This window comes from Gottschalkia purinilytica (genome assembly GCF_001190785.1).
In the GTDB taxonomy this organism is placed as follows: domain Bacteria; phylum Bacillota; class Clostridia; order Tissierellales; family Gottschalkiaceae; genus Gottschalkia_A; species Gottschalkia_A purinilytica.
On the sequence record NZ_LGSS01000004.1, the window covers coordinates 230687 to 288357 of the forward strand.

The window sequence follows — 57671 nt, forward strand, 5'->3', positions numbered from 1 at the left end:
GAGAAAATCATTATTAGTATTTTCTGTCGTTTTAACTTTGTCAGGTTGTAGCCAAAAAAACACTTTAACTAATATGTTAAGTAATAGTAAAAATGAAAATAAGTCTATAGAAAATAATATTGATTTTACAGTAGAGAAAACTACTCTTTCTAAAGGATATAATCTAACAGAACCCAATGTAGAAGTTGTTAAGGATTCTTCAGATTCACTGATTTTAGCTAATTTGGGCATTTTAGAATGCTCTGATATTAAAGTTGATAAAATAACAGAATATAATAACCAAGTAAATATATATACAAGTATTATAAATGATAAAGAAAATGATAGTATTGTTGTTCCTCAAATACTAATAAATATGAAGAATATACCAAATGCTAATCTTAAAGATTTAACTTTCAACATAGTAAGGTCTAATTATGAAACAATAAATCTAAATCATAGTATCAATCAATCTCTAGATACAATATACAATCAATTTAATTTATCTCCTACCTCTATACCGCAAACTACGCTTACGAAAGAAAGAGATCGATATTATTGGGATATTCAAATTTTAAATGCGTTTAAAAAAGAAGATTTAGATAGTTCTATAGTTAATTTTAGTACAAGAGTTGATTCTTTCACAGGAAAGCTTATAAATACTAATGAAAATAATATCTCTAACATAATAGATAAAGGAAACATACTAAACTTTACTGAAAATAGATTTTTATTATATGCTCAAAAATCATATATAAATAAAAAGGCTGTGGAAACTTTATGGATATATGATACAGAAACTAATATCAAGAAAAAGATATTTTTAACCGATAAGTCTATTGTTAAAGCCAATCTTAATTTAAACTTAAATAAAGTAGCTGTTATTGAAAGTATAGATAACATTACTTCACTATCTGTCATAGATTTAAATAATCTTTATGTCAAAGAGTTATCTTCAGGAAAACATAATAATACTAGTAATATAAAATGGCATAATAATGATCTTTATGCTATTGTTAATGATAAAAATAATCTTTCATCTATTATTTCATATGATATTAATACTAATAAAGAAAATATTATTTATTCTAGTAAAACAAAGCTATCAACATTTGATTTAATAGATAATTCTATTTTATTTTCAACTTTTAATGAAGATAAGAGTTTATCAGAAGTGTTTATTTATAATGAAAATGAAAAACCATTGAAAATTGATAACGGAACAAATGCAAAGTTTATTGATAAAAATAAGGTTATGTACATAAAAGAAAATAAAGATATCTCTAATATATATTTATATAATATAAAAGAAGATAATAAAGATTTATTAACAAATCAAAACATAATAAACTATTCTTTTAAAAGCAAAGATGACATTTATTTTATTGGAAAAAACAAAGATAATATGAACTTTCTGTTACTTACATATAATTATAAAAATAATGTTATTTCTCCTATATCTAATTGGATAAGTAACAACATATACTATAGTCCTTATAATAATATGATATATTTTAGTATAACTCCACCTGAATCAAATTCTGGTAATGAAACAATATATTCTATTAACATCAACAACTTACATAAAAAAGATTAAAATTAAAGGAAGCTTATATGTTAAAGCTTCCTTTAATTTTGGTAAATATCTTCTGAATTGTAGTTTTATCTTGTAATTTAAATACAATGTTTGAGTTCTGCGGAACTATTAATATTCCTAAGTCAGACACTCCTCTTTTAGAGTTTTTATATATTTGACTGACTATCTTGCCATTGTTATTATAATAGCTAATAAATATAGAAGTTGGAAAACGAGATAATATTTCAATTATATCTACTTTGCTATTAATATTTTTACCATTCATTGATACTATAACATTCCCTGATTTTATTCCTAATTTTTCTCCAACACTATTAGGTAGTATATCTAAAACTCTTACTCCTCTTGTAGTAGGAGTGAAAAAAGGATCTTTATTTAATTCCTCTCTATTATTTTTTCTAATTATAATTTCATGAGCTATTGGTGCAAATAAAACTACTATATATTTGAAAATATATATTTTTATGGCAATGATTGACAATAAAATAAGACTTAGACTAAATAGAAATAAGTCTTTTGAAATTTTTCTTTTCTTTGTTTTACAATCTTTTGTTATAGTATTATCTCCATATCCTAAAATTGCAACAACTCCTGTTATAGCATATGAAATCTCATTAATATAGCTAGATACTTCCTGTTTAGCAAATAGTGGCCACCAGCTTGGCATATCAACAAAGTTATTATTTATTCCTTGAGATATAGCTAAAAGCATAGTAATAGGTATAGGCCAATATCTTGCCATATTAAAAGCTCCCACTACTACTCCTTTTTTCTCAAGAAACATAGGTATTTTAATTCTATCTCCATCAATTAGCACTAAAAAGCTTTCTACCAAATGTAGTATTCCTACAACAGCCATTAAACTTGGTATATTAACGTTTAATTTCCCTGTTAATAAACTTACTATACCAATTAATCCACCTGAGTAAGCAAAACATACAAATCTTTGATCTATTAACATTAATACGATAGAAACTAAAAGTGCATAGTTAAAGTCTTTTATTTCTATAGTTACTCCTAATAGCATTATCACTAAACTTCCTATTACTCCTCCTATTATTCCAAATATTATTGAAGTTACTATTCTATAAAAAATACTCTCTTTATTTCTTCCTAATATTTGCTTTTCAAGTTTTGATAATTTTTTATATTGAATATATAAAACTATGGATATTATAATAAGTGAAGGTGATTTTATTACTGTTAATATATTCAGTATAATAATCTCAAGTATCTTAAAAATATTTCCCATATAGCACCCCTGTATATGTAAATATAGCCATTAGATATACTAATGGCTAACTTTATTACTGTAATTTTTCTTTTAATACTTCTATTGATTTTTGAAGCTGAGTATCATCTTGAATCTTTTCAGGTCCGATCTGTTCCACACCTTTTGGTAACTCTACAACTATATCTGGCTTTACTCCCTTTTTATGAATACTTCTTCCTTTAGGTGTAAAGTATTCTGATACTGTTAACTTAAATCCTGATCCATCTGGTAATTTCTTAACTCTCTGAACAATTCCTTTTCCAAATGTTTTAGTTCCTATAATTACTCCAGTCTTTGTATCTTGAATCGCTCCTGCAAGTATCTCAGAAGCACTAGCACTATGATCATTAACTAGTAAAGCCAAAGGTAAATCTAGTTTCTTTCCGTTCGATTTTGTATATTCTCTTTTTTTATCTTTAGTTTCTGTATATACTATAGTTCCTTTACCCATAAGTTCATCAGCTATTTTAGTAGAAATATCTAGTATTCCTCCTGGATTATAACGAATATCTAAAACTAATGCCTTCATGCCATCCTTTTGTAGAGATTTTAATTCTTTTTTAAAGTCATCATAAGTCAGTTCATCAAATGAGCTTATTCTTATATATCCTATTTTATTTTCCAGCATTTTAGATTCTACTGTTTCAGTTCTTACTTCTTCTCTAGTTATTTCTTTATCTAAATACTCTGGATTACCATTTTCATTTTGTCTTAGTATTTTAATTTTAACTTTTGTACCAGGCTCACCTTTCATTAACTTTGTAGCCTCGTTTAATTTATCTCCTTTAAATTCCTTAACTTCTTTTCCATTTATCCTTACAATTTTATCTCCCTTTTTTATTCCAGCTCTTTCTCCAGGAGCACCTTTCATTGGTTCTACTACAGTTACATTATTATCTTTTCCCAATGTTACTACTAATCCTACACCACCAAATACTCCTTGAGTATCTTCCATAAATCTTTGAAATTCTTCTTTATTCATATATATAGAGTATGGATCCCCTAATGATTGAAATAGTCCTTTTAGCTGTCCGTCTTCTAAATCTTTTTCTTTTACATTTTCTAAGTAATTGTCTTCTATAAATGATTCAAGTGCTGATACTTTAGAATATCTATTATAACTTCTCACAAGATCATTATATTGACTTCTTTCCACTATTACCTTTTGACCCATAGGTATTTGAATAATATTACTAACTGCAAATGTAGACAAACTAGTTATAATAACAAGTACAATTGCACCAACTGTTGCTTTTCGTTTAGATATCATAAATTCACCTCTAAGTTGCTATTTGTATTTGATTTTCATTAAATGGTTTTTCTATATTATATCACCTTAACTTTATTTTTACAAAAAGTCAGTTAATAAAATCTATATTATAATACTATATATTTTATTCTTGACAAATTTTTTCTATTTTTACATCAAGTTATGCTCTATTTTAATTATTTTTTAATAATCCTTAAATAACAAAGAGTAAGGACTTGTCCTTACTCTTTGCAAATATCTTATTATTCAATTAATTATCTTACATAAGGTAGTGGATTTGTATGAGAGCCATTTATTCTTACTTCAAAATGACAGTGAGGTCCTGTAGCTACTCCTGAACTACCAGCCTTAGCTATAACTTGTCCTCTTGATACTTTCTGACCTGCTGAAACAACTAAGCTTGAATTATGTGCATATAATGTTGATTTTCCATTTCCATGAGATATTACTACAGTATTACCATATGCGCCCATATTTCCTGCTGTTAATACCGTACCATCATCCGCAGCTACTATGTTAGTTCCTGTCGGAGCTGGAATATCTATACCTGAGTGAAATTTAGTTTTTCCATATACAGGATGATTTCTATATCCGTATGGAGAGCTTATACTACTACGTCCAGGAACTGGCCATACCATTCCACTACTTGAAACTGATCCCGGATCTACCTGTTTAGATTCTGCTGTAGAGCCACCACCACTATGTACTGTATTAGATGAGCTTCTATTTGAATTACTATATTTCTTTGCATCTAATGCTTGCTCCATTTTTTGAATTTGTGAAGTAAGCTGTTCTGCAGTTTCATTTAATTTATCATATTGTCTTTCCATTTCAGCCGTATCTTGTTCTATGCTTCTCATAAGTTTTTCTTTAGCTCTAGTAGCTATTACTAATTCATTCTTTTTAACTTCTATCTTCTTTTTTGCAATAACTACATTGCTTTGTTGTGTCTCTAAAGTTTTCTTTTTATCCTGTATTTTTTGTCTTTCTTCTTTTATTTCCTTAATTAGTTTATTATCATGTCCAGCTATACTTTTAACCATATCGAGTCTAGTAAAGAATTCTGTTATATCTTTTGATCCCAATAAAACTTCTAAATATCCTACATTACCATTTTTATACATAACCCTTACTCTGGAGTTAAACGTATCTTTTTTTTCCTCTAACTTTTTCTCAGATTGTTGTAATTCTATCTTTGTCGTATTAATTTCTTCATTCAATTTAGAAAGTTGTTCTTCCACCTGTCCTAGTTCATTGCTAGTTTGTGTTACTTGTGAATCTAAGCTTTGAATTTCTCTAGATAAATTACTTGATTGTTTTTTATTTTGGTCAATCTTTTCTTTTATTGTTCCAATCTTAGAATTTGTATCTTTAAGTTTTCCCTTATTGTCTTTTATTCCACTTGCATATGCTAACCCATTGGCACATAATGTTAATGCTATAACTGAACAAACTATCTTCTTTTTCATGAAATCTCTCCCTTTTACTACTCACATATTAGTTTTTTGTAATATCTATAATCTCTAACATATATATTGAACTCCCATTGCAACGAACATTATAACTATATTAGAAATAGTTTTTGGGGAGCTATCTTAATCTTTGTTACATTGAAAAAGTAAGGGTGTACCCTTACTTTTTATGTACAATTCAACATTAATTTCATTTATCCTATCTTACATAAGGTAATGGATTTGTATGTTTACCATTTATTCTTACTTCAAAATGACAGTGAGGCCCTGTAGAATTTCCTGTACTACCAGCTTTAGCTATAACTTGTCCTCTTGATACTTTTTGTCCTACTGAAACAACTAAGCTTGAATTATGTCCATATAATGTTGACTTACCATTTCCATGAGATATTATAACGGTATTACCATATCCGCTCATCCATCCTGCAGATAGTACCACTCCATCACCTGCAGCTACTATACTAGTGCCTGTAGGAGCTGGAATATCTATTCCTGAATGGAACTTAGTTTTTCCAAATATAGGATGGTTTCTATATCCATATGGAGAACTTATTGAGCTATGTCCAGGAACTGGCCAAGTCATCCCACTGCTTGAAACTGAGCCTGGATTAGGCGTTGTATCTGGCTTTTCTGTTGAATTACTACCAGTATTTGTTGTATTATTAGACGATGAATTAGATGTTCCCTTAGAGTTATTAGAGTTAGAAGTAGAATTAGAAGTAGAATTAGAAGAACCTGTAACTTTATTTTGTGATGAATTATTAGTTTGTTGTTGAGCTCTTTGTTGAGCCTGTTCTTTTGCTGCTCTTTCAGCTGCTTGCTTTGCTGCTAATTCCTGTTCCATTTTTTGAATTTGTGAAGTAATCTGTTCCGCAGTTTCATTTAATTCATCATATTGTCTTTCCATTTCAGCTGTATCTTGTTCTATGTTTCTCATAAGACTTTCTTTAGCTCTAGTAGCTATAACTAGCTCATTTTTCTTAGTTTCTATTTTTTTCTTTGTAGCAGCTACATTACTTTGTTGTGTTTCTAGAGTTTTCTTCTTAGCTTCTATCTTTTGTCTTTCTTCCTTCATGTACTTGATTAGTTCATTATCATGTCCTGCTATACTTTGAACCATATCAAGTCTAGTGAAAAAATCTCCTATATCTTTTGATCCTAGTAAAACTTCTAAATATCCTACATTTCCATTTTTATACATAACTCTTACTCTTGAGTTAAACGTATTTTTTCTTTTTTCTAGATCTTTTTCAGCTTTTTGTAGATCTGCTTTTGTAGTGCTAATTTCTTCATTTAACTTGTTAAGCTGTGCTTCAACTTGTCCTAATTCATTACTCGTTTGTATTATTTGTGAATCTAAATTTTGGATTTCATTAGATATATTATTTGCTTGTTTCTTATTTTGATTAATTTTTTCCTTAATTGTTCCCATTTGAGAATTTGTATCTTTGAGTTTTCCTTTACTATCTTTTATACCACTTGCAAATGCCAATCCATTAGCACATAATGTTAATGCTATCACTGAGCATACTATTTTCTTTTTCATAAAAAAACTTCCTCCCTTGATACTTATACCCTTAAGAATTTTCTTAGTGACACTATACTACCTAGCATTCCTATTCCAACTCCTATTGCTACGAACATTATGGATATATCTCCGAATAATTTCTCTGGAGCTATCATATAAACTGTGAGTATTACGTATAATCTTTCATTTATAAACGAAAATAAATATTTATACCCATAAAATACTACTAATATTGAAAATAATGTTCCTATTAATCCAAGTAGAACACCTTCTAATATAAAAGGTCCCCTTATGAAGCCATTTGTAGCACCTACATATTTCATAATACCTATTTCTTTTCTTCTAGCTGTAACAGTAATTTTTACAGTATTTGAAATAATAAATACTGATACAAACACAAGAATAGCTATAAGTATTAATCCACCTAATCTAACAAAACTAGCTACACTCATAAGTTTTTCTACTATGTCTCTATAATATTTTATATCCTCTATACCATTTATTTTTTCTAACTGCTTTGCTACACTATCAGACTCTTCCATATTATCAAGTGTTACCATAAAAGAGTTTGGCAGAGGATTTTCTTTTTCTAATCCATCTAGTAAATATGCTTGCTCTTTCCATTCTCTTTCCATAGACTTTAGAGCTTGTGATTTTGATTGAAATGTTGTTTCTGCTACTCCATCTATATTTTTAATATCTTGCTGTACTTTATCAATATCTTCTTGTTTAAGACCATCTTTAACATAAACTTGGATCTTATCAAACTGATCTTTGGTTGTATTGGTTATACCATTTATATTTAATATAAGAATCAATGTCATACCTAATATAACTAGTGTAGCAGCAACAGATCCTATAGATGCAATACTCATAGTTCTATTACGCCAAATACTAGTAAAACTACTTTTTAGCATACTCAAAAACATTCTAAGCATCATAGCCATACACACCCTTCTCTTCATCTCTTACAATTCTTCCATCTTCTAATGCTACAACTCTTCTTTTCATGAAATTTACAATTTCTTTTGCATGTGTGGCCATAACTACTGTAGTTCCTCTTCTATTTATCTCTTTTATTACCTTCATAACCTCCCAAGCTGTATCTGGATCAAGGTTACCTGTAGGCTCATCTGCAATAAGTACCGATGGCTTATTAACTATAGCTCTTGCTATAGCTACCCTTTGATGTTCTCCACCTGAAAGCTGATCAGGATAACTATTCATTTTATTCCCAAGACCAACCATTTCTAAAACTTTTGGTACTTGTTTCTTAATTTGTCTTGTAGATGCTCCTATAATCTCCATAGCAAAAGCTACATTTTCAAAAACTGTTTTATTCGGAAGAAGTCTAAAATCTTGAAAAACAACTCCTAAGCTTCTTCTTATATAAGGAATTTTTCTATTTTGAGCTTTTGTTATATCTTCATTATTTAAAAGTATTCTTCCTGCAGTAGGTTCTACTTCTTTCAAAAGAAGTTTTATAAGAGTAGATTTACCAGCTCCACTAGATCCTACTACAAATACAAAATCACCTTTTTTTATTGTCAAATTTATATTTGCTACAGCTTTTACGCCATTCTTATATTCTTTACTGATGTTGATATATTCTATCACCATATCACTCCTGTTCTACATTACCTAGCACGATTTTCATGTATACACATTTTATTACTATACACTAACTTGTCCTTTTAGTAAAATCCCTCTGATCTTCATAATATATTAAATACATCATTATACACAATAATGTTCTAAAATATTAGAATATCCTCAAAATCCATTTATTCCTTTAGATTTACCCAATCATTAAAATAATGCTAGAATTATCTTTTCCAAGATTATTTGTCAAATGGTTTATCATCCCACTACTTGTCCAATATCTATATAAGCAAATTCAATCTATTCATATTTTAACTATATTAGTTAAGTTGTTATCAAAGTTCTACAGATACCTATTTTTCGTAACAAACATACTCTATGTAAAAAATAAGTTGTTTGAATGTAATCATTAATTATTCTATAGTCTATATTATAATACTTTTTTGTCATAGTTTTGTAACTAAAAGGACAGGAGATATTACTATTATACGTTATCTCCTGCTCTTATCTAAAAAATCCTCTTGTTTCTTGTATATTTGAGCTAATATATAGATTTTTCACTTTCTTTGTCATATAAATGTATTCTATCCATGTCAAATACAAGTTTTATGTCTCTAGATTCATATTATATCTTCTTGAATCTACTCTAAAAGTAAAGCTTTTTCAATCAATGCTTACATATAAGTAACTTTCTGAATTCATAATTTCTATAACTGCCATATTAGCTATTATGTTATTGTTTTAAGTACCTTCTGTTGATTTTTCACATTCTAAAAATTCAGATAAGACCATAAATTCTTTATCTTTATTTGTAAATTAAGGTTATTTACTGCTGTCATATATCTTATACATATTTTTAATTTTAAGCCCAAACACTAGAATTCCTCCTAGCTATCATTTTATGTAATAATTTTACTACAATATATAAACTATTACTATTATCAAATACCATAATCTTTAGTATAATTACTATAGTATATTTTACAAAAAAGTGGAGGTATAGTTATGGATAAAAATACTTTAAGAAAAGAAATATTATCACAAAGAAAAGCTATGTCGTTGGAAGAAGTAAATAAAAAAAGTGATCAAGTTACAGATTTATTACTTTCATCTGAATATTATAAAAATGCAAAAAACATAATGGCTTATATAGATTTTAGAAATGAGGTCAAAACAGAAAGACTAATAAAAACAGCTTTGAAAGACAAAAAAAATATTATAATTCCTATAAGTGTAGTAGAAACTAGACAACTTATCCTATCTCAGCTATTAGATTATGATAATGAGCTTGAATCTGGTACATATGGCATACTAGAGCCCAAAAAAGAATTCATAAGAGAAGTTGAACCTAGTTGTATAGACTTAGTTTTGATTCCTGGAGTAGCTTTTGATAGAAGAGGTTTTAGAATAGGATATGGAGCTGGATACTATGACAGATTCCTTGAAAAAGTTGATAAATCTGCTCCTAAAATAGCCTTATCATTTGAGTTACAAATGGTATCTAATGCTTTTGAAGGTCCTCATGATTTTCCAGTTGATTCTATTATTACTGAAAATGAGGTAATAATTTGTAAAAGATAAAATGAAACAGCTTCCTGTACATAGGAAGCTGTTCCATTTACTTTATGAATAATTATATTTAAAGTAAATTTTTATTTTTTATACTTTCAATATTTAAGTTATATTTTAATTTAACTTTTATCAGATTTAGCATACTTATTAAGTTTTCTTTGTATAAAGTAACTAATTGTACCAACTGGAAACTTTTCATTTTCATCTTTTTTCCCATATGGTATTCCTGTTAATATTTCAATTCCTTCATCAATAGTTTTTATTGCATATATACTGAACTTACCTTGCCTTACGGCTTTTATAACTTCATCACTTAGCATAAGATTTTCTATATTTTGATAAGGAATTATTACTCCCTCATTTCCAGTTAATCCTTTTATTTTACATATCTTAAAGAAACCTTCTATCTTTTCATTTACTCCACCTATAGGTTGTATAATACCTTTCTGATTAACCGATCCTGTAGTAGCTATTCCTTGATTTATTGGTAGTCCGGATAGACTAGAAAGTAATGCATATAGCTCTGTACTAGAAGCACTATCACCTTCTATGGTATCATATGACTGCTCAAACGTAATACTTGCAGATAGTGATAATGGAGTTTTGGTAGCATATTTTTCTCCTAAATATCCACTTAGTATTAATACACCTTTATCATGAATACTTCCACTTTTTGATACTTCTCTTTCTATATTTATTATTCCATCTTTACCTACAAATGTAGACGCTGTAATTTTACTAGGTTTTCCAAATGAATATTCTCCTAAATCTATTACCGCAAGTCCGTTAATCTCTCCAACCTTCCAAGTATTGGTGTCAATTATTATATTTTCTTTTTCTATCATGTGTTGGATCTTCTCTTCATATTTATTATTTCGATAATACTTTTCATCTATGGCCTTTTTTATGTGTTCTCTTTTTACAACACCTACATCTTCAAATTCAGCCCAAGTATCTGCCTCATACATTATTTCAACAATTCGATTAAATCTAGTTGTTAATTTTTTCTGATGATCTGCTAGTCTTGAACTATATTCTATAATTTCCTCTATTGCCGACTTGTGAAAAGGTCTTAAATTTTCTTCTTTACAATGATTAGCTATAAAAGAAATTATTTTCTTAATATTTTCTTCATTTCTATCCATTTCTACATCGAAGTCTGCTCTTATTCTAAATAGCTCTTTGAATTCATCATCATATAAATAAAGTAATTGATATGTGTAATAATCCCCAATAAGAATTATTTTTATATCAAGTGGAATAGGCTCTGGTTTTATGCTCTCAGCTAATATGCTATCTTTATTTATATTTTCTACCTTAGATTCTTCATTTATAAGACATCTTTTAAGTCCTTCCCACGATACATAATTGGTTATAAGATCTTTCGCTTGTATTAGTAAATACCCTCCATTAGCTTCATGTATAGATCCTGGTCTTATTTTTGTATGATCTGTTTTTAATGCACCTAATTCATTTATGTGTTCAACTTTACCTAATAAGTTATAATATAAAGGGTTTGATTCCTTTATTACCGGTGCCCCTTGCCTATCAACATTGTTTATAAATAGATTTACCTCATATCTTTTAAAAAAATCCTCTAGCAGTTTATTTTTGCTTAATATATTTTTAAGTTCTTCTTCCTCTTCTTCATCTTCTAAGAACTCATCTAAATTTAATATTATATCCTCCTGCATCTTTATAATATAATTTCTTACTTTATTATTGTCTTCAAATTTCTGTAAAAGTGAGTTGAATCTCGAATAAATAAGCTCGAATGCAATTTCTTCGTCTAATTCTTCTAATTTATCCCTTAACACATCTTCTATTTCTCTTAATCTTTTTACTATCTCTAAAGTCTTTTTACTAAGTTCATTAGAATTTTCTTTTATTTTAGTTACTTCTTCTTTTGGTAATGACTTTATGTCTTCATCTTTTATTAGCTCTCCATTTACGATAGGAATACTTAACAACCCTTTTTCTGTTTGTTTAAATACGAAGTTATATTCTTTTGCTGTCTCATTTAATTCACATATTACTGACTCTATCTTCTTCTTAAAATAATTATACACTATAGCTCTTTTATCTTCGTAATCCTTAGACGAAAATATTTGTGGAAAATCTATTTTTAAATTTTCTATTATATCCTCTACTTCTTTTTTAAATATAATCCCATCTCCTGATTTAAAACTTAATGCTATAGGACTATCTGGTTTATCAAAGTTATACACATAACACCAATCGTCAGGAGTTTCTTTCTTACTAGCAAACTCTGATGCCATTGAATATGAGTGGCTACTTCTCCCAGTTCCGGAAATGCCTGAAACAAATATATTATAACCTTTCTTTTTTATAGATAATCCAAATTCTAGTGCTCTTACTCCTCTTTCTTGACCTATTATATCTTTTAATGGATTAACATCGTTAGTATTACTAAATTTAAATTTGGATAACTTACATTTTCTTTTTAACTTAGAAGCTGGTACTTTCAGATCATATATCAAGCCATTCACCTCCTGAATTTAAATTTTAACTAAAAATAAATTTTAATAGCAATATTATTTTTAGTTATAATTCCTTTATATTCTAAAACAAAAAAAAATTGACTGTCACACTCAAAATATATACAAAAAAGATTAAAGTCACTATATTTTAATAGTGACTTTAATCCTCATATTCTACTTCTAACTTTATTTTATCTGGTAATTTTTCTAATTCTGTTTTTACTACAACTACAGGATAGGTAATTATTTGTGCGACCATTTCATCATGTTTAGGATCTTTATATTTTGCATATGCTACCAATTCAAAGTTTTTATTACTATCTACTTTAGTAATTTTCTCTAGCTTTACAGAATATCCAGCGGTTCTTTTTTCTCCTCTAGTTACTATTACATATATTTCATTGTTTACTTTACACGCCAAAGCTCTTTCTTCTCCTAAGTACCTGGGAATTAATTCTTGTATTTTAGTTGGAGCTTCGCTTGTTTCAATAGTTTTGAACTTCACGTCTTGATCACCTTCGTTTTTAATTATTTTGGGAATAAATATTAACCCTACAATTATTAATAATATAGCTGCTAAAATTCCAAATTTCTTCACTAAATACCCTCCTTATACACTTGTGGGATATCTATCTTATTATTTTATTAATATTACTATTAATATTAACAGAAATGGGTATTTATGATTTAAAGTGTTTTATTATTATTTTACATATAGTTATATATTCTAATAATATTTTTATAGAATTAATTTTATACATTCCTAAAATATTTTTAGACCTCTCTTTATATATTTATATTCAATTTGGATTACATTTGATATATTATATAGTATATTTATATGTATTTATAAAAAACCCTTATTCTAGTACTAGAATAAGGGTTCTATTATTTTAAAAGATTAACTAAATTTATTTTTTCTTTTTTAGTACTACTTTTCTAGCTGACTCAGCAATATTTTCAGGAGTAAGACCATATTTCTTCAATAAGTCATCACCACTTCCAGATTCGCCGAAAGTATCATTAACTCCAACTCTAATTAAAGGAACTGGGTAATTTTCAGAAATAACTTCTGCAACAGCACTTCCTAGTCCACCTATTACATTGTGTTCTTCTGCTGTCACTATTGCACCTGTTTCTTTTGCTGATTTTATTATAATATCTTGATCTATAGGCTTTATTGTATGTATATTTATAACTCTAGCATTAATCCCTTCTTTTGATAATATCTCTTTAGCTTCTAATGCCATAGATACCATAATTCCTGTTCCTATTATAGTTACATCATTTCCATCTGATATTTGAATCCCTTTTCCAATTTCGAATTCATAGTTACTTTCATCAAATATTACTGGTACCTTACTTCTTCCTAATCTTATATAAGCAGGACCAACATGCTCTGCTAATTTTAAAATAGCTTTTTTAGCTTCAATTCCGTCAGCTGGGTTTATAACAACCATATTAGGTATTGTTCTCATTATACTTATATCTTCTAAAGCCTGATGCGATGCTCCGTCTTCTCCAACAGTAAGTCCTGCATGAGTAGCAGCAACCTTTACATTTAGTTTTGGGTAAGCAACTGAATTTCTTATGATTTCAAAAGCTCTTCCAGTGGCAAACATAGCAAAAGAACTAGCAAAAGGTATTTTTCCAGTAGTTGAAAGTCCTGCTGCTGTTCCTATTAAGTTTTGCTCCGCTATTCCCACATTTATAAATCTTTCAGGAAATTCTTTTTGAAATTCTGCTGTCTTCGTTGATTTTGATAAGTCAGCATCTAGTACAACAACATTTTTATTTATTTTACCTAATTCTTTTAGAGCTTCTCCATAAGCATCTCTTGTAGCCATAGCTTTTGCTGTCATTAGATTTCACCCCCAAGCTCGTTAAGTGCCTGATTCGTTTGTTCATCATTTGGTGCATTACCATGCCAACCTGCTTCATTTTCCATGAATGATACACCTTTTCCTTTAACTGTTTTAGCTATAATTATTGTAGGTTTTTCTTTTAAGTTTTTGCTTTTTTCAATTGCCTTTATTATTTGTTTAAAATCATGTCCATCGATTTTTATAACATTCCATCCAAAGGCTTCAAATTTTTTATCTATTGGCTCTATATTCATTACTTCTTCATTATTTCCATCAATTTGAAGTCCATTATGATCTAAAAAAACTGTTAAGTTATCAAGTTTATAGTGAGCTGAAAACATAGCAGCTTCCCAAATCATTCCTTCTTGAACTTCTCCATCTCCTAATAAAGCATAAACTCTATAACCTTTATTATCTATTTTTCCTGCTAATGCTATTCCATTGGCAGCTGATAGTCCCTGTCCTAACGATCCTGTAGACATATCTACTCCAGGTGTTCCTTTCATATCAGGATGCCCTTGTAACATAGAATCTATCTTTCTAAGTTTCATTAATTCTTCTTTGGGAAAGTATCCCTTTTCCGCTAATGTAGCATATAACACGGGAGCTGCATGTCCTTTTGATAGAACAAATCTATCTCTATCTTCCCATTTTGGATTTTTAGGATCTATTTTCATTTCTTTAAAGTATAATGTTGTTAATATTTCACATGCAGATAATGATCCACCAGGATGACCTGATTTAGATTCATGAATCATATTTATTATATTCTTTCGTAACTTATTTGAAATTTCTTTAAGCTCACAATAATTATCCATTAGTGAAAAAAACCTCCTATTCTATTTTAAAGTCTTTAAATCCTTCTCCTAAGACTTCATTGATATCTGTAACTATTATAAATGCATTTGAATCTATAGAGTGAACAATTTTTTTGAGTTTGTATATTTGTGATCTAGTAACTGCGCATAGAATTATATCTTTATCATTACCACTATAAAAACCTCTACCTTTTAGTACTGTTACTCCTCTTTCTAGTTCATTTAAAATCATACTTCCCATCTTATCTGAGTTTTCTGAAATTATGAAAAACGCTTTACTATAGCTAAGCCCAGCTAACATTATATCAATTACCTTTATTGTAACATAAAGAGTTATAATTGAGTATAAAGGTATTTCTAAATTCATACTAACAAATCCTGACATTACTATAACTGTAAAATCTATCATCATCATAAAAGTCGATATATTAAAATGTGGGAATTTTTTGTTCAACATTACACCCGCTAAATCAGTACCACCTGTGGTTCCTCCTGATCTAAATACTATCCCTGATCCTAGTCCCATTAAAGCACCACCAAATATGGAAGCTAGTAAAAAATCATTGGTTGCATGTGTAGTAGGAATAATCCACATAAAAAAAGATAGCATTATAATTCCGTAAAAAGTTTTTACGCCAAAAGCTTTTCCTACTATAAAAACTCCCGCTATAAATAAAGGAATATCTATTAATAGATTAGTAAGCCATATCTGTATTAAACCATTAGTAACTTTCGTTGTCATGATTCCTATTCCAGTTACTCCTCCAGGAGCAAATCCATTTGGTTCTATAAAACCCTTAATGGCAAAAGCCATAATAAAAGTTCCTATAGTGATACCTATGTAATTAAGTATATTCTTATACCATGGAATATTTTTCAAAGCAATTCCTCCATGCACAGTACATTTTTATTTTAATTTAGAAAATATTTATTCTCTATTCTACAACATTGTCTCTCGAAAAGAGTACAATAAGTATAAATAGGGGAAGTACTATTTGTCTTTTTATTCTTTTAGGCTCTTTTATCAATCTATATAACCATTCTAATCCTAGTTTTTGGTATATTTCAGGAGCCCTTTTAACTTTCCCAGCTAATACATCAATAGTTCCACCGTTTCCTATTATAACTTTACAGTTTAAACTATCCTTATTTTCCTTTATCCATTTTTCTTGTTTAGGTGCTCCAAATCCTACAAATAGTATATCAGCACCTGAAGCATTTATTTCATTTATAATTTTATTTTCTTCTTCATGTTTAATATGTCCAGTATGAGTTCCTTTAAAATACCCATTATGACATCCAGCAATTTTTATGTTAGGATATTTTTCTTTTATTTTTAAAGCTGCCTCTTCCGAAACACCTTCTTTTCCTCCTAGTAGATACAAGCTATACCCTAATTCATTTGCTACTTCCAAAATTTTTACTGATAAATCAAATCCTGTAACTCTTTCTGGTAATGGTTTCTTTTTTATTCTAGAAGCATATACTAATCCTATACCATCTGGAACTACTAAATTTCCTTCATTTAATATACTTTTTAGTTCTTGGTCTTTTCTAGTTTCCATGATTATCTCAGTATTAGGCGTATATACAACTTTGGTTTCATCTTCATTTAAAAATTCTTTTATTTTATTTGTGGCTTCATCTAATGTTATTTTATTTACGTCTACTCCTAATATCTTAATAATGTTATTCATATTTTTCTCTCCTAATCTTTAAAATGTCTAAAGCCAACATTACATTATCAAGAGCTTTATCTTTTAAGTTTTCATTCAACTTATATAAGTTTTCTTTAATTACTTCTCTATTATTCCAAACTTTTTCTACTTTATCACACAAATCTTCTAATTCTAGAGTATTTATATCACATCTATATTCAAGTTCTATTAGATCTAAAAATCCATCTATCTTAGGATCATATGTTATTCCTATCATTGGAACTGATTGAGTAGCAGCATATATTAGAGAATGTAGTCTCATTGCTATTATAAACTCTAGTTTGCTTACTATTCCCATAATATCTTCAACACTATAGTTATTTTTGAGAACATAACAAGAGTTGTTTTTTGCCATCTTAGCAATATCATTACTTATTTTTAAATCTTCTGGATAGTGCATAGGTATAAATATGATATTTGCATCATATTTATTCTTTATAAAATGAATAGTTTCTGCAACTATTCTCTTTAAATTTTCACTATTTTCCCAGTCTCTAATTGATATTCCGATTAACTTTTTATCTGTAGGAATTTTTTCAGATTCTAAAATATCATTTATCCTTTTATCTTCTGACGGTATTAATGTAAAAACAGGGTCTGATGTTACAAGACATTTCTTTTTTACGTTTAAATCTTCTAATGTCTTCTTTGAATTATAGTCTCTCAACGTTATTAAATCAACATTATTTAATATAACCCTGGTCAAGAACCTATTAATTTTTTTATTTATAGGTCCTATTCCATTGGCATACACCATAACAGATTTTCGTAAAATTTTAGCAATGGCCATAACCGCTAGATAGTACAGTATAGATCTTGTACTTGTAACGTCTTGTAAAAGACTCCCTCCACCACTTATAAGTAAGTCTGCTTCATTTATAGCTTTTACCACTTTAAAAAAGTTTATCCTATTTATAGCTTTAATTTTGTATATTTTTTCAGTAGCTTCAGGAGTCCCAGAAAGAACAGAAATTTCTATATTTTTATCTAACCTTTTTAAATCATTAACGATAGCTTTGAGTATAGCATCATCTCCACTATTGTTAAATCCATAGTATCCAGATATTAGTACTTTTCTTTTATTCTCCATAGAGATTACTCCTTCAAATGAGTTTTAAACTCTTTGTATTGTTGAACAAAATTACTACTCTTCTATAGTTTCAACTTGTAGTTTATAATTTAAAAGTGCTATAGCGACTATCACCCAAAAAGTTATTATTATTCTTCCGTTAAAAAACACATTCTCCACCAGTCCATGAGCTAAAAGTCCACACATACCACTAGCTACTCCTATAGCTAGTATTTTGAATTTTTTATCTATTCCTTTTACATAACTTATAAAGCTTGCTCTAAAAGTATTAATTACTACTGCAATAAAAGATAAAAATCCAAAAATTCCTGTTTCAACTAATATTTGAAGATATATATTATGAGAATGCACTGCTATAATTCCTAGTCTCATATAATTTGGATATATAGCTCTAAATGCACCTATACCTATTCCTATCCCTGATATAATATAATCCCTTATCATATCTATTGTTGCAAGCCACAGAGGGAATCTATACGAAGTAGAAGAATCTTTTACATTGGTTATAGTATTAATTCTTGTTAATATAACATCTGGTGATACTAAAATTAATCCTATTCCAGCTAAAAAATAAACTATAAAAAGCCTTCTATCTACGAAAAATGCAAATACAACTGCTGCAATTGCAATGCCTACCCATCCACCTCTTGAAAATGTAAGGAGAAGACATAAAAGTTGCACACCTACAGCTCCTAAGTAAAATAACTTTTTAAATCTATTTCTTTCACCCCACAACATTGATACTCCCAGTGGTATTGTTAGTAAAAGATATTCAGCTAATACATTTGGATTTTCAAGTGTTGAGTATACTCTGGTTTTCAAATCTGGATTAAGCTGTTTGTCAACCCAGCTTTCATCTAAAGCTATCCCAACTTTATATTGATATAATCCATATAATGAAACGAGTAAAGACGCTAGAATTATTAGCATTATAAAACGCTTAAATGTTTTTTTATCTTCTATCAAATTTATTAGTAAAAATGGCATAGATATAGCAATTATATATATTAATAGTTGCTTGATACTTTCTTTAAATGCAAAAGATGATACTGTAGCAAATACTAAAGTTATTATGAAGAATATTATAGAGTACTTAAAAGGTAATTTTTTAAACTTTTTATTTGGATTTATAATAAAATTTAATATGAAAGATCCCATCACTAATGCATATAATAGTGTGGTGTACTTTAGAGATACAAATGGTATAATAAATACCAGTAAAAATAGCCCTATTTGAGGGCTGACTAGAGTCAGTATTGTTCCTACAAGTCCACCAACTATCTTAATAGCCGTTGTCAAAGGAAATAAAAATAAAAGTACACCTATAATAATTCCTGCAAGTACGCCAATAAATGGTGTATAATCTCTTTTTAATCTTAATTCCATATTAACACTCCTCATTAGACTTTTCACTTAAAAGTCTGTTGATTATCTTTACAAAGCTACTATTTGACATCATATCTTTCAATTTTACATTACTAAATGCAATAATATATAGAATTACAGATATTATTATATAAATTATAGCTTTGTTTATAGTAAGTGAACCCGTGACAACCTTTAGTATTCCAAAAGTAATTAAAGTTGTTCCGCATGTAATACATATAAAAGATACTATACTACCTAGAATATTGTTATATGCATTTTTAGAAAAGTCTATTAACCTACTTTCCACAACTGATTTTTTAAAAATAGATCTTATAAAATCAAATATTCCATATATTACTTTAGACAATAAGTTCAATATTTTTGTTATTAAACTTTTATCTTCTATGTCTTCCCTATATCTAAGTAACTTAGATACAATATAACTATTTAACATACTATTTCCAACAAATGAAACAAATCTAGTTAAAATATTGTAAATAAAGCTACTTTTTAATATTCTTAAAAAGCTATCATATGATTTATTAAAATAATTTAAAATAACACTATTTTTCATATTATCATCCTTTTATATGTCTTGTCCTTTAATTACAAACACTGTAGAATCTAAAACATACAACTTAGTTTTTAAAAGTAATCTATTTCCAACTCTTAATTCTTTATTGCCTGAAACTATTGAATTTTCATTAACTACTGCATTTGCATCAATATCTATATACAAATCATATCTTTCTGGTATTTCTGCCTTTTTTATTTCACCTTTACCTGTTTTAACTTCTTTGATTGCTGGTTTAACTTCTATATTTTTTATTTTACCGAAAACTATTCCTGTATCGTATTCTTTTACAACATCTCCAACTTTTATTTTATCTAGACTAAATTTTTCTCTTTCCTTAACATATAATCTAACATTCAATTCCTTCGTACCTAAGGAAGTATTTTGTTTGACTCCTTTGACTTTATATAAAGCCCCCACCCCTAAGACAACTATTAATAAAACTATAAATAAATCCAGTATATTAACTTTACCGAATAATTTTCCTTTTTTATCTATAATAGGCATATTAGTCCCTCCTATTTGTTATTTGGAATTTTTATATCTGTAACTTTTGTCTCTATAGCTGTTATATTATCTTTTAATCTAATCGTACCTTCATATCTTACTTCTCTTCCACCAAGTTTTACAAAATCATCTGTAACTTGTCCTTCCCCTTTTAATGTCAAATATATTGTATATCTATCTGGCATTTTACTCTTTACGATTCTTCCATCACTAGTCTCTACAAAGTCATATGCTTCTTCAACTTTTTTATCAATAACTTCTCCAAAAATTTCATTGTTATCACTATCACTAAATATATTTCCTTTATTTATAACATCAACACTTTCTTTCTTTACTCCTTCAACTCTAACAGTTACTTCTACAGGAACTAAACTTACATTGTTTGTAACTGTCCCTTTCTTTTTTACAAAATAGAGTGATCCTGCTGCAACTACAGCTATCAAAATGAATATAATTCCAAAGTCAATCCAATTAAATTTCTTTTTCATACTACATTCACCTACCCTAACTATTTAAAATTTCATCATATATTTTAACATGATTTCTTGACATACTTTCTGATGAGTATTGATTGCATACTTTGCTGTACAGATTTTCTCCTTGTTCATGTATTAATTTATTATCATTTATAAGAATATTTAACTTTTCGGCAAAATCGTCATACTCTCCAGGTTCAAATAAAAATCCTGTATATTCATCAGACACCAAGTCTTTTATACCTCCTACATTTGAGGAAACAATAGGCTTTTTAAGAAGAGCTCCTTCTAGTATAACATATGGAAAGCTCTCACTATAAGAAGTTATTGTATTAATATCTATTGCATTTAAAAAGCTAAATTGTTCTTTTACAAATCCTAAAAAGTGTACATTCTTGCTTATATTAAGACTTTGAGACATATTTTTTAAGTTTTCTTCTTCTTCTCCATCACCAGCTATAAAAAATTCTACATTATTATTTTTTTCAATAACTTTTTGTGCTCCTTTTAAAAATACATCTAGTCCTTTAACTGGATGTAATCTAGCTAGTATACCTACTTTTATGGATTCTTCTTTGAAACTGATATTATATTTATTAAAGAACTCTTTCGGATCTACAATATTCATTTTAATATTTGTATCTATCCCATTATATACAGTAAATATTTTATTTTTATTAAATCCTCTACTTATCATCATTTCTTTAAAGTTATTTGAAACACCTATATAGTAATCCATGCGTTTTAATGCAATATAGTTTAAGTTTTTATAAACTACACTTTTATAGAAATTACCTTTAAAATCTAGTATATAGTCACTATGTATAGTAGTAACAATAGGAGTTTTACAAAATATTTTTATTATTGCTCCTATAAAATTAGCCCTGGCACCATGACAATGTATTATATCATATTTTTCTTGTTTTATCTCTTTTACTAACCTCTTTATAATCGAAAAATCATATCTTTTTTTCTGTTCAAGAACATGTATATTAATTCCTTCATTTAATAACTGTTCGTAAAAATCACCTTTCATGAAGCATATTAGCTTTACATCTATATTTTTTTGTAGTTCTTTTAATAAATTTATGATATGTGTCCTTGCTCCACCTGTGTCTCCACCACTAATTAAATGTAATACTTTCATAAATATTATCCTACTCCACCAAAAGATAGGATCTACCCTCCTTTTTATTAAGGACTTTTATTTAGTTAACTTATACTATTTTCGTAAAGTTCTACTGTTTTTTCTACCATATTAGTTATAGAAAACTTATCTATTACTAATTTCCTAGCATTCTTTTTCTTTTCCAAGTATTCATCTTTATTACTGTACAATTCTAATATACTATTTGCCAAAGCTTCTTTATCTCCATATTCAATCATAGCTCCACAGTTGCTTTGTTCAAATATTTCTGGAACACCTCCAACATTAGTAGCTATAGCTGGTATATTGCAAGACAATGCCTCAAGTATTGAAAATGATATAGCTTCATTTATAGATGGTGAAATATAAATATCACTAGCAGATAAAAGACTTGGTATATCTTCTCTATAACCAGTAAATATGATATTCTCCTCTAATTCTAACTCTTTTATCTTATTTTCTAAATTATTCTTTTCACTTCCATCTCCTACTAATAAACATTTAAATTGAATACCTTTATTTTTTAGTTCATAAAGTCCATCAATTAAAAAATCATGTCCTTTAATCTTCTCAAATCTTGCAGCTGTAATTAAAAGTAATTCATCTTTATCTATATTAAATTCCTCTCTTATATTGTTTACAGCAATAGGTTTAAAATATTCTGTATCAACTCCATTGTATATGGTAGTAATTTTTTTAGAATTGATATTTTCATTTTCTAGTGATTTTTTTACCGCATTAGAGACTGATATTATTCTATCAGCAAATTTAGCAAATACTTTATTAAGCTTATTAATTAAACCACTATACTCATATATAAAGTGGGTAGTCCAAACTACCCTCAACTTAGGATAAAATAACTTAGCTAAAACTGCAATGAAACTTTCTCTTAAAAAGTGAGCCTGTATTATATCTATTTTATTTTTTTTACAATATGAAGCTATCTTGTGGGCAGATTTTATATCATAAACACTATTCATAGGTATAATTTCTACCTCAACGTCAAGTTCTTCTAATTTCCTATGGTTATATCCTTTATGATCACATACTATAAAATATTTTACATTCTCTTTCGAGTTTTTTATTAAATTAATTAAATAAGTCTCAGCTCCACCTTTTTCCATGCTAAAAATAAGATGTAAAACATTCACTATAAGTTTTCTCCTTTCAATGGTCGAATACGACTTTTATCACTAGTTATATCTAAAATTGATTTTTTATATTCATTCTTAAAGATTATACCATAGTTTAATTTCTTTGTTTATATTTACATTATAGTAAAGAGTATTTTTTATAAAAAATCACTTCTTAAGTATATATCTTATAAGTTGCAAATTAGTTTACAATTTAATTAAAAAAGACACTCTTTATGTTTACAAGTATAATATACATAAAAAGTATCTCTATATAGTTATCTATTTATTTTACTGTATATTTTCCTTTTACCATAAAGGTTCCATAAGTAACAACCTCTGCTCCTCTACCATCTCTAGGAATTATTAATAAGTGATTTTTTGATATAATTTCTCCAGCTTCTAAATCTTTTCCTTGTGTGATATCTGATATCCCACCATACTCTCCAATTATAGCCTTTACTGTTCCTGCTCTTAAAATTATTTCCGTTCCTGCATTTCCTATTAATTGTTCTCCAGCTTTAAGTTCTACTATTTTAAATGTCTCACCATTACCTGATGAAATTTCACTTATTTTATTATCTATGTATGTTTTAAGTTCATTTACTTTTGTTTGTACATAACTGACAGTAGTAAGGGGATCTCCTTGAGTTCCTGGATCTGACTGACTTCCAAAAGTAATCTTATATATTCCCAAAGATAATATTAAAACCAAAGATACTATCAAATAAGTTTTCTTTTTATTAATTCTTGATTTCATGCTTGTCCCTCCTTAGACATAAGAATATAAAATATTTAATTTTGCATATATTTATATTATCATAATTTAAGGCTTTATATAATATGATATTCGACTTTCATTTTAAATATCCTGTATGTAAAATAAAAAAACATTATTTCCTAAGAAATAATGTCAAAATTAGATTTAAAATTAATAGCATTTATATAAAATTATTTAAAGATTTATCATACCTATACTTATTTTCAAGCATTCATCAACTTTTTCCATCATATCTTCATCAAAGTGACCGATCTTTTCTCTTAGTCTTTTTTTATCTATAGTTCTTATTTGTTCTAACAATACTACAGAATCCTTTGGTAATCCAAAGTCTGGAGCAGTAATTTCAACATGTGTTGGAAGCTTAGCTTTGTTTATCTGAGATGTTATAGCGCAAACTATAATAGTAGGACTATATTTATTTCCTATATCATTTTGAATAACTAATACAGGTCTAACACCGCCCTGTTCTGAGCCTATAACAGGACTTAAATCTGCATAAAATATATCTCCTCTCTTCACTATCACAATTTTTCACACCCTGTCAAAGTAGCTTCATATATTCCTAATTCCCTTATATCTTCGGCTAAGCCTAACTCAGCTAAAGCCATATTAATCTGGCTCATTTCTCTATATCCACTTTTCATTCTTTCTTTTATCTGGATTTTCTTTCGCTCTCTTAAATATAACTTCATGGCCTCTCGTATAAATTCACTTCTGTTCTTCTTTTCTATAGACACTATTCCATCAACCTCTTCTAGCAAACTGTTAGGTAAGCTAATAATTATTCTCTTTGTTTCGGCCATTATTGCACCTCCAGATCAAAGTATTTATTAGATTTATTTCCATTTCTGGTTGTTTATTACATTCACAAACTCGTATAATCAACTTTATAATTCCCTTCCTAATTAAACCTAATATTAATTATATTATATTCGTATGTCTTCGAGTATATACTCGATTATATATTATTTGCAATAATTATGTCAACAACTCAAGTTTCTTATACATTTCAATATAATTTTATAGTAGATAATCTAATATTTTTACTACTTTTTTATCTTTTATATATACTCTAGGTATTCTTCTGTTCATCATACACATAACTTCATAATTTATCGTTCCAAGTTTTTCCGCAATATCATCTACAGTTGTTATATTTTTTCCATAACCAAATATAGTTACTTCACTCTCTATATCAATATTATCTATAAAACTAACATCTACCATACACTGATCCATACATATTCTACCTATAACAGGAGCTTTTTTATCGTTAATAGTAACCTCATGGTTTCCTGATAACAATCTAGTAAATCCATCTGCGTATCCTATAGGTATGGTTGCTATTTTAGTCTCTTTGTTTGTTACATAAGTTTGACCATAACTAACACCTGTACCTTCACACACGGTTTTTATATTCGAAATTTTAGCTTTCAATGACATAACTGGCTTTAAGTTAACTATATTCTTATTTACATCTTGAGATGGATATAAACCATAAAGCATAATTCCTGCTCTTACTATATCAAAATTATATTCAGGTAAATCTATTATAGCTCCACTATTAGAGATGTGCTTTATCTTTATATATACGCCTCTATTTTCTAACTCATGTATTATATTTTCAAATATCTTAAATTGTTCATGTGAAAATGATTTATCTTTTTCATCAGATTTAGCAAAATGAGAAAAAATCCCTTGTATCTCAAGTCCACTTAATTTATTTATTTTTTCTATTTCATATATATTTTTTTCTATAGGTTTAAAACCTAATCTATTCATGCCTGTATCTATTTTTATGTGTATTTTTGCTATTTTATTTATATTATTGGCTAAGTTTGAAAGAATATAAGCAGAATCATAATTATATATAGTCTGTATAATATCATATTCTATAACATATTTAAGTTGACTGTTAGGCGTATATCCCATTATCAATATCTCATCATCAATTCCAGATTCTCTTAATTCTATTGCTTCTGATAGTGTTGCCACAGCAAACTTATTTATTCCATTATCTGAAAGCATATGAGCTATTGTAGTAGCACCGTGTCCATAAGCATCTGCTTTTACAACTGCCATAATGGAACTATTCTTATTAACTACTCTTTTTATCTCTTCTAAATTATGAATTAAATTATCTATGTTTATTTCTAACCATACTGGTCTAATCTCTTGTAAATCATTTATCATGTCTCTTCCCCCTTGTTACTGTTGCAAGACCTAACCTTTTTAAGTAATTCAATATTAAGTATATATTTTTTCTTACTTTAGTTCCATATTAAATTTGTCATCATTTATCCCAATATTATACTTAACTTCAGAATATTTAACCTCAACCAGAGTTTCCCCTTTATCATCAACTATAATCAACTTATATGGTAAGTGAGTTTTTTTATCTATCCAAATTTGTTCATACTTTCTATACATATTATTTCCTGGTATTTCTGCTTTTACTGTCATATATTCTTTTTCATCTAATGTATCTGACATAATCTGGGGATTTTCTGTAGTAATTAAAATTCTTAAAAAATAACCTATAAAAAGCATTTCATCTTGAAGTTGTTTATAATCTTTAAGTATAGTAAGCTGATTTATTTGAGGACTATATAAATAAGCTTGTTTTCCATTATAAATTGTCATATTTCCTTTGTTATTTTTTGGCTCTAATATTTCTGATATGTATTTATTAGGCTTTTTAAAAGTATGTTTAACTTTGTACTTTTCTGGCTTTTTATTACCTTTTATACTTATTTCTGCTACACAGCTATAATCTTCTATTTGATTTAGAGTTTTTTGTATATCATATAAACTTTCTTCATCAGTTGGCTCAGAACAACCTGTAAAAAAGACTAGTAAAATACTAATAAAACCAACTAATAGTTTTCTCATACTGCCTCTCCTTTTATAAACTGATTTCTTTAATGGCATAAGGTATATTTTCAAGTATGTCTGTAGCTATAGTTCCATATTCTCCTTTTTGCAATGCCGAAATATCGCCTGATAGTCCATGTATATACACTGCTAATATTGAAGATTTAATAGGGTCAAATTTCTGTCCTAAAAAGCTAGCTATTATGCCTGTAAGTACATCTCCACTTCCTGCTGTAGCCATTCCAGGGTTTCCTGTAGTATTTATATAGACATTATGGCTATCACAGACAATTGTATTATTTCCTTTTAAAACAGTTATAACATTATATTCTTTACTTGCTAATTTACTATACTTTATTCTATTTGTTTGAATGTCTGATATACTAACATCTAGTAGTCTTGAAAGTTCTCCTGGATGAGGTGTTATAATAGTTACTCCTTTTCGATTTTTTAATATATCTCTTTCTTTAGATATACAGTTTATACCATCTGCATCTATTACAACAGGTATATCTGTAGATCTTAATACTTTTCTTACAAGTTCTATTCTATAACTATCTACTCCAATTCCAGATCCTATAGCTATTACATCCATATCTCTAATTTGTGATATAACTTCATCTATCGAGTTATCTGTAAAATGACCTTTTCCTGAGTCATTTATAGGAATAACTATAGTTTCTGTAGATTTTATTGAAATTATATCACTTATAGTTTCAGGCACAATAGCGTATACTAGCCCACTTCCTGATCTTAGTGCAGACTTACATGATAAATATGCAGAACCACTCATCCCTTTACTTCCACCTATTATGCCAACTCTTCCATAAGTTCCTTTGTGACTTTCTTTTTTTCTCTTTGGAATCATGTTCTCTACTAGTTTCTTATCTATTATTTTTAAAGAATCTAAGCTATTACCTAAGTACATAATATCTTCATTTATTTTCGATACTTGTCTATAGTGTCTTTTGTCTTCCTCAAATATTGCTACTGATATAGCATTAGTTTTATCATGACTAATAGATAATACTAAGTTATACTCTCCTTTGGCTTCTGCAATTTTTTTAGCATTATCTTTTAAATCAACCATAGGCTTTCCAAGCTCATCATGATATATTTCAATATCAGTCCACTTAAAATCTCTTATTCCCGTTCCTAGAGCTTTACTTACTGCTTCTTTAGCTGAAAATAAGCCTGCTATAGTATTTATATTATTATTTCTACTCTGTATATATTCTATCTCTGAAAAAGTAAATATTCTTTTTAGAAAATCTTTATTTCTATTAAATGCTTTTTTTACTCTATCTACTTCTATAATATCTATTCCTATACCTTTTATCATTATTCCACCACCTTTATAAAAAATAAGTCCTATATAGGACTTATTTATCTAAATATATCTAGTATACTTTTATCTAATGATATCCCAAATATATTGGCCAAAACTTTGACTGTTTGTGCTATAAAATATATAACTGATATCATAAATAAAGCAACAAAAAACAATTTTATAATTCCTTTAGCTTTTTCTGAGAGTTTAAAGTTTTTATTAAATACTCTCATTATACTTTCAACTAATAATGTAAAAACACTAAAAAATATCTCTAAAATACCTAGTATTATCACTATTAACATATATACTTTTAAAGTCAACGCTGACATCCTTTCACATTTTATATTTCATTTAATATACTGTGTGGAATTCTCCCATCCTCTCTAGGTGAGAGATGGATAATACTAATTTGGTAAATACTAGATGTATTTACTAAATTATGATATCATAACTTTAAGAACAACTAAAAACTGAATATATAGAGTTACTATAGGAAATGCTCTATAGTGTAAAATATTCAAGCACTCGCCCAATTGGTATAGCGAAAACCAAGCATATATGCCAATATAGAAGTTCTTATGTTATATTTCGAGGTTGGTTCGACCTTTAGAGCCTAGATAAACTTATCTCATTAGAGATATTGACTAGGAAGCCATTCACTTCTATAAGTGGTGGTAGTTCACTGTCCCAAATTATTATATCATAAAAAATAAAAAAAGAATGCCTTTAAGCATTCTTACTATCTAGTATATCCTTATCTAGTTTGTCTATTTCTTCACTTCCTAATGTATTATGTAAAAAAGTATAAGTCTTATTAATCTTTTCTTCATAGTCAAACTTTTTTTGTATTAAATCTCTTAATTTTTCTCGTAATATATCAAGTTCTTTAGTTATTGATTCATACTTACTCTGACTATCTATAAGATCGCTATATGCATATTTTACAGTGGCTTTGAGAATTTTAAGATTAGCTTCTCTGATTTGTTTTGGAAACTCTTCTAATTGGAATGTAAGATCATCTATATAATCATTTATTTCATGTACATCTCTTTCAGCCTGCTCTAATAAAACGACACCATCTGAAAGATTATTATTGTTGATTTCATCTGATAGTTTTAAAATCTTAGCCATTACTTTTTTCTTTTCTTTCTTTTTATCTTTGAGTTCTTTTTTTATTTCTTTTTCATTATTTATTAAACTTTTAAGTTCTATTTTAGCATTTACTATATCTGAATCTTCTACATCATCGAAAAGGCTTATCCAAATTTCATCATTTATAAGTAAAGGTAGTCTATTTTTAAGTAAAATACTATATTCCAGATCAATCTCCCTATCCTTATCTTTAAATATGTTAAACATTTTTATATTCCTCCTAACTTTAATTGTAATATAAAATGTTTTCCAGTTAAATAGGATTTTTATACTATATTAGGTAATATTGTTTATTCTTTTTAATTCTTACAGTAAAAATCCAGTCGTATATAATATACGACTGGCTTTCTTTAATATCCTCTTAAATATTCATCTATTTCCCATTTATGAACTTTTTCTCTGTATGAATTCCATTCTTTAAGTTTACCTGATATGAACTTTTCAGTCACATGCTTACCTAAAGCATCTTTTACAATATCATCATTCATAAGTTCCTTTATAGCTTCATATAAACTCATTGGGAGAGCTTGTATATCTTTTTCTAGTCTTTCATCTAAATCCATTGCATATATATTTTTGTTAACTGACTTTGGTGGTTCTATCTTATTTTCTATTCCGTCAAGTCCTGCCATCAATACTGTAGCTAATGCTAAATAAGGATTACATGCAGGATCTGGATTTCTTAGCTCTACTCTTGTAGATAGACCTCTTTTTGCAGGTATTCTTACAAGAGGACTTCTATTCTGATGTGACCATGCTATATATACAGGAGCTTCATATCCAGGAACTAAACGTTTATATGAATTAACTAATGGATTAGTAATTGCAGTTAGTCCTTTTGCATGTTTTAATAATCCCCCTACAAAATAAACAGCTTCATCACTTAGTTGGTTTTTAGCATCTGGATCAAAAAATATATTTTTATCACCTTTAAATAAAGACATGTTTAAATGCATTCCTGAACCAGCTATTCCTTCAACTGGTTTTGGCATGAAACTAGCAAGTAATCCTAAATCATCTGCAATTTTTCTTACAACATATCTAAATGTAATTATATTATCCGCAGTAGATAATGCATCTGCATATTTAAAATCTATTTCATGTTGTCCCGGTCCACACTCATGATGAGAAGCCTCTACCTCAAAACCTAAACCTTCAAGAGCAGTAGATATAACTTCTCTTACATCTTCTCCTTTATCTAATGGAGCCATATCAAAATATCCTGCTTTATCGTTATTTTCTAAAACCGGCTCACCTTTTTCATCCTTATTAAATATATAAAACTCTGGTTCTGGTCCAACATAGAATGAATATCCCATTTCTTTAGCTTTTTCTAAAGCTCTTCTTAAAACATATCTTGGACAACCTTCAAAATAACCGCCATCTGGCATGTACACATCACAAATAAGTCTTGCAACTGTAGTTCCATTGTGAGTTTTCCACGGTAATATTACAAAAGTTGATAAATCAGGATATAGATACATATCTGATTCTTCTATACGTGCAAATCCATCTATTGAAGATCCGTCAAACATTACTTCATTATCTATTATTTTATTTAGCTGATTAACTGGCAGAGTTATACTCTTAGCTGTACCTTGTATATCTGCTAATTGTAAAACTATAAATTTTACATCACGTTCCTTAATTAGTTCTTTGATATGAACGATTTGCTCTTCCCTGCTTTTTAGGCTTAAATTCATCCTTCCACTCTCCTTTATCAAATAGGTTAAAAATATTATATAAATATAAAAATTAAAACTAACTTCCCTATCAACAAAAACTCTAATTCTATTTTCCCAGTTTTTTTAAAATATTTCAATTAATTTTAATACTATTTTTTTATTTATTCAACTGTAAATATTTTCTCTATCGACAATATACATTATATTTTGTTATTTGTCTACAAAGAGTAACTTCTAATTAAACTTTAGAATATTATTATTATATATATTGGTTTAGGAGGTTATTTAAGTGGTATGTATCAAAAAAGATTCTAATAACAGTTTCTGTTCAAAGTTGAATGATATTGAAAACAAGGTTAAAAATTTGAGAACATATAATGGAGATCTGGATATAAAAAATCAATATTTTTTACAAAAGCTACAAAGCTTTATTCTATTACTTAAAAGTATCGATCAAGCATTAATTAATAATAATTTAAACGATATGTCTAGTATAGATGAAGACGTATTACACTCAATCAAAGATTGCTTAAATAGTACATTCGATAATATTAATGTAACTAATGAAACTATTCTAGAGTTTCTTCAAAAAATAAAATCTATATACTATGTTATCAAAGAATAGTTTCTTTGTGAATAGCAATAATAAAAGATAAACTTTAGATATTTACTATATACAATAGGAGGTCATTATGACAAAACATAATATAAAATTTTGTGAAAATAACTTTCAATATGAAACAGATAAAATTGTAAAAATACTAGAAGACGATTTTAGTGACGTTGAAGTAGAAGTATCATCTTGCTTAGGATATTGTGGAGACTGTGCTACTTCACCCTTTGCATTAATTGATGATGTCTTTGTGAATACTGATACACAAGAAGAATTGCTAGAAGAAATAAAATCTTATATAGAATAAAGCGCCAAAAACTGGCGCTTTATTTTTCAACTAATATAACTGATGCTATTTCTTTATCAACTGCAACTTGAGTATATCCCACTTGAAATACTAGACTAGGAAATGTCTGTATCATACTTAAATTCATTCCTGGCAATATTCCCATAGCCATTAGTTTTCTAAGAATATTTGCATCTTTAGTATCTAAGTCAGCTATAATTCCAGAGTCACCTTTCTTTAAATCTACTATGGGAACTAGTTTCATAGATTGTATTTTATTGCTCATCTTTCTTTCTACCCCATTTCTTTAAAAACTTTATGAACTTCGGCTCTTTTAAAATCTCATAACCACAATTAGGACATTTGTATTTATCACAATTCTTACTCATAGGACAGCTTGAGCATCCCTTTAAACTTTCTTCTTCATTAAATTCATATCCACAAAAACTACATTTCATTATCCAAGTACCCCAAGTGTAGATAATATCATGTTTAATATATATCCGGATCCAAAAGCAACAACTATTATAAATGCTCCCATAATAAATGCTGTTTTCCATCCTCTTTCTTTTATCATTACTGCAAACTGAGCAACACATGGAACAAATAATGTTAATGTAGCAGCAGAAACCACTAAATTTCTAGCATTTAAAATAGAATCTTTTTGTAAATCAAATAATCCAGCTGCTCCGTAATCCCTTCTAAAGAATCCGAATAAGAATATTTTAGATGTTTCTTTTGGAAGCCCTAATAACCCTACTACAGGTTCCAATCCTCTTACTATCATATCAAATAATCCTGTTATATTTCCGATCCATATAAGAACACTAGCAAAAATGAAAAGGGGAATTATCTCTATGAAATACCATTGCATTCTAGTATATGTTTTTGATAATACATTACTTATTCTAGGCATCCTTAAAGGTGGGACTTCCATATAGAAGCTAGGTTTTTCACCTGGTATAACTTTAGATGCAAGGTATCCAATAAATAAAAATACAAATATCATAAATATAATCCATATAAGTAAGGCAATTTTATTTCCAGATAGTAAAGCTAAAATGACCCCTAATTGAGCTGAACATGGTATAGCTAAAGCTAATAACAATGTAGCAATTACTCTTTCCCTCTTTGTCTCTAAAGTTCTACTAACCATTGTTGCCATAGTATCACAACCAAATCCTAATACCATAGGAATTACAGCTCTACCATTTAGTCCTATCTTTTTAAATACTCTATCAACTAACATTGCAAGTCTAGGTAAATAACCGCTATCTTCAATTATCGAGAAAACTAAGAAGAAAGCTCCAACTATTGGTAAAACTATTGCTATTGCATATCTAAAACCTAATGTTATAATACCATATTCATTTGCTATTAAATCTTGTAACCAATGCCATGGAATAAGCCCGTTTACTATCTTATCAACAAATGGATTTATATATGCTTCAAATATGTTAGCTTCAAGAAAATCAACTACAGTACCTGCTCCAAATACACCTACAAATTTATATAACCCAAAATAAACAACTAATAATAAAATTGGTATTCCAGTTATAGGATTCATAGTTAATTTACTTAAAGTATTAGATATACTATTATTGCTTGTCTCTTTTTTTGTAACTACTGAATCAGCTAACTCCTCAACTTTATTTTGTCTATAAATAGAGATAACATAGCTAAGTGGCTTTTCAAATTGTGATTTAGTTTCTTTTATAATATCTCTTATACTATGAAAGTTATTTACTTCTTGATCTTTTACCATATTAACTACATCTTCATCCTCTTGTAGTAATAAAAGAGCAATGGATCTCTTAGATAGAATATAGTCACCTTTTAATGCTTCCGTAATTTCATTTATTGAATTTTCTATAGTATCTTCATAATTAACACTAAGCTGTTTTGACATATTTATCTACCCTCTCTTTTAGCTTATCTATACCTTTATTTGTTGCAGCAATAGTTGGTACAACTGGTATGCCTAACTCTTTTTCTAATTTATTCACATCTATTTTTAACCCCATACGTTCTGCTTCATCCATAATATTTAAGACTAAGATAACATCAATACCAGCCTCGATTAGCTGAATTGTTAATGGTAACATTCTTTTTATATTTTTAGCATCAATAACATGTATAACTACTTTTGGTTTTTCTGTAAACAACAAATCTCTTGTTACTTTTTCTTCCTCAGTTATACACATTAGTGAATACATCCCTGGAGTATCTATAACTTCATACTCATTCCCCTTTATTTTACCTTTGCCTCTTGAAACTTCAACAGTTGTTCCTGGATAGTTAGATACAGTTACATATGCTCCAGTAAATCTATTGAATATAACACTCTTACCTACATTAGGACTACCTACTAATGCAATTTTTTCTAAACCATTAGTATTATGATTAACTTCTCCTTCACAATTGTGACCAATTAATATAGAAGCCATTTTTTTATACCATGGTGTTTTATTTTGACAACAATCCATAAAAGCCCTCCTCTAACGTCATTGAAAATCATTATCAATAATTGCGTAAAAAAACAGATAGTTTTATCTACAAAAAAATAAAACTCTATTTACCATAAATGACCATTTAATCCTATGTAAAACGATTTTCTTAAGAATTCTATAAACAGTATAGTATATTTCATCTACTTTAATCAATATTCTAAAAAAAACCTTAATTCTTCATATTTCTTCAATTTAGGTCATATAGCTTAGTTAGTATTAATAACCTCTGATTTTCATTTTATAAATAAGTTCTAAATTTATATCATTAAAATTAGTTTACCCGAATTTTATAATTCAATCTATAAATACAAAATGAGACTTTCAAAAAAAGTCTCATTTTGTATTTTATGATGTTATAATTATCAAATATAAATGAAATTTAGTCTAATAATATTTTAGGATTATCTTTCAATTAAATCTTTTGCCATTTTTTCAGAATTATAGATTACTTTTTCAATGTCTATAGTTTTCAATTCTCTATTTTCCATTAATATCTTACCATCTACGATAACTGTATCTACGTCTGAAGCTTGCACCGAATATGCTAAAGAAGACATCAAGTTATATCTTGGATATAAATGTGGTTTGTTTAAATCAATTAATATTATATCTGCTTTTTTATTAATTTCTATTGAACCTATTTCACTTTCAAGTCCTATTCCTTTAGCTCCATTTATAGTTGCCATTTTAATAGCTGTAGATGCCGGAACTGAAGTAGGATCAGTATTAATTCCTTTATTAATTAAAGCAGCAAGATTTATTTCTTCAAACATGTTTAAGTTATTGTTACTAGCTGATCCATCTGTACCAAGAGCTAGATTTACTCCTGATTTTAACATTTTATCTACTGGTGCAAATCCATTTCCTAATTTTAGATTACTTCCAGGGTTGTTTACTACACAAACATTTTTCTCAGCTAATATTTTTATATCTTCATCAGATACGTATACACAATGAGCTGCTAGTGTGGGAAGTTCAAATAGGCCTATATCATTTACATGCTGTATAGGTGATTTTCCAAATGCTTTATAACTATCTTCAATCTCCTTCTTACTTTCTGAAAGATGTACATGAATACCAAGATTATATTCTTTAGCTAATTCTATAGCTCTTCTCATATATCCAGGCAAACATGAGTAAGGTGCATGAGGAGCTATTCTTGTAGTTATTCTACCATCTGCTTTTTCATTCCATATTTTTATGAACTCTCTTATTTCTTCAAATTCTCTATTATCGTCTTCATCTTTTCCTACCAACCCTTTAGACAATACTCCTCTTACTCCTGTTTCTTCAACAGCTCTTGGTATACCATCTGTAAGAAAATACATATCAGAAAAACTTGTAATTCCAGACATTATCATCTCAGCTATGCTAAGCATTGAACCCCAATATACATGCTCTCCTGTTAATCTTTTTTCTAAAGGCCAAATTCTTTCTGTAAGCCACTCCCAAAATGGAATATCATCTGCATAATTTCTAAATAAAGACATTGGTATATGAGTATGTGCATTTATTAGTCCAGGCATTACTAATTTATTTGTAGCATCTATAGTTTTATCTGCATTGAAATCATTAGGAATTTTTCCTATATACTTTATTTTATCTCCTTCTATGCCTATACTAATATTTTCTATAATTTCATCATTTCCATTCATCAATAATGCAGTACAATTTTTTATTAATATTTTCATAAAACTACACTCCTTAAAACGCTTTATTTATATATAATAAATATTTGCATATGGGTATGACTTTTCTAAGTATGAGTATTGTCTTCACTAGCAGGCTCTATATGAACTATAACTTCTTCTACTCCTAAAATATCTTTTTTCAATGTATCTTCTATTCGATGAGATAGTTTATGACAATAATCTATGTTATGATTTTTATCTATACCAACATGTAAGTCTATCATTATATGATTTTGTTTTCCTCTTGTTCTAATTTTGTGACAATATATTACTTCTTCAATTTCCATAACTATTTTATGGATTTTTTCAGCCTCTATCATCTTACCATCTATTAGTACATTTATACCTTCTCTTAATATTTGTATACCAGCTCTACATATTAATATAGCTATGATAGCAGATATTAAAGTATCTATAAATATATAACCTAGCTTAATAGCTATTAAGCTAACTATTACAGAAATAGATACATAAATATCACTTTCCGTATGCTTAGAGTCTGAAATTAAAATACTACTATTCAATTCTTTTCCTTTTTTAGACTCGTACCTTACAACTAAAATATTTATTATTAATGTTAGTATCATAACTATAAAGCTAAATACATTAATTTTCGGTACAACAGGATTCATGAATCTATTATATGAATTTACTAATATCTTAAATGAAACTATAAATAGTGCAAAACTAATTACAATAGTAGACAATGTCTCTACTTTATGATGTCCATATGGATGGTTTTCATCAGCAGGCTTAGATGCTATCCAAATTCCTATAAGTCCTACTACGTTAGACGCTCCATCTGAAAAAGAATGAAATCCATCTGCTATCATACTGGAAGTCTTCGTCATTAGTCCATATATAAGTTTAGCAAGAGCAACAAGTATGTTAAGTCCCAATATTAATGCCAATGTATTTCTTACCTTTAAATAATTATCTTTATATGTCATTTTATTCCCCTCTTTAAATTATAATCATATTTATGATACCCAGTTAAGTCATAATAATAGCATTATTTATATAATAAAAGAAAGTCACCGCAAATTTGCCATGACTTCTTCTTTATTTACCTTATATTTCAGACATTTCTACTTTTACATCTGTACTTTCATCTATAGTTTCATTAATGTGACTACTAATATTATCAGTATCATATATATCTTCATTATTTACTGGTAATTTTATTATAAACTCACTTCCCTTATTTTCTTCACTTACTAATTCTATGCTACCACCATGCATTTCTATTAATGATTTAGTTAAGCTTAGTCCTATTCCACTACCTTGATAATCTTTTTTATCAGCTTGTTTAAATCTTTCAAATATAACTTTTTGTTTATCTTTTGGTATTCCCATACCATTATCTTTTACAGAAATACTAACATAATCATCATCTTCACCTAAAATATCTACCCATATGTTTCCATTTTTAGGTGTGAACTTTAATGCATTTGATATTAAGTTCAATACAACACGTTCTATTTCCACTGGATCACAGTATATATATTTTTCTTCAACATCTGTGTCAATTAAGAGTTCTAACTCTTTTTGTCTAGCGTATTCAGTTGCAGATAACACTGTCTCTTCAACTAAACTTACTATATTTACTTTTTTAACATTTAGTTTATACTGCTTTGAATCTATCTTAGAAACATCTATTATATTATTCACTACTCTTTGGAGTCTATAACAATTCTTTTTAATTAGATCAAGATGTCCTCCTAGTTTTTCAGAAGAATACGATATTTTATCCTCTTTTAAATAATGTTTACTTACCTGTAAAGTTCCTAAAATTAAATTCAAAGGTGTTCTCAGTTCATGTGATAAATTAACAAAGAAATCATTTCTAAACTTCTCTATCTCCATTTTTTCATTAAAGAGCTCTTCATTTTCTTTAAGCTTTTCTTTTAAAACAAGTTCTGCCTTCCTACGCTTTTCTACTTCTTCCATTAGATACTTATTGGTTTTATCAAGTTGAGAAGTTTTTTCACTTATCATTTTCCCTAAAAGTTTAACATAATTTAATGATAAATACACAATTATAATTATTATCAATATGTATATGCAGTATGCCCACCAAGTCCTCCAATAAGGAGGATTTATTTTTATCTTTACTGAGGCTCCTATGTCGTTCCATACACCATCACTGTTAGCACCTTTTACTTTTAATACATACTTTCCAGGACTTAGATTAGTATAACTAGCATAGTTCCTTCCTCCATTATCTTGCCATTTATCGTCAAATCCTTCTAACATATATTTATATCTATTATTATCAGTATTCTTAAAATCTAAAACATTAAAGTTAAAAGTAAAAAAGTTTTGCCTATAGGATAATTCTACTTCTTTTTGTTTTAGATTTTCAAGATCTATATCATCATCATAATGAGTCTTCATTACTCCTAACTTCACTCTAGGCACTTTATATTGAATATCTATCTTTTGAGGATTTACAATATTAAAACCATTAGTTCCCCCAAAGATAAGATCTCCATCTTTGCTTTTATAAGCTGAACCTGATAGAAACTCCTTTCCTTGAAGTCCATCCATAACATCAAAATTGGCTACTACTTTTTCAAGTTTAGTATCAAACTTAAAAATTCCATTTGCTGTACTTACCCATAAGTACCTTCCTTCTGCTAGTATTCCACGTATAGTAACAGTTATTAATCCATCTTTTTCTGAAAAAACATCAAATACCCCAGTTTCTTTATTAAACTTATTGAGCCCATTATCTGTCGCTAGCCACAAATTTTTTTCTTCATCTTCTGTTATATCAAGTATATAATTACTACTTATACTTTCGTTATTTCCAGAAACATTTTGATAAGTTTTAAACTCATTTCTGTATTTATTAAATCTAATAAGACCTCCGTGTATGGTTCCCATCCATAATATACCATCACTATCTTCGTATATTGTTTTTATAAAATCACTACTAAGTCCATCGCTAACAGTATACTTTCTTTTAGCTTTTCCTGTTTCTTCATCAAGTAAGTATAATCCCTCTCTTGTTCCAACCCAAATATTCTCTTCTAAATCTCTATAAACTGTATTAACTTTATCAGTTATTGATAACTTTGATTTATTATTATAATCATTTCCATATATCTTAAATTCTTCAGTATTTTTATTAAATGCAGATATCCCTCTATCTGTTCCTAACCATAGAATACCTTTCTTATCTTCATGTATGCTATATATAGCATTTGATCCTATCTTTGAATTTGAAGTATCATAGTATTTAACCTTTCTGTTTTTAAGGTCTACCTTATTCAATCCACCTTCTCGTGTTCCAGCCCATACTATCCCTTCTTCATCTTTATATACAGAAAGGACCACATTGTCGTTTAATGAATCCTCAAACACTATATTCTTTTTATATGCAGAAAAAGGAGCATTAGGATTAAATCTACTAACTCCACTATCTTGAGTTCCTACCCAAATTATATCATTTTGATCCTGATAAATTGTCTGTATATTACTACTCATTATTCCATATGGAGTATTAAAATCAGCAGAATATTTTACAAATCTATTATTTTCACTATCATAAAATGCTAAACCTGCACCTGTTGTACCAATCCATATAGTTCCTGATTTATCTTTAAGTAATGAAGTTATATTGTTAGATCCTATACTATAATCTACTTTTTTATCTTGATTTTTATTGTCAGATTTTTTAAATACAGTAAACTTCCCAGTATTTCTATCTAACTTGTTCAATCCATCTTTTTCTGTTCCTATCCATATGTTACCTTTATTATCTTCTGTTATAGCTGTAATATTATTGCCACTTATACTATATGGATTATTAGGATCATGTTTATAATGCTTAAAACTTTCAGTCTTCTTATCAAACTCATTTAATCCATAGTTTGTACCTACCCATATTTTTCCCCTTTTATCTTCATACATTACATTTACTCTATTATTACTTATACTTTTAGGATTGCTAGGATTATTTGTATATCTTTTGAAATGACCTTTACGTTTTATAAATTTATTAATTCCAGCATCTTCTGTTGCTATAAACATATCTCCATCTCGGTCTATAAGAATATCTTCTACTTTATTACTACTTATACTTTTAAGATCAAATGAATTAAATTGGAAGTGAGAATAATCCTGTCTTTTTTGATTAAATTTAGTTAATCCTTTTGACGTTCCTACCCAAAGCATGCCATCTTTGTCTATATTTAATGCAGTTATGTAATTCTCTGGTAATGAGTTTTGTGTAAATCTTCCTTCTTTATATACTTTTATATCATTTCCATTATATTTATTAAGTCCATCATTAGTTCCAAACCACATGTAACCTTCTTTATCTTGTAGTATTCTTCGTACTGTTCCTTGTGATAAGTTATCCTTTTCAGTTAATGTCATAAAATTTATGTAGTTTTCTATAGCGTATGTATATCCTGTATTAAAAATGACAATAACGAAAGTCAATAATAAACATAGTATTCTTTTTTTATTTATCATTTTTTCTCCCTCTATTATAATTACTGATTACAATCCCTTTAATTCAATTTTCTCAGAATTCATATTCAATTACAACATTCTTCTTAACAATTTCTTATTATTTTTTTATATAGTTATACTATTGTTTATATATCTATACTATTAGACTACATTGTACAAATTAAATCCTATTTTATATTTTACTAAATTTTGTATTATTAGTAAATGTTTTGTTTGATACTTTATAATAAAGTAACTTTTTATTTTTAAAAGTGATTGTCTTAATTAACTAAAAAATAAAAAAATCCAAGAAATTTCTTGGATTTTTTAATCTAGCTTTCTTACATCTTCTTTCTTTAAATCAACTACTATATCTTTTATAGACTTACCATTTATATCTATATCTTTAGCTATTTCATATAATGGTATCATAACAAATCCTCGTTCATGCATTCTTGGGTGAGGAACTGTAAGCTTCTCATCTGTAGAAGTAAATCCTTCATAAAGAAGAACATCTACATCAATAGTTCTAGGACCCCATCTTATTAGTCTAACTCTTTTTAATTCACTTTCTATATAATTACAATATTCTAAAAGCTTATATGGATCTAAAGTCGTTTCTATTTCAACTACAACATTCATAAACCAATCTTGATCAGTATATCCAACAGGTTCCGTTTCATAAAATGATGAGATCTTAGTTACTTTAATTTCTTCATTATTATTTAAAAGCTCTATAGTCTTTTCTATGTTAGATTTTCTATCTCCTATATTTCCACCTATTCCAAGATAAGCTTTTTTATTCATTTCTCTTTCTCCTTACTTCAACTCCAAAATAATCATATATTCCTGGGACAGGTGCTTCCGGTTTTTTAATAGTTACAACTATTTCTTGAACTTTAGAAAAACCTTTAATTACCGAACTAGCTATATTTTCAGCTAGAGATTCTATTAGCTTGAATCTTTTTTCCTCTACTATAGATTTTATTAGTTCATATACTTCTCCATAATGTATAGTATCTTCTACATTATCTGTATCTCCAGCTTTTTTTAAATCAGCATATATCTCTATATCTAAAAAGAACTTTTGTCCAAGTACATTTTCTTCAACTAATGCTCCATGATATCCATAAAATCCTAAATTTTTCATTATTATTTTGTCCATGGCATTATCCCTCTAACTATAGCGTCAGTAACTTTTATAGCTCTAACATTTTCTTTAATATCATGAACTCTTACTATATCTGATGCTTGAATAACTCCCATAACAGACGTAGCTATAGTTCCTTCTACTCTTTCTTCTGAAGGCAAATCTAATATCTTTCCTATCATAGATTTTCTAGATGTTCCTAAAAGTATTGGATATCCTAAATCATTTAATTCCCCTAGTCTAGCCATTACTTCCATATTTTGCTCTGAAGTTTTTCCAAATCCTATACCAGGATCTAATATAATATTTTCTGGTTTAATTCCAGCTTTTAGGGCTATATCAATAGATTTTCTCAAAAATCTACATATCTCTTCCATTATATCATTTTTATATTCTGTTCCTATTTGATTATGCATAATTACTACCGGAACATTATACTTTGCAACTACATTTGCCATATCTGGATCCTTTTGAAGTCCCCAGATATCATTGATTATATGGGCTCCTGCTTCTAGAACCTTGTCCGCTACAATGGCTTTATAAGTATCTACAGATATAGGAGCTTTTACTTCTTTTGCTAGCCTCTTAACAACAGGCAATACTCTTTCAAGTTCATCTTCTGCAGACACTTCTTCACTTCCTGGCCTAGTAGATTCTCCACCTACATCTATAATGTCTGCTCCCTCTTCAATCATTTCTTTAGCGTGTTTTATAGCATTTTCTAATTCAAAGAAATTTCCACCATCTGAAAAAGAATCAGGTGTAATATTCAAAATTCCCATAACATAAGTCTTTGTACCTAGATTTAATTCATAATCACCACATTTTACATTTATTTTTCTATTAAGTCTATATGCTATGTTTCTCATTTTTTCCCTCCTAGAATTTTATTAATGACATAGCCTCTGCTCTAGCTTTAGCATCATTCTTGAATAATCCTCTTACAGCTGATGTCACTGTTTTTGATCCAGGTTTTTTGATTCCTCTCATAGTCATACACATATGCTCTGCTTCAACTACAACAATAACTCCATATGGATCTAGCACTTCAACAATAGTATCTGCTACTGAAGCAGTTATTCTTTCTTGTAACTGTGGCCTTTTAGCTACTGTATCTACTACTCTTGCGAGTTTACTTAATCCTGTTAATTTACCGTTTTTAGGTAAATAGCCTACATGTGCTTTACCGAAGAATGGTACAAAATGATGTTCACAAACTGAATAGAATGGAATATCCTTAACCAATACCAATTCTTCATGTTGATCTTCTTGGAAATATACTTGTAAGTGTTTTTTAGGATCTTCTGTTAATCCTGAGAATATTTCCTCATACATTTTTGCTATTCTTCTAGGTGTATCAATAAGTCCTTCTCTTTCTGGATTTTCTCCTATGCCGATAAGGATTTCTCTTACTGCTGATTCTATTCTAGGTTTATCCATGGTTCTTTTCCTCCATTTTTCTAGTTTTATTTAAATAAAATCAAAAGGATATATTCCTTTTTTCCAATAGTTTAACTTACCACCAAAAGGTTCTATTATATATTCTAAAGCCATTTTAAGACTCTGAATCTTATTATTTATATTATTAGTTTTATAGTAACTTTTTATAATATTTTCTAAGGTATCATCTTTTATTTCTTTTAAAAGTTTCTTATCAGGAAGAATCCATCTTTGATTCAACTTCAAATAAGAAATTATCATGTCTTTTATAAAAATATTTGCTAAAAATTCAAAGTTGATTTCATCGTCTTTTCTATTTAAAACGGTAAAGTATTGTTGAGTAAGTTTAAATCTTATATAATCTTTTTCATAATCTAAAGGCTTATCTGGTTTAGCTTTGTATAATTCCTTAATTTGATATAAAATATTATCAATTGTATCTCCTGACTTATATATTACTTTTCCATTTGCTAATACATTAATAACAGAAGATATTTTATTTTTAATACAGAATTCTAAAGATTCTATAGATATATATGACACATCATAATCGATATCTTCTATATTTACAACTTCACGTTCAAACTCTCCATTTTTCAATATTACAAATATATCTAAATCTGTAATATTCTCAAAATCTATTTTTTCTTGTTTTGACGCGGAGCCCACTAACAGTATACCATAGGGATTTTCTTTTTTGACAATATCATCTATTTTTCTTTTAAATATTTCATTATACATATTTATCCACCTATTAAACTTTTATACTTATTCATAATTTTACATGTTATTATATTTTTTTCAATATTAAATAATTTATTATCAATATTTGATATTGGCATTATATCCATAAGAGAATTTGTTATAAAAACCTCATCAGCATTTAGCAACTCATCTTTACTGAACTCTCCTATGTTAACTTTCACATCTAACTCTTTAGCTATATCTATAACTTTATCTCTAGTTATACCTGGTAGTATCCCACACTCTATAGATGGAGTAAATAATATATCATTCTTTATGAAAAATATGTTAGATACAGATCCTTCTGCTATTTTGTTTTTTGTATTAAGAAAAATCACTTCTTCATAACCTTTTTCATTTCCGATCTTTTTAGCTATTATGTTTTCCATATAATTTACTGATTTTATATATGGAAGTATAGAATCTGGATTTCTTCTTATATCACTAAAACATATTTTATATCCTACTTTATAATTGTTTTCTGTATATGAGCTCTTTCTAGTAGTTATTATAAGATAGTTCTCTTCTCCATTTTTTGAATAAACTATTTTAATCGCACCTATGTTCAACTTGTTTTTTTCTAAGATTTTATATGCCCTATTTTCAATCTCTTTAATATTAAAATTAAACTCTAGTCCAATTTTTTTACAACTTTTTTTTAATCTTTCTATGTGTTCTTCCAAAAAACACATTTTACTATTAACTACCTTTATAGTTTCAAACAATCCATATCCAAACATATATCCTTCACTCATAGGTGATATACTTGAGTTCTTATCTTCTACTATTTTACCGTTAATAGAAATATACAATTAAAATCACCTCTAAATATGAATTAGCTATTTAGTGACTCCATTATAGCTCTTGCTTTATGAAGTGTTTCTTCATATTCAAGTTCAGCATCTGAATCCCAGACAATTCCTCCACCAACTTGAAAATATGCCTGATTATCTTTGCATACTACAGTTCTTATAACTATGTTAAGATCCATATCTCCATTGAATCCTATATATCCTATTGAGCCTGTATAAATATTTCTTTGAGTAGGTTCAAGCTCATCTATAACCTCCATTGATCTTATCTTTGGTGCTCCAGTTATAGATCCACCAGGGAATGTGGCTTTTATACAATCTACAGCATCATGTTCATCTTTTATTTCTGCTACCACAGTAGAAACTAAGTGATATACTGTAGGATATTCTTCAAGATGGAATAATTCTGTTACTTTTACTGTTCCTGTTTTAGCTACTTTTCCAAGATCATTTCTTTCTAAATCTACTATCATTAATAATTCTGATTTATCTTTTTCACTTGATGTTAGTTCATCTCTATTCTTTTTATCTTCTTCTTCAGTCATTCCTCTAGGTCTAGTACCTTTTATTGGACGAGTTTCTATTATCTTGTCCTTTAATTTAATAAATCTTTCAGGAGAACTGCTTACAATATGACCATCACCAAAATCTATAAAGCTAGCAAATGGTGCAGGATTTATACTCCTAAGTTTTGCATATAGTTCATAAGGAGTTTCTTCTAAGTCACATTGAAACCTTTGAGTAAGGTTAGCTTGATATATGTCTCCTGATTTTATATAATCTCTAACTTTATTTACTGATTTTATATATTCTTCTTTTGTAAAGTTAGACTTAAATTCTGCTGGCTTGGATCTTTTAGGAATTGTAATTTCAACTCCTGTTTTTTCTCCATCTCTTATTTTTTCAAGTATAGAATTAAATACGTCTTCTTCTTTTCCTTTAATGCCTAGTGCAGAAATATAAACTTCATCTTTTCCACTTCTATGATCTATTACTATTACTCCATCATATATTCCAAAATAAGCATCTGGTATTTTAACATCGTCTACTGCTGTTCTAGGTAGATTTTCTATATGATGACATAGATCATATGAAAGATATCCAACTGCACCACCTATAAATGGCAACTCAGATTTATAATCTATTTTATATTTTTCTAAAATTTCTTTTAATTTATCAAATGGATTTTCTTCATATTTAGTTGTTTTTCCATCTTGTGTTATTTCTACTTGATTCTCTTTGCTTTTAAATACTAATATAGGATCGAATCCAATAAACGAAAATTGACCTAATTTTTTATTATCCATTCCACTATCTAGGAAAAAACTATATTGTTCATCTTTAAATAAAGTATATAACTGAAAACTGTCTAATGAAGTATCTATTTTTTTTACTAGCATTTCTTCACCTGCTTCTTAACTTTTTTCGCTTCTTGTAAGAAATTATCTAAAAGTTCCATTCCTTGTTCTGTCAATATAGCTTCTGGGTGAAACTGAACTCCTTCTAGCATATAAGTTTTATGTTTAAATCCCATTATTTCTCCTTCATTTGTTTCCGATGTTATCTCTAGACAATCAGGTAGTGTTTTTCTATCAACAACCAACGAATGATATCTGGTTACATTTAAAGGATTATTAAGCCCTTTAAATACCCCTTTATCTGTATGATTTATAGGATATACTTTGCCATGAACAGGTTCCAATGCCTTTATGACATTTCCACCAAATACTTGACCTATCGTTTGATGTCCTAAGCATATTCCTAAAATAGGTATCTCACCTTTAAATTCTTTAACCACATCTATACACACCCCTGCTTCATTTGGTGTACATGGACCCGGCGACAATACTATCATATCAGGCGATAGTTTTCTTATGTTATCAATCGTTATTTCATCATTTCTATAAACCAGGACTTCTTCATTTAGTCCTTGTAGATATTGTACTAAATTAAAAGTAAAAGAATCATAATTATCAATCATTAAAATCAACTAAAACACTCCTTCTAAGGTGTAGTTTTGTAAAATAATATATATTAAGGTTCATAGATAGAAAAAGTAATTATTTTGTCTAATTTTAAACTCCGTTTTTAGTATACATTGTATATTCCATATAGTCAAAAGGAATATTTCAAAATTTATTTTCCCAAAAAACTCGTTAACATTTTATAGAAGAATTAAGCCTTTATATCAGCTTTTATCACTATTATAAAAAAAGCAATTCTTTAATTTATATACTTTTAATTCTTTATATTTTAATAGGATTTGCTTTAAGCATAAATATTATTTTAAAAATTAAATTTAATAATAGTTTGTCGAATCTTTACTCATATTTAACTCTACAAGGTATAATATATTTAATATATTAAGTTAAATAAATCATGAATGAAATAATAGAATTTGGAGGTTAATATATGAAAATAGGATTTACTTTAGATGAAAAAGTTTTTGATAAGATATCTCCTAAATTTCTTATTGAAAAAGCAGAAATCAGTGGAATATCTAGTATTGAAATAAGCCCTGATAAGAGTGTTCTTCCTGAAGAAGTTTATAAAGATATAGTTAATACTTGTACTAATAAAAACATAGATATTCACTATCATATCCCGTATTTCGCACATGATATTTATGAACTTGAGTATTTTACTTCCTATAAATCAGAGGCTAAAAAAAAGTATATGGAACTTCTTTCTTTATTAGAAAATTTACAAGAATATATAAAAAATGTTCCTACAATAGTAATTCATGGTTCAAAGTACAAATGCACAGAAGAGAAATCATGTGGTATGGATAACACTTTGAACTTTATAGATTGGTTTTTAAACACTATTGAACAAAAAAATCTAAACTTTAAACTAGGTATAGAAACTTTACGTAAAAAAGGTATAAGCACTATATGCGACAATAGAGATGATATTTATTATATTTTAAATAAGTTTCAATCTCCAAAATTAGGGGTATGTTGGGATATATGCCATGATAATATGAACTTTTATCCTGACGAAATTGTTTTAGATGATAATTTTTTAGAGAAAGTTATATATTGTCATATACACGGAATAGATTTAAAAAAAGATATATCTCATATCTCTTTAATTAAAAGTGATATTAATTATAGTCAAATTTTAGATTGTTTATCTAAAAATAAATTTGAAGGTTCTATAAATATAGAGATATTGTCGAATTTTTGTGAAGATAGCTATATAGAAGATTTGTTTAAGGATATTAATTACTTAAATAATATTATTATATAAAAAATAATCCTTTAATGCATACAGATAAAATTATTCTCACAACGGCACTTTATAATACATGATTAATATATTAAAAACTTTTCTGTAAAATTCATATAATAAAGATTAATATAAGATAATAATATTAATAGCTTAGCTAATGTTAAGCTATTTTTCTTACAAATATATAAACCACTTAAAGTTTATAAAATGACAAGTTTGAGGAGGTATTTTTTTGAAGGATAATTCAGTAACATTAAGCCCTAAGTTAGTTCTTTTAATGGCTATAACATGTGGTATTTCTGTAGCAAATATATATTACAATCAACCTTTATTAGGAGATTTGGCAAGATACTTCAATGTATCTACTAAAAGTATTGGTTTAGTTTCTACATTCACGCAAGTAGGATATGGCTTAGGCATGTTAGCCATAGTTCCTTTAGGCGATATTAAAGAACGTAAATCCTTAATAATAAAAATGCTTGCATTTTCAGTTTTTTCTCTAATTCTATTAGGAACATCTATGAATTTTTATTGGTTGTTATTGGCAAGTTTTTTGGTAGGATTTTCATCAATCATAACACAATTGATAGTTCCATTTGCAGCAGAATTAGCTTCTCCTAATCAAAGAGGTAGTATAATAGGAAAGGTTTTAAGTGGTCTTTTAATAGGTATACTTCTTGCTAGAACAGTAAGTGGTTTTATAGGGTCAATATTTGGATGGAGATCTATATTCTTTATAGGAGCTTTTTTAATAGTTTCTTTAAGCTATGCTTTAATAAAATTATTACCGTCTAGTTTACCAAAATCTAACGAGTCATACATACAAACCATGTTATCTCTTGTAGATTTATTTAAGTCTAATTCTGTTATAAAAGCTTCTTCTATTACTGGAGCAATGATGTTTGGAGCTTTTAACGTATTCTGGACTACTTTAATATTTTTTCTTGAATCCCCTACATATGGATTAGGTGCAAAAGAAGCTGGTATATTTGGTTTATTAGGAGTAGCTGGAGTATTTGCAGCTCCACTTATCGGTAAACTAAGTGATAAAAAAACTCCAAGATTTGTAGTAGGATTATCTATATTAATGTCTTTGATATCTTACATAATATTTTATATTTTTGGTAAAAACATAATTGGTCTAATTGTAGGTGTAATTTTTATAGACTTAGGTACACAATCAGGACAAGTTTCGAATCAGACTAGAATACATAATATATCTTCCGAAGCACGAAGTAGATATAATACTATATTTATGTTTACATATTTTCTTGGTGGATCAATAGGTTCTTTTCTAGGTACATATAGCTGGAACATATGGAAATGGAAAGGAGTATGTATATCTGGTCTTATTCTAATGGTAATTGCTACTATAACTCACTTTACAATTGGAAGAAAAGAATAGGATCACTATTTAGTTATAAATTTAGCCCCGTAAATAAGTCTAGAACCTATTTACGGGGCTAAATATTTATACTTCTTAAACATATAAGTTATTTTACAACTATATTAAATATTCTTCCAGGAACGTAAATTTCTTTTACTAATGTTTTACCTTCTATTAAAGCATTGAGCTTTTCATCTTCAATAACTTTTGATTTTGCTACTTCTTGAGTTGCATCTGCAGGTACTAATATTTTACCTCTAACTTTACCATTAATTTGTACTGCCATCTCAATAACATCGTCTATAGTTTTATTATCATCCCAAACTGGCCAACTAGTTTCATTTAACATTCCTTGGAATCCTGAATTTTGCCATAATTCTTCTGTTATATGAGGAGCGGCAGGATTTAAAAGAATCAAGAATGTTCTAAATTCAGCTTTATTTACTTTACCAGCACTATTAAATTCATTTATAAGAGACATTAGACTAGCTATAGCTGTATTAAACTTCAAACTTTCAAAGTCTTCACTAACTTTCTTTATAGTCTTATGCATAGTACTTTCTAGTTCTTTAGAATATTCCTCTCCTTCTACTAGAATATCTTGAAGTTTCCAAACTCTTTCTAAGAATCTTCTACATCCTTTTACTCCATTCTCTGACCAAGATACACTTTTTTCAAAATCTCCTATAAACATTTCATAAACTCTTAGGGTATCTGCTCCAAATTCATCTACAACTTCATCTGGATTTATTACGTTACCTCTAGATTTAGACATCTTTTCATTATTTTCACCTAATATCATACCATGTGAAGTTCTCTTTTGATATGGTTCTGGAGTAGGTACTATACCATAGTCATATAAGAACTTATGCCAGAATCTAGAATATAGTAAGTGTAATGTAGTATGCTCCATACCACCATTATACCAGTCAATTGGTATCCAATAATCTAAATTTTCTTTACTTGCTAATTCTTTATCATTGTGTGGATCTGTATATCTTAAGAAGTACCATGATGATCCAGCCCATTGTGGCATTGTATCAGTTTCTCTTTCAGCATCTCCTCCACATTTTGGACAAGTAGTTTTTACCCAGTCAGTTATATTAGCAAGTGGCGATTCTCCATTATCTGTTGGTTCATAACTTTCTACTTCTGGTAGCATTAGTGGTAATTCTTCTTCTGGTAAAGCTACCCAACCACACTTATCACAATGAACCACTGGTATTGGTTCTCCCCAGTATCTTTGTCTTGAGAATAACCAGTCTCTTAACTTATAGTTAGTTTTTCTTTTGCCTATTCCTTTTTCTTCTAACCAAGAGCTTATTTTTTCTTTAGCTTCTTTTACACTTAATCCATCTAGAAAATCTGAGTTTATCATCGTTCCTGATTCTATATCTGTAAAAGCTTCTTTTTCTATATCTCCACCTTTAACAACTTCTATAATAGGTAAGTTAAATGTTTTAGCAAATTCCCAGTCTCTTGTATCATGTCCTGGAACAGCCATTACAGCTCCTGTACCATAAGACATTAATACATAATCTGATATCCAAACAGGTATTTCTTTTCCATTCACAGGATTCGTAGCAGTTATTCCTTCAATTTGTACTCCTGTTTTTTCTTTAACTAGTTCTGTTCTTTCAAAGTCTGATTTTTTACTTGCAGACTCTCTATATGCTTCTATTTTATCAAAATTAGTTATTTTATCTTTTAATTTATTAATAAGAGGATGTTCTGGTGATAAAGTAACATATGTTACTGCAAATAAAGTGTCTGGTCTTGTTGTATATACAGTTACTTTATTTTCACCTGTTATATTAAAATTAACTTCCATACCTTGTGACTTACCTATCCAATTTTTTTGTTGGATTTTAACTCTATCAATATAATCCACTAAATCTAGGTCTTTAATTAATCTTTCTGCATATTCTGTTATTTTTAACATCCATTGATTTTTAGTTTTTCTTACAACTTCTCCACCACAACGCTCACAACCACCATTTACAACTTCCTCATTTGCAAGTCCTACTTTACATTCAGTACACCAGTTTATAGATGATTCTTCTTTATATGCTAACCCTTTTTCAAATAGTTTTAAGAATATCCATTGAGTCCATCTATAGTATTCTGGATCTGTTGTATTGATTTCTCTTGACCAGTCGAAAGATAAGCCAAGTGATTTTAGTTGCGACTTAAATCTTGCAACATTTTGTTCTGTAACTTTCTTAGGATGTATTTTATTTTTTATAGCATAATTTTCAGTAGGAAGTCCAAATGCATCCCATCCCATAGGATATAGTACATTATATCCTTGTAATCTTCTCTTTCTAGAAACTATATCTAATGCTGTATATGGTCTTGGATGACCAACATGTAATCCCTGTCCAGATGGATAAGGGAACTCTATTAATGCATAAAATTTAGGCTTTGATTTATCATCTAAAGCATGAAAAGTTCCCTTTTCATCCCAAATATCTTGCCACTTTTTCTCAATCGCTTTTGGATTATATTCTTTCATTTATCTCACGTCCTTTTTTGCAGTTTTATGTAAAAATACAAAAAACCCTCATCTTCTATATATAGAGACGAAGGTTTTATTATCGCGGTACCACTCTATTTGGTAGAAAACTCTACCCACTTAACAAGTTTAACGGATCTATCCGGTTAAGACTACTATCCTTCACCTTAACGACTCAGAGATGAGTTCGACTAAAATTGTTGCTAACTTGCACCATACGTTAGCTCTCTGGAAACAATTGTTTATCTACTATTTCTCTTCAAAGCCTAAAATTATCATTTTGAGTGTATTGTATCAAATTTTTTACTAAAAATCAATTTTTATTACAACTTTCTATACTTATCATTATTTCCAAACTCCATTAATAATAAACTTTCTTTGATACATAAACAATATTTAATAGGATAAACTATATAAAACTTTTAATTTAACCTGTTGTACTTGTAAGTATTAATAGTATTGTGAATACTATTTTAATACTTTATTAAAGATTTAATAATTTAAAACTAATAATTCTAGTATAAGAAATTAACTATCATAGAAAGGCTAATTTATATTTTAAATTAAATAGTTATAATAATATATCCATATAAAATAGTTTTATTTATTAGATCATGGCCCTATATAGCTTGTTAAAAGTTTATTTACTCAATATTTTTATTTCATTTTGATTGTAATCACATATAAATTTTTCCTTTATATTTATAATAAAGTTACATAAATCACTTAAAGGAGTGAGAGGTATGAAAGACAAATTCAATAAAAATCAAAAAGTTGGAGAAATAGTTGCAGAATTCCCAAAAGCTTCTGAAATATTTATGAAATATAAATTAGACTTCTGTTGTGGTGGTAATAGAACTCTAGATAATGCTGTTATAGAAGATAAAGTTGATTCTGATGTAGCTTTAATAATAGATGAATTAAATGAGTCTTATGAAAAATATAATTCCATTAGTTCAAAAGAAGATATAGACTGGAGAAAAGAAAATAATATAAAAATAATTGATCATATACTAAATACTCATCATGCTTATATGAGAAATCAACTTCCTATTACAGAAAATTTAATATCAAAGATTTTAAAAGCTCATTACTCTAAAAATGGTGATATGCTTTCTAAAGTTCATAAACTTTTTAATCAGTTTAAAGTTGAAATTGAAGAACATTTAATTAAAGAAGAAGAAGTTCTATTTCCTTTAATTAAAATTTTTGAAGAAAATAAAGATAAGGAAGTACTGAATAATATTTTGAACATATTATCAGAAACTGAGCATGAACATGATGTAGCTGGAAACATTATAAAAGAAATCAGAAAAGTTACAAATAATTATGAGCTTCCAGAAAACGCATGTAAGTCATTTGAATTAGCATATGAAAATCTAAAAGATATAGAAAAAGACTTGTTTAATCATGTTCATTTAGAAAATAATATTCTATTTGAAAAAATAAAAGGCTAAATCTTATCATCCACAATCAATAATAAAATAGAACTTTTAATAATATAAAAAAAGACTAAGATATGAAAGTAATTTTTAATATCTTAGTCTTTTTTTATATTTGAATATCTACTTAAATTGAATTGATCTAAAAGTGTTACAATTCTTATCTCCCCTTTGTTGAAGTGAAAATATTATAACTATTGATTTATTATATAAATTATCTAAAACCTATTAATAAAAACTCACAAAACTATCACAGATAGTAAATATAATTGTATTTATTAAGACTAGTCAATAAAAATCTTAAAGGAGGAATGAATATGAGATGGAAGTTTAAACAAATAACTAATGTATCAAAATAAGGTTTATAAACAAAGTTACTATAGCTTAGATACTAAGATTTTTTTAATATAATTCTCACTGAAAACTTGTTAAAATTAAAAGTTATAAATAGTCTTACCTAAAAGCAAAAGGAAAACTTTCTCGGTTTTCCTTTTTTTATTAATCTAAATTTCAATAAAATATTATTTTTACAAACTAAATATTCTTTATTCGTACTCCATATACATATAATTTCTATTTTCAATGCTTTTAATCTTAAATTTTTTATCTTTATATTCTATTAGCGATATCATGGTACTTATTATATCAGTATCAAATTCTCCTATGATTTTAGTATGGCCTTCTAATTCATACACTCCATCAAGGTTATTATCAACAGGTCTTATATATTCATATCCTGAAATATTTAGCTTTTTATTGTTTATTACTTTTCCATCTTCATTATATATAGTACCTATATAAATTTCTTTTTTAGAAGATATGTCTATCATCGTAGCTGACCTTGTTTCTTTATTATTTATACTGGCTATATAATCATCTTTAAATTCTAACTCAAAATTTATATTTCTATTTAATTCTTCATTAGATACTAAAGTTACTATATTATTATCTATAAAAGTATATATACCTTGTACTTTATTTTGACTGTTTTCTTTTAATGAACTTTCAACTAAAACATCCTTTATCTTATCTCCATTAAAGTCTCCTAAAAATAGTATATTCTTTTCTCCACTGGAATTTGGAATCTCCATTAATATGTATTTTTTACTAGTCTCATTTTTAACAACTATACTTAAGTTTTCAGCGTACAATGAATTTTTCGATTTTTTCTTTCCTAGCAAAAATATAGTATCTTCTTTATTATCACCAGTAACATCTCCTCGTTTAATATCTAATATATACTTTTCTTCCTTTAACTTAATGTTTTCATCTCTAAATATTTCATTTACTTTAAATTTCTTATTAGTTATATTCATAACACTTACTGAATCCTCAATATCTATAAATCCTCCAAACCCTATAACCAGTAATGGTATAATTATTATAGTTGATACAATATATTTGCTATACCTAAACAATTTATATCCCTCCTACTTGTACTATTAATATGTTTTATAAATTGGTCATAGTACAACTTTATTACTTTTTTATTATTTTATGTATATTGAACTTATGTCTTACTTAAGAAGTTGTTTTACTATATAATTAGATAATATAAGTATATTTAGTAATAAACCTAAACAATCCAAAAACTATAAAATTCTTATCTCTCATTTGTAGAATTGTTAGTTATCGGATGAATTAAATAATCTTAATTAAATATGTCTATAAATTAAAAATAAAAGATAAGGATGTGACGTACATGCTGTTTATCAGAAATGATTCAAAAAACCCTTATTACAACTTAGCTCTAGAAGAATATGCTCTAAAAAATCTACATTTAAATGATGATTTCCTCATATTATGGCAAAATGCTCATACTGTAGTTGTTGGAAGAAATCAAAATACTATAGAAGAAGTTAATAGTAAATATGTAAAAGAAAATGATGTGAATGTAGTAAGAAGAATGTCTGGAGGAGGAGCTGTTTATCATGACTTGGGTAATCTAAACTACACTTTTATTACTCGTTCAGATGACAATAGTAAAAATAACTTTGTAAAGTTTACAAAGCCTGTTATTGATGCTTTGGAAACTTTAGATGTACATGCTGAATTTTCTGGTAGAAATGATATAACTATAGACGGTAAAAAGATTTCTGGTAATGCTCAATATTACTATCAAGATAGAATGTTACATCATGGAACTATATTATTTGATGTTAACTCTGATATTCTAAAAGACGTTTTAAATGTTAAGCTTGATAAAATTGCATCTAAGGGAATAAAGTCTGTAAAGTCAAGAGTCACAAATATATGCCAACACCTTAAAGAGAAAATCACTATTGAAGAACTTAAAAATATACTATTAAAATTTATTTTAGAAACTAATGATATCTCAATCAAAGAATATATTTTATCTCCAAGTGATATTGATAATATAAATAAGCTTATGGAAGAAAAGTATTCAACTTGGGAATGGAACTATGGAGAATCTCCAAAATTTGAATTACAAAAGTCTAAAAGATATGAAGGCGGAAGTATAGATTTAAGATTAAATGTAAAAGAAGGTAACATAACAGCATTTAAAATATATGGTGATTTTTTTGGACGTAAAGATGTATCTGAACTTGAAAAGTTAATTATAAATAAAAATTTTGAAGAAGATTCAATAAGGAATGTATTTAAAGATATTGATATAACTGATTACTTTTATAATATAACAATTGATAACTTCATAGATTGTATGTTTTATTAAGATATTTAACATTACTTTAATAATTTTTTATTTAATTTATTCTAATCCTAAACTTAATATTTAATATTTGTACTTTATTAATTACTATAGATACTTCTATGTTATAATCTATCTATATTTATATTTTGTCATTCTATATGTGGAGGTTTTAGACTCATGAATAAAAAAAATATTGCTTTAATTTTTGTTATAGCTCTATTAGCGTTAGTTGGCTATAAGCTATTTTTTAGTGACTCTAAAAAGTCTGAAGAATCTAAACCTATTTCTAAGACAACCTATCTTATGGGAACTATTATTAATTTAAATATCTTTGAAAATGCATCAGATGATATTTTTGAAAAATCCTTTGATATAGTAAAGAGAATAGAAAATAAAATGAGTCCGAATATAGAAAATAGTGAAATTAGTACTATTAACAAAAATGCTGGTATATCTTCCACAAATGTATCTCAAGAAACTTTTAATGTAATAGAAAAAAGTATAAATTATTCTAATCTTTCCAAAGGATATTTTGATATAAGTACAGGTCCTTTAGTTAATCTATGGGTAATAGGAACTGAAAAAGCAAGGGTTCCTAGTGAAGATGAAATAAAACAACTGTTAGATAAAGTAGGTTATAAAAATATAGCTTTAGACAAAAACAATAGTAGTGTAACATTATCGAAACAAGGAATGATGCTAGACCTTGGAGGTATAGCTAAAGGATATACTGCTGATGAAATAGCTAAATATTTAAAGTCTCAAAATATAAATAAAGCTATTATAGATTTAGGTGGAAATATATATGCTCTTGGAAGTAAAAGCAACTCTGAACCTTGGAAAATTGGTGTTCAAAATCCTTTTGTAGATGCAAGAGGAACTCATATTGGTATTTTAAGTGTGAGAAATAAATCTGTAGTAACCTCTGGTGTTTATGAAAGATTTTTAGAGGCAAATAAAAAAAGGTATCATCATATATTAAATCCCTTTACAGGATATCCTATTGATAATAATTTGATGAGTGTAACTATAGTTTCTGACAAGTCTATAGATGGTGATGCTCTTTCAACTTCTGTATTTTCACTAGGTCTTGAAGAAGGCTTAAAACTAGTCAAAAGTCAAAAAAATGTTGAAGCAATATTTGTAACTAATAATAAAGAAGTATATATAACTCCAGGTCTTAAAAATAACTTTGAACTAACTGATAAAAATTTTAAACTTAAAAATTAGATATTTAATATATATTAATATACCTTTAATTTGTTAAAACTGATTCTATAATAATACAATCATAATAAATAAAAAATCGCTATCGTATGATATAGCGATTTTTGTTTATTATCGTATTTATCTTAAATTATAATTATATATTAAAGATAAGTATTTATTACAAA

55 protein-coding genes and 1 other annotated feature (2 of these 56 running past the window's edge) are annotated in these 57671 nt (G+C 27.8%); of the genes, 9 read left to right on the forward strand and 46 right to left on the reverse strand.

Translation table 11 applies throughout. The features are described 5' to 3' along the window. Positions 1-1576 carry the 3' portion of a putative periplasmic lipoprotein gene (locus CLPU_RS05915; protein WP_050354730.1) on the forward strand. 2 nt of this gene lie to the left of the window's left edge, so only the last 1576 of its 1578 coding nucleotides appear in the window; its start codon straddles the left edge of the window (only 1 of its three bases is visible, at position 1); it ends in the stop codon at positions 1574-1576. 13 nt (positions 1577-1589) lie between these two features. On the opposite strand, the gene CLPU_RS05920 is transcribed toward CLPU_RS05915, so the two are convergent. From CLPU_RS05920 to ftsE, 6 genes are all read right to left on the reverse strand, one after another. Next, on the reverse strand, positions 1590-2828 hold the full coding sequence (locus CLPU_RS05920; RefSeq protein WP_050354731.1) for a PDZ domain-containing protein: 1239 nt from the start codon (positions 2826-2828) through the stop codon (positions 1590-1592). A 55-nt stretch (positions 2829-2883) separates the two neighbouring features. Then, entirely contained in the window at positions 2884-4119 is a 1236-nt protein-coding gene (locus CLPU_RS05925) for a S41 family peptidase (protein ID WP_050354732.1), read from the reverse strand. A 254-nt stretch (positions 4120-4373) separates the two neighbouring features. Next, the gene (locus CLPU_RS05930) at positions 4374-5588 is read right to left on the reverse strand and encodes a murein hydrolase activator EnvC family protein (protein WP_050354733.1); all 1215 of its coding nucleotides are present in this window, start codon (positions 5586-5588) and stop codon (positions 4374-4376) included. 202 nt (positions 5589-5790) lie between these two features. Further along, complete coding sequence (locus CLPU_RS05935; protein WP_050354734.1) at positions 5791-7137, reverse strand: murein hydrolase activator EnvC family protein; 1347 nt, start codon at positions 7135-7137, stop codon at positions 5791-5793. 23 nt (positions 7138-7160) lie between these two features. After that, on the reverse strand, positions 7161-8066 hold the full coding sequence (gene ftsX / locus CLPU_RS05940) for a permease-like cell division protein FtsX (protein WP_235436115.1): 906 nt from the start codon (positions 8064-8066) through the stop codon (positions 7161-7163). Beyond that, positions 8050-8736: a cell division ATP-binding protein FtsE gene (gene ftsE / locus CLPU_RS05945; protein WP_050354735.1), complete on the reverse strand. Its 687-nt coding sequence runs from the start codon at positions 8734-8736 to the stop codon at positions 8050-8052. The genes ftsX and ftsE overlap by 17 nt, the downstream gene beginning before the upstream one ends. A gap of 990 nt (positions 8737-9726) precedes the next feature. Here ftsE and CLPU_RS05950 point away from each other — a divergent pair. Further along, entirely contained in the window at positions 9727-10302 is a 576-nt protein-coding gene (locus CLPU_RS05950; RefSeq protein ID WP_050354736.1) for a 5-formyltetrahydrofolate cyclo-ligase, read from the forward strand. Positions 10303-10412: 110 nt separating this feature from the next. Here CLPU_RS05950 and CLPU_RS05955 read toward each other — a convergent pair whose 3' ends face one another. From CLPU_RS05955 to glnA, 22 genes are all read right to left on the reverse strand, one after another. Continuing rightward, a complete protein-coding gene (locus tag CLPU_RS05955; RefSeq protein WP_050354737.1) occupies positions 10413-12794 on the reverse strand; it encodes a Lon protease family protein in 2382 nt (793 codons plus the stop codon). A gap of 160 nt (positions 12795-12954) precedes the next feature. After that, on the reverse strand, positions 12955-13392 hold the full coding sequence (locus CLPU_RS05960; protein ID WP_050354738.1) for a protease complex subunit PrcB family protein: 438 nt from the start codon (positions 13390-13392) through the stop codon (positions 12955-12957). A gap of 313 nt (positions 13393-13705) precedes the next feature. Next, positions 13706-14656: a transketolase family protein gene (locus CLPU_RS05965; RefSeq protein WP_050354739.1), complete on the reverse strand. Its 951-nt coding sequence runs from the start codon at positions 14654-14656 to the stop codon at positions 13706-13708. Beyond that, the gene (locus tag CLPU_RS05970; protein WP_050354740.1) at positions 14656-15477 is read right to left on the reverse strand and encodes a transketolase; all 822 of its coding nucleotides are present in this window, start codon (positions 15475-15477) and stop codon (positions 14656-14658) included. The genes CLPU_RS05965 and CLPU_RS05970 overlap by 1 nt, the downstream gene beginning before the upstream one ends. Before the next feature lie 16 nt (positions 15478-15493). Beyond that, positions 15494-16357: a YitT family protein gene (locus tag CLPU_RS05975; protein ID WP_235436116.1), complete on the reverse strand. Its 864-nt coding sequence runs from the start codon at positions 16355-16357 to the stop codon at positions 15494-15496. A gap of 55 nt (positions 16358-16412) precedes the next feature. Beyond that, positions 16413-17174 carry a WecB/TagA/CpsF family glycosyltransferase gene (locus CLPU_RS05980; RefSeq protein WP_050354741.1) on the reverse strand — a complete coding sequence of 254 codons (762 nt, stop codon included), beginning with the start codon at positions 17172-17174 and terminating at the stop codon, positions 16413-16415. Then, a complete protein-coding gene (csaB, locus tag CLPU_RS05985; RefSeq protein ID WP_050354742.1) occupies positions 17167-18285 on the reverse strand; it encodes a polysaccharide pyruvyl transferase CsaB in 1119 nt (372 codons plus the stop codon). The genes CLPU_RS05980 and csaB overlap by 8 nt, the downstream gene beginning before the upstream one ends. A 54-nt stretch (positions 18286-18339) precedes the next feature. After that, positions 18340-19671, reverse strand: a complete 1332-nt coding sequence (locus tag CLPU_RS05990; RefSeq protein WP_050354743.1) for an O-antigen ligase family protein — start codon at positions 19669-19671, stop codon at positions 18340-18342. 1 nt (position 19672) lies between these two features. Beyond that, positions 19673-20227, reverse strand: a complete 555-nt coding sequence (locus CLPU_RS05995) for a hypothetical protein (protein WP_050354744.1) — start codon at positions 20225-20227, stop codon at positions 19673-19675. Positions 20228-20239: 12 nt separating this feature from the next. Further along, positions 20240-20734, reverse strand: coding sequence for a DUF4330 domain-containing protein (locus CLPU_RS06000; protein WP_050354745.1), 495 nt, complete (start codon positions 20732-20734; stop codon positions 20240-20242). Between the two features lie 11 nt (positions 20735-20745). Next, positions 20746-21222: a DUF4330 domain-containing protein gene (locus CLPU_RS06005; protein ID WP_050354746.1), complete on the reverse strand. Its 477-nt coding sequence runs from the start codon at positions 21220-21222 to the stop codon at positions 20746-20748. 16 nt (positions 21223-21238) lie between these two features. Continuing rightward, on the reverse strand, positions 21239-22357 hold the full coding sequence (locus CLPU_RS06010; RefSeq protein WP_050354747.1) for a glycosyltransferase: 1119 nt from the start codon (positions 22355-22357) through the stop codon (positions 21239-21241). Positions 22358-22422: 65 nt separating this feature from the next. Continuing rightward, positions 22423-23508, reverse strand: a complete 1086-nt coding sequence (locus tag CLPU_RS06015; RefSeq protein WP_050354748.1) for a glycosyltransferase — start codon at positions 23506-23508, stop codon at positions 22423-22425. 268 nt (positions 23509-23776) lie between these two features. Further along, on the reverse strand, positions 23777-24250 hold the full coding sequence (locus tag CLPU_RS06020; RefSeq protein ID WP_050354749.1) for a hypothetical protein: 474 nt from the start codon (positions 24248-24250) through the stop codon (positions 23777-23779). Between the two features lie 195 nt (positions 24251-24445). Continuing rightward, positions 24446-24796: a type II toxin-antitoxin system PemK/MazF family toxin gene (locus tag CLPU_RS06025; protein WP_050354750.1), complete on the reverse strand. Its 351-nt coding sequence runs from the start codon at positions 24794-24796 to the stop codon at positions 24446-24448. Beyond that, positions 24793-25074, reverse strand: a complete 282-nt coding sequence (locus CLPU_RS06030; protein WP_050354751.1) for a CopG family ribbon-helix-helix protein — start codon at positions 25072-25074, stop codon at positions 24793-24795. The genes CLPU_RS06025 and CLPU_RS06030 overlap by 4 nt, the downstream gene beginning before the upstream one ends. Positions 25075-25291: 217 nt before the next feature. Next, a complete protein-coding gene (alr, locus tag CLPU_RS06035; protein WP_050354752.1) occupies positions 25292-26464 on the reverse strand; it encodes an alanine racemase in 1173 nt (390 codons plus the stop codon). A gap of 72 nt (positions 26465-26536) precedes the next feature. Continuing rightward, complete coding sequence (locus tag CLPU_RS06040) at positions 26537-27163, reverse strand: LolA family protein (protein WP_050354753.1); 627 nt, start codon at positions 27161-27163, stop codon at positions 26537-26539. 13 nt (positions 27164-27176) lie between these two features. Further along, complete coding sequence (locus tag CLPU_RS06045; RefSeq protein ID WP_050354754.1) at positions 27177-28487, reverse strand: NAD(P)H-hydrate dehydratase; 1311 nt, start codon at positions 28485-28487, stop codon at positions 27177-27179. Between the two features lie 44 nt (positions 28488-28531). After that, on the reverse strand, positions 28532-28798 hold the full coding sequence (locus tag CLPU_RS06050; RefSeq protein WP_050354755.1) for a hypothetical protein: 267 nt from the start codon (positions 28796-28798) through the stop codon (positions 28532-28534). 406 nt (positions 28799-29204) lie between these two features. Next, positions 29205-29837: a hypothetical protein gene (locus CLPU_RS06055; protein ID WP_050354756.1), complete on the reverse strand. Its 633-nt coding sequence runs from the start codon at positions 29835-29837 to the stop codon at positions 29205-29207. Positions 29838-29980: 143 nt separating this feature from the next. After that, positions 29981-31333: a type I glutamate--ammonia ligase gene (gene glnA, locus CLPU_RS06060; protein ID WP_050354757.1), complete on the reverse strand. Its 1353-nt coding sequence runs from the start codon at positions 31331-31333 to the stop codon at positions 29981-29983. A 271-nt stretch (positions 31334-31604) separates the two neighbouring features. On the opposite strand from glnA, the gene CLPU_RS06065 reads away from it, so the two are divergent. Beyond that, a complete protein-coding gene (locus tag CLPU_RS06065; protein ID WP_050354758.1) occupies positions 31605-31940 on the forward strand; it encodes a hypothetical protein in 336 nt (111 codons plus the stop codon). A gap of 67 nt (positions 31941-32007) precedes the next feature. Continuing rightward, positions 32008-32235, forward strand: a complete 228-nt coding sequence (locus tag CLPU_RS06070) for a YuzB family protein (RefSeq protein WP_050354759.1) — start codon at positions 32008-32010, stop codon at positions 32233-32235. Positions 32236-32254: 19 nt separating this feature from the next. Here the strand turns inward: CLPU_RS06070 and CLPU_RS06075 are convergent, their stop codons facing one another. From CLPU_RS06075 to CLPU_RS06145, 15 genes are all read right to left on the reverse strand, one after another. After that, positions 32255-32500, reverse strand: coding sequence for a FeoA family protein (locus CLPU_RS06075; protein WP_050354760.1), 246 nt, complete (start codon positions 32498-32500; stop codon positions 32255-32257). After that, the gene (locus CLPU_RS06080) at positions 32490-32672 is read right to left on the reverse strand and encodes a hypothetical protein (RefSeq protein ID WP_050354761.1); all 183 of its coding nucleotides are present in this window, start codon (positions 32670-32672) and stop codon (positions 32490-32492) included. The genes CLPU_RS06075 and CLPU_RS06080 overlap by 11 nt, the downstream gene beginning before the upstream one ends. Beyond that, positions 32672-34123 (reverse strand): ferrous iron transporter B, encoded by a 1452-nt coding sequence (locus CLPU_RS06085; protein WP_050354762.1) that lies wholly within the window; start codon positions 34121-34123, stop codon positions 32672-32674. The genes CLPU_RS06080 and CLPU_RS06085 overlap by 1 nt, the downstream gene beginning before the upstream one ends. After that, complete coding sequence (locus CLPU_RS17620; protein ID WP_050354763.1) at positions 34107-34700, reverse strand: FeoB small GTPase domain-containing protein; 594 nt, start codon at positions 34698-34700, stop codon at positions 34107-34109. Before CLPU_RS17620 ends, CLPU_RS06085 begins: the two co-directional genes overlap by 17 nt. 425 nt (positions 34701-35125) lie before the next feature. Beyond that, positions 35126-36415 carry an amidohydrolase gene (locus tag CLPU_RS06095; protein WP_050354764.1) on the reverse strand — a complete coding sequence of 430 codons (1290 nt, stop codon included), beginning with the start codon at positions 36413-36415 and terminating at the stop codon, positions 35126-35128. A 65-nt stretch (positions 36416-36480) separates the two neighbouring features. Further along, positions 36481-37365: a cation diffusion facilitator family transporter gene (locus CLPU_RS06100; RefSeq protein ID WP_050354765.1), complete on the reverse strand. Its 885-nt coding sequence runs from the start codon at positions 37363-37365 to the stop codon at positions 36481-36483. 121 nt (positions 37366-37486) lie between these two features. Further along, positions 37487-40900: a sensor histidine kinase gene (locus CLPU_RS06105; RefSeq protein WP_050354766.1), complete on the reverse strand. Its 3414-nt coding sequence runs from the start codon at positions 40898-40900 to the stop codon at positions 37487-37489. Between the two features lie 306 nt (positions 40901-41206). Beyond that, on the reverse strand, positions 41207-41686 hold the full coding sequence (gene folK / locus CLPU_RS06110; protein WP_050354767.1) for a 2-amino-4-hydroxy-6-hydroxymethyldihydropteridine diphosphokinase: 480 nt from the start codon (positions 41684-41686) through the stop codon (positions 41207-41209). Further along, positions 41679-42044 (reverse strand): dihydroneopterin aldolase, encoded by a 366-nt coding sequence (gene folB / locus CLPU_RS06115; protein WP_050354768.1) that lies wholly within the window; start codon positions 42042-42044, stop codon positions 41679-41681. The genes folK and folB overlap by 8 nt, the downstream gene beginning before the upstream one ends. Beyond that, positions 42032-42898: a dihydropteroate synthase gene (folP, locus tag CLPU_RS06120; protein WP_050354769.1), complete on the reverse strand. Its 867-nt coding sequence runs from the start codon at positions 42896-42898 to the stop codon at positions 42032-42034. The genes folB and folP overlap by 13 nt, the downstream gene beginning before the upstream one ends. 10 nt (positions 42899-42908) lie before the next feature. After that, positions 42909-43469 (reverse strand): GTP cyclohydrolase I FolE, encoded by a 561-nt coding sequence (gene folE / locus CLPU_RS06125; protein WP_050354770.1) that lies wholly within the window; start codon positions 43467-43469, stop codon positions 42909-42911. 30 nt (positions 43470-43499) lie between these two features. Next, positions 43500-44210, reverse strand: a complete 711-nt coding sequence (locus CLPU_RS06130) for a hypothetical protein (RefSeq protein ID WP_050354771.1) — start codon at positions 44208-44210, stop codon at positions 43500-43502. Between the two features lie 2 nt (positions 44211-44212). After that, a complete protein-coding gene (locus CLPU_RS06135) occupies positions 44213-45025 on the reverse strand; it encodes an aminotransferase class IV (RefSeq protein ID WP_050354772.1) in 813 nt (270 codons plus the stop codon). A 23-nt stretch (positions 45026-45048) separates the two neighbouring features. Beyond that, the gene (gene pabB, locus CLPU_RS06140; protein ID WP_050354773.1) at positions 45049-46425 is read right to left on the reverse strand and encodes an aminodeoxychorismate synthase component I; all 1377 of its coding nucleotides are present in this window, start codon (positions 46423-46425) and stop codon (positions 45049-45051) included. Beyond that, positions 46419-47006, reverse strand: a complete 588-nt coding sequence (locus CLPU_RS06145; protein WP_097677542.1) for an anthranilate synthase component II — start codon at positions 47004-47006, stop codon at positions 46419-46421. The genes pabB and CLPU_RS06145 overlap by 7 nt, the downstream gene beginning before the upstream one ends. Before the next feature lie 431 nt (positions 47007-47437). Between CLPU_RS06145 and CLPU_RS06150 the strand changes: the two genes are divergently transcribed. Then, positions 47438-48277: a TIM barrel protein gene (locus CLPU_RS06150; RefSeq protein ID WP_050354775.1), complete on the forward strand. Its 840-nt coding sequence runs from the start codon at positions 47438-47440 to the stop codon at positions 48275-48277. 214 nt (positions 48278-48491) lie between these two features. After that, complete coding sequence (locus CLPU_RS06155) at positions 48492-49664, forward strand: MFS transporter (RefSeq protein ID WP_235436117.1); 1173 nt, start codon at positions 48492-48494, stop codon at positions 49662-49664. Positions 49665-49752: 88 nt separating this feature from the next. Here CLPU_RS06155 and leuS read toward each other — a convergent pair whose 3' ends face one another. After that, complete coding sequence (gene leuS / locus CLPU_RS06160; RefSeq protein WP_050354777.1) at positions 49753-52161, reverse strand: leucine--tRNA ligase; 2409 nt, start codon at positions 52159-52161, stop codon at positions 49753-49755. Positions 52162-52221: 60 nt separating this feature from the next. Then, positions 52222-52433 (reverse strand) — a binding site (T-box leader). A 471-nt stretch (positions 52434-52904) separates the two neighbouring features. Between leuS and ric the strand changes: the two genes are divergently transcribed. Continuing rightward, positions 52905-53618 (forward strand): iron-sulfur cluster repair di-iron protein, encoded by a 714-nt coding sequence (gene ric, locus CLPU_RS06165; protein ID WP_050354778.1) that lies wholly within the window; start codon positions 52905-52907, stop codon positions 53616-53618. Positions 53619-54148: 530 nt separating this feature from the next. Here ric and CLPU_RS06170 read toward each other — a convergent pair. Then, positions 54149-55021 carry a hypothetical protein gene (locus CLPU_RS06170; protein WP_050354779.1) on the reverse strand — a complete coding sequence of 291 codons (873 nt, stop codon included), beginning with the start codon at positions 55019-55021 and terminating at the stop codon, positions 54149-54151. A gap of 284 nt (positions 55022-55305) precedes the next feature. Between CLPU_RS06170 and CLPU_RS06175 the strand changes: the two genes are divergently transcribed. Beyond that, positions 55306-56298, forward strand: a complete 993-nt coding sequence (locus CLPU_RS06175) for a lipoate--protein ligase (protein WP_050354780.1) — start codon at positions 55306-55308, stop codon at positions 56296-56298. Positions 56299-56454: 156 nt separating this feature from the next. After that, positions 56455-57507: an FAD:protein FMN transferase gene (locus tag CLPU_RS06180; protein ID WP_050354781.1), complete on the forward strand. Its 1053-nt coding sequence runs from the start codon at positions 56455-56457 to the stop codon at positions 57505-57507. 140 nt (positions 57508-57647) lie between these two features. Here CLPU_RS06180 and CLPU_RS17180 read toward each other — a convergent pair whose 3' ends face one another. After that, on the reverse strand, positions 57648-57671 hold the 3' portion of the coding sequence (locus tag CLPU_RS17180; RefSeq protein WP_157857704.1) for a hypothetical protein. The gene runs 153 nt beyond the window's last position; the window shows 24 of its 177 coding nt (coding positions 154-177); its start codon lies off the right edge, out of view; its stop codon occupies positions 57648-57650.

Excerpts from the sequence above, each read along its gene's own strand:
- CLPU_RS05920 (WP_050354731.1), bottom strand. The coding sequence starts at position 2,828 with ATGGGAAATATTTTTAAGATACTTGAGATTATTATACTGAATATATTA.
- CLPU_RS05925 (WP_050354732.1), bottom strand. The coding sequence starts at position 4,119 with ATGATATCTAAACGAAAAGCAACAGTTGGTGCAATTGTACTTGTTATT.
- CLPU_RS05930 (WP_050354733.1), bottom strand. The coding sequence starts at position 5,588 with ATGAAAAAGAAGATAGTTTGTTCAGTTATAGCATTAACATTATGTGCC.
- CLPU_RS05935 (WP_050354734.1), bottom strand. The coding sequence starts at position 7,137 with ATGAAAAAGAAAATAGTATGCTCAGTGATAGCATTAACATTATGTGCT.
- ftsX (WP_235436115.1), bottom strand. The coding sequence starts at position 8,066 with ATGGCTATGATGCTTAGAATGTTTTTGAGTATGCTAAAAAGTAGTTTT.
- CLPU_RS05950 (WP_050354736.1), top strand. The coding sequence starts at position 9,727 with ATGGATAAAAATACTTTAAGAAAAGAAATATTATCACAAAGAAAAGCT.
- CLPU_RS05965 (WP_050354739.1), bottom strand. The coding sequence starts at position 14,656 with ATGACAGCAAAAGCTATGGCTACAAGAGATGCTTATGGAGAAGCTCTA.
- CLPU_RS05970 (WP_050354740.1), bottom strand. The coding sequence starts at position 15,477 with ATGGATAATTATTGTGAGCTTAAAGAAATTTCAAATAAGTTACGAAAG.
- CLPU_RS05980 (WP_050354741.1), bottom strand. The coding sequence starts at position 17,174 with ATGAATAACATTATTAAGATATTAGGAGTAGACGTAAATAAAATAACA.
- csaB (WP_050354742.1), bottom strand. The coding sequence starts at position 18,285 with ATGGAGAATAAAAGAAAAGTACTAATATCTGGATACTATGGATTTAAC.
- CLPU_RS05990 (WP_050354743.1), bottom strand. The coding sequence starts at position 19,671 with ATGGAATTAAGATTAAAAAGAGATTATACACCATTTATTGGCGTACTT.
- CLPU_RS05995 (WP_050354744.1), bottom strand. The coding sequence starts at position 20,227 with ATGAAAAATAGTGTTATTTTAAATTATTTTAATAAATCATATGATAGC.
- CLPU_RS06000 (WP_050354745.1), bottom strand. The coding sequence starts at position 20,734 with ATGCCTATTATAGATAAAAAAGGAAAATTATTCGGTAAAGTTAATATA.
- CLPU_RS06005 (WP_050354746.1), bottom strand. The coding sequence starts at position 21,222 with ATGAAAAAGAAATTTAATTGGATTGACTTTGGAATTATATTCATTTTG.
- CLPU_RS06010 (WP_050354747.1), bottom strand. The coding sequence starts at position 22,357 with ATGAAAGTATTACATTTAATTAGTGGTGGAGACACAGGTGGAGCAAGG.
- CLPU_RS06020 (WP_050354749.1), bottom strand. The coding sequence starts at position 24,250 with ATGAAATCAAGAATTAATAAAAAGAAAACTTATTTGATAGTATCTTTG.
- CLPU_RS06030 (WP_050354751.1), bottom strand. The coding sequence starts at position 25,074 with ATGGCCGAAACAAAGAGAATAATTATTAGCTTACCTAACAGTTTGCTA.
- alr (WP_050354752.1), bottom strand. The coding sequence starts at position 26,464 with ATGATAAATGATTTACAAGAGATTAGACCAGTATGGTTAGAAATAAAC.
- CLPU_RS06040 (WP_050354753.1), bottom strand. The coding sequence starts at position 27,163 with ATGAGAAAACTATTAGTTGGTTTTATTAGTATTTTACTAGTCTTTTTT.
- CLPU_RS06045 (WP_050354754.1), bottom strand. The coding sequence starts at position 28,487 with ATGATAAAAGGTATAGGAATAGATATTATAGAAGTAGATAGAGTAAAA.
- CLPU_RS06055 (WP_050354756.1), bottom strand. The coding sequence starts at position 29,837 with ATGTTTAACATATTTAAAGATAAGGATAGGGAGATTGATCTGGAATAT.
- glnA (WP_050354757.1), bottom strand. The coding sequence starts at position 31,333 with ATGAATTTAAGCCTAAAAAGCAGGGAAGAGCAAATCGTTCATATCAAA.
- CLPU_RS06070 (WP_050354759.1), top strand. The coding sequence starts at position 32,008 with ATGACAAAACATAATATAAAATTTTGTGAAAATAACTTTCAATATGAA.
- CLPU_RS06075 (WP_050354760.1), bottom strand. The coding sequence starts at position 32,500 with ATGAGCAATAAAATACAATCTATGAAACTAGTTCCCATAGTAGATTTA.
- CLPU_RS06080 (WP_050354761.1), bottom strand. The coding sequence starts at position 32,672 with ATGAAATGTAGTTTTTGTGGATATGAATTTAATGAAGAAGAAAGTTTA.
- CLPU_RS06085 (WP_050354762.1), bottom strand. The coding sequence starts at position 34,123 with ATGTCAAAACAGCTTAGTGTTAATTATGAAGATACTATAGAAAATTCA.
- CLPU_RS17620 (WP_050354763.1), bottom strand. The coding sequence starts at position 34,700 with ATGGATTGTTGTCAAAATAAAACACCATGGTATAAAAAAATGGCTTCT.
- CLPU_RS06095 (WP_050354764.1), bottom strand. The coding sequence starts at position 36,415 with ATGAAAATATTAATAAAAAATTGTACTGCATTATTGATGAATGGAAAT.
- CLPU_RS06100 (WP_050354765.1), bottom strand. The coding sequence starts at position 37,365 with ATGACATATAAAGATAATTATTTAAAGGTAAGAAATACATTGGCATTA.
- CLPU_RS06105 (WP_050354766.1), bottom strand. The coding sequence starts at position 40,900 with ATGATAAATAAAAAAAGAATACTATGTTTATTATTGACTTTCGTTATT.
- folK (WP_050354767.1), bottom strand. The coding sequence starts at position 41,686 with ATGAATAAAAAAGCTTATCTTGGAATAGGTGGAAATATAGGAGATAGA.
- folB (WP_050354768.1), bottom strand. The coding sequence starts at position 42,044 with ATGGACAAAATAATAATGAAAAATTTAGGATTTTATGGATATCATGGA.
- folP (WP_050354769.1), bottom strand. The coding sequence starts at position 42,898 with ATGAGAAACATAGCATATAGACTTAATAGAAAAATAAATGTAAAATGT.
- folE (WP_050354770.1), bottom strand. The coding sequence starts at position 43,469 with ATGGATAAACCTAGAATAGAATCAGCAGTAAGAGAAATCCTTATCGGC.
- CLPU_RS06130 (WP_050354771.1), bottom strand. The coding sequence starts at position 44,210 with ATGTATAATGAAATATTTAAAAGAAAAATAGATGATATTGTCAAAAAA.
- pabB (WP_050354773.1), bottom strand. The coding sequence starts at position 46,425 with ATGCTAGTAAAAAAAATAGATACTTCATTAGACAGTTTTCAGTTATAT.
- CLPU_RS06145 (WP_097677542.1), bottom strand. The coding sequence starts at position 47,006 with ATGATTGATAATTATGATTCTTTTACTTTTAATTTAGTACAATATCTA.
- CLPU_RS06150 (WP_050354775.1), top strand. The coding sequence starts at position 47,438 with ATGAAAATAGGATTTACTTTAGATGAAAAAGTTTTTGATAAGATATCT.
- leuS (WP_050354777.1), bottom strand. The coding sequence starts at position 52,161 with ATGAAAGAATATAATCCAAAAGCGATTGAGAAAAAGTGGCAAGATATT.
- ric (WP_050354778.1), top strand. The coding sequence starts at position 52,905 with ATGAAAGACAAATTCAATAAAAATCAAAAAGTTGGAGAAATAGTTGCA.
- CLPU_RS06175 (WP_050354780.1), top strand. The coding sequence starts at position 55,306 with ATGCTGTTTATCAGAAATGATTCAAAAAACCCTTATTACAACTTAGCT.
- CLPU_RS06180 (WP_050354781.1), top strand. The coding sequence starts at position 56,455 with ATGAATAAAAAAAATATTGCTTTAATTTTTGTTATAGCTCTATTAGCG.